Below are 56,482 nucleotides of genomic sequence, written 5' to 3'. Positions count from 1 at the left end.
CGAAGCACTGCTTGATCTTCTTGAAAAAACGCTCGATGAAGAACCTTTCGCCCTCTGCGCCAGCTAGATACAGTCTCTGGAGTAAAGGGAGATTGCACAATGGCTCGTTCGCGCTAAAGTGGTAAAAGTCAAAACGATGAGCATTGAGCAGTATGGCATCGCACGTCGGCGAGGTATCTAATTTTAGCAGGGCGAAATTATTCGCTTTGTTCGCAACGGTTACTTTACTCTGTATATTAATCTATTTTCTCGAGATCACTCGTCAGAAAGAGTTCATTACATCACAACGCGCTGAAACTTGGGCCTTCGCAGAAAAAATAGACCAAAATCTTGTTGTCGCGTTGCGTGGCTACGAGATCAGAGCTCGCGGCTTGACAACAGCGTTCGAACTGAACCGGAATATCGACCAAGAACAGTTTCTCCGATTGGGTCAGCGATTTCGAATGAATGATCCGGCGATACTCAATCTGGCCGTCCTTCAGGACGGTGTGATCGAACTAGTGTTTCCTTTTGAAGAAAACAGTCACCTAGTTGGTCGCGACATTCGCAATGTTGAAGAACAAAACGTCGTTATAGAGCGTATTCACAGGACGGGACAAACTGAAATTCAAGGTCCTGTGCAACTATTGCAAGGCGGTGTCGGCCTGATTATCAGGATGCCCGTTTTTGTGGGCAATGCGAAAGAGGACTCGGATTCAGGCAGAAAAATTGTTTCAGTGATCATTGATGGAGAAGCTCTCCTGCGTGATGCTCTGCACCTCGCCGAAGGATTCCAAGGGTCAGAACATGAACAGATAGTTGCGCTGGTATCTGTCTTGGACGACGCTAATGTAGTGGGAGACACTGAGGTATTCGAAAATGCCCCGGTGACGACAACGCTTTCAATTCCAGGCTTGCAAATGACATTGGGCGTGGTTCCGAGAGCGGGATGGAATGCGGGCTACGTTACGCCTTGGGCGACCTATTTTGTATTGTTCCTCATTGCGTTTATCGCAGTTTTCCTGATCCTTCTCGCGATCCAGCAAATTGCAGAACGCGTAAACGCGCAAAAACATCTCAAGACAGCTATTGATAACCTTACGGACGGCTTTGTAATTTTCGATTCCGAAAACAGGCTTGTGCTGTGCAATCAACGCTATGTGGAGATACATGACAAATGTGCGGAAGCCATTAAACCCGGTGCCAGCTTTAAAGACATATTGCGGTTAGGTGTTGAACGCGGCCAATTCCCTGATGCAATTGGTCGGGAAGAAGAATGGATCGCAGAACAACTGAAGTTGCCAGGCGAGGGCAATGATTTCGAGGTCAAATTCGATAAGGGCCGAACGTTGCGAATTTACGAAAACTTGACACCGTCGGGCGGACGTGTCGGACTTCGCATCGATATCACTGAACAAGTACAGGCCAGGGAGCGCGCGGAAACAGCTGAGCGGCGGCTTCGTGACGCAATCAATGCTATGCCAGCTGGCTTCTGGCTTTTCGGTCCGGATGGTCGTCTGGCGATGTACAACGATATGTACTGCAACCTCTATGAAAAAAGTGCTCCAGCGGTGCGGACCGGTGCAACATCCAAAGAAATTCTTGAATACGGGCTCGCGCGGGGTGAATATCCGGAAGCAATCGGGCGTGAAGTAGAATGGTTGCAGGAAGTCTCTGACCGGATACGTGAGGGTGAATACGAGTGGGAATACCTGCTGCAAAATGGCAAATGGATTCGGTCCTACAATCGACTGACCAGTGACGGTGGTCGGGTTGGCATTCGGGTGGACATTACAGAATTGAAGCGGCAGCAAGCCGATCTTCAAGCCTCAAACGTAGAGATGCGGCACGTACTGGAACAACGCGATGCCGCGAAGAAGCGTTTCGACGATATGGCAGAAATCACCAATGACTGGTTCTGGGAACAGGACAAAGATTTGCGGTTCACCTATTTCTCGGAAGGATTTGACCGAATTCTGGGCCGGAGCTCCAAATTTGCTCTCGGGCTGACACGAGAGCAATTGAACGAGGGTAGTCCCGAAGTGCGCGACAGCGCCGACTGGAAATGGCTGGCAGCAAAGCAAATGGCCCGAGCCTCATTCAAGAACTTTGTTTATCGTTTGCACAGTAGTGAACACAATCCCACATGGGTACGTATTAGTGGCACTCCGATATACGATGAGCAGGGCGAATTTGCAGGCTATCGAGGCGTGGGTACTGACGTATCTGTTCTATACAACGCACTCCGCGAAGCAGAGGCGGCAAGTTTTACGAAAACACAGTTCCTTAATGTTATCAGTCATGAATTGCGTACACCACTAACTGTCGTATTGGGCTATAATGCGTTTCTGGCGAATCCCGAACTATTGCCCTCCGTGAAAGCGCTGAATGCGAGCGTCGGAGCAGGAAATCAGTCGGCAAAAACTGCGCTGCGTTACCTTACTCCAATTCAAGACGAAATAGAGAGATATGCTGGTAAAATAAAGGTTTCGGGCGAACAGTTGCTCAAGTTAATCAACGATACATTAGACCTTTCCAGAATGGATGTCGGCAAATTTAATATTGACGCGCGGGAAATCGCTGTCGATAGCGTGATTGTATCCGTGGTTGACCAGTTTGCGGCTGCGGCAGATCAAAAATCTCTAAAATTAACTGCTGAAACGAATGGCGAAATTGTTTTTGCTGATAGCGCGCGGCTGCACCAGATTCTGACAAATCTGATCGGCAATGCGCTGAAATTCACCGAAAAAGGCGGCATTTTGATCCGCACGGAGGCTTTTGATGGATACATTACCGTTCATATCGAGGACAGCGGCTGCGGCATCCCGGAAGACAAGCAGAGTATGATTTTCAAGCCGTTTGGCCAAGTAGACACTTCGTATACACGTTCAAACGACGGCACCGGGCTTGGCCTTACAATCTCGCATCGATTGGTTGAGCTTCAGGGGGGGCGGTTGACGCTGAAGAGCGAGGTCGGTGTTGGAAGTTCCTTCTCCTTTACTCTTCCTACTACCGCCACCGGTTGAAAAATAGACAACACTGGGAAATCAACCAAGGCGGCCTGAACGAAGACATCGTGTTTGCCCTACCAGGCATAGGCCCTGTGAAACGACAAAACGTGACTTGGACTTACTATCTTTAAGGCCTTGGTTGAGGGAACGGGCGGTACTGGCGAATTCCTGTCTGAGATCGGCAAACACACGGCGTTCTACGTAGATCTACCAACAGAAATAAGGGTTCCACCGGATACCAGAAGTCAGATTTTCAGGCAGCCTGATGTTCCAGTACGGGAAAATTTCTGATAAATGTTACAGATGAGTGTACGGAATATTAGGCAGGCTCATGAGTAACGGGGTCAAACTGGAGAAAGCACGGGCTATGTCAAACTTGAGCAAGATTCTTCATGCAGACGATTGCGCCGATATTCGCGAACTTACAAAGATGTCGCTGGAAATACTGGGAGGGTTTAAGCTTCTTCAATGCACAAATGGCCAAGAAACTTTAGACCAGGCGGAAAAGTTTAATCCCGATTTGATCCTTATGGACGTGATGATGCCGGTAAAAGACGGACCTACAACTGTAAGAAAACTGCGCCAGATTTCTGTTTTTTCCGACACCCCCGTGGTCTTTATGACAGCCAAGGCCTCAAGTGTTGATGTCGAGCGGCTGAAAGATGAATTTAAGGCAGACGTCATTACCAAACCCTTTGATCCAACCGCACTGCCTGGTCAACTCCGCAGCATATGGGAAAAGCTAGCAATCTGAGTGCTCTTCCCGATCTGTAGTGAACCGCACATGATTTACCAAAGGCCCAGGAGCAATGAGACTGAGCCATGGAAAAGAACAAACCTGGAAACAGATATTCACCTGAAATGCGCAAACGTGCTGTGCGGATGGGAACGCATGGCCTCACTCATTGAAACCTGCAAGCTGAAACCGTCGATCCCTACGCCTACTCGCCCGAAACACTGACCGCCATCGCGGACGGCCATCCCGCGTCATGCATCGACGACCTCATGCCTTGGGCATTCCAAAAGCCATCAAGCTGAACTGCCAACGGAGTTCAGGAACCGCTTACGTTAAATTGCTATCAATTTGCAAAAGGCGAGCTGCCCATTTTGTCGACAGACGCGCCTCTAACCGGCGTTTTTCAGGTGATGCCCCACTGGTCAGGCCACATCATGATGGCGAGTTCACTCCGCTACCCGGTCGGAGTCGGCCGCGTAATGCTCGACAAGCGAGAACTCGACGTGGAAGGTCGTACCGACGCCGGTTTGGCTTTCATAATAGATGTCGCCCAGCATCCGCTTGGCCAATTGCTTGGATATATAAAGGCCAAGTCCAGACCCTTGTGTGGAGCTTTGTGAGCTACTCCCCATTTGTTGGAACTGGCCGAAGACCTTCTCTTCCATACCCTCGGGGATGCCGTGGCCGGTGTCTTTGATCGACAATTTTACCTGTTGGCCCGTAACTTGAACTGCCCCTTCCACAACGCTGTTTTCGGAGGCGAATTTGATGGCATTCGAAATCAGGTTGTCGATGATCTGGCGGATAGCGAAGGCATCGCCGGAAACAAATGCGGAGTGGTCGATATCCGCTTTGGCAAGGCGCACGCCGCGCTCGGCCGCGAAGATCTTGTTCTCATCGAAGCTCTCTTCGAGGAGGCCGCCAAGATCGACGGCCTCGTTTTCCAAAGACAGTGCACCGATGTCCATCTTTTGCGCCAGCAGTATCTGGTCGATCAGGCGCGACAGGCGGACACCGTTACGGTGGGCGATGTCGAGCAAGGATTGCATGGGGGCACTGAGTTCGCCAAATTGGCCACTGAGCGCGAGGGCCAAGCCCCCTTTCAGTGAGGTCAGGGGGGTGCGCATTTCGTGGCTGATAACGGACACAAATTCATCTTTCGCGCGGTTGGCGTCGTCTGCCTTTTTGAGGGCTTCTTCCAAAGAGGCGGTGATTGCGATCCGATCTGTGATGTCTACGAAGGTAATGCTCCATCCAAGAACAGTGCCGGACGGGTTGAGGGGGTTTTCAACCTTTTGAATTCGCGGCTCATAGTAGCGCTGTCCTATGTGCATGTGAGCGCCGTCTTCGGCGGTGCCAAACTGCTCGATATTCGCGAACAGGTCGGTCAGGACATGGCTGTTGCCATTATGCAGATCTCTGGATCTCGCGGCGGTGTTTGTTTGCACTATGTTCCGCTGTCGGTCGATCAGAATAACCGGTTCGCTCATCGTGTTGAACAGGACCGACTGGCCAATGGACGCCATATCCATGGTTTTGTTTGTCATCAGCAGCCAGGAAAACGCAACAATGCCGAGCGTGAACATGAAGGCCGTGGGGTCGAGTCCGAAGACGGTAAAGCCAAGGCCCACGTAGGCGGCATTCACTGCAAGGGGTGTCAGGGTAATTACGGTGAGTATGGCCAGGAGTGGCCATGCGGTTCGCTTGGCGCGGGCGAATGTCTTTACAAGGCAAACGAGCGTTGCGACGACGAAAGTGTATAGGCTTACGATGATCACGTAAAATCCTGGCCCGTGTACGTAATCTATGTGGTCGCCACCTTCCGGAATGATGGAGGTTTCGTCGTACACGAGGTAATGTCCTTGGTTCGTCGCAGCGAAGGCGAAGATGATGACGGGCAGTATGATCAGCGCGCCGCGGGCTATGCGCTTGTCGACCCAAGCCGCGTTATCCACGTAGGAGAAAATGAAATAACACCAGGCAACCGGTACCAATCCATGGCCCAGCCAAGCCATGGTCGCCCATTGAAGCTTACAGGAGAAGGTGCTTGACGCCGCCTCGAGGCCGACGGTCAACAATGTCCACATCATGCCAATGAACGTGAGCGTGTAAAAGGATTTTCCGTTGAATTCCTGAGTTTTCAGCGTCCAGAACAAGGTTAATCCGGCTAGTGTAACGATGCCTATTGTGCCTAAGAATACAGAGTCCGTCAGTGCTCCTTCAAAGCATGTCATCAACACTCGTCCCAAAATTAAATGACATTCGCCGACACTAAGCGGTGTAGTCAAGAGATTCTTGGCTACTTAAATATATTACCCCCTTTTTTGGCGATTGCATATTAAACAAACCCTTAATGTGAGGGCGGGCTGGGGCGCCAATTTGAGCTACTCCCTGATCCGTATTCATGATCTCCGGCGGGCCGAACTTGTGGATAGCTTCGTTGAGCGCCACGACGCAGAAGCCGGCCTCCAGCGTGTTCGAGATGCGACAGGCTAGGACCTTGCGGGTGTGCCAATCCATGATGGCGACCAGATACAGGAACCCGCGCCGCATCGGCAGGTAGGTGATGTCCCAGCACCAGACTTGGTTCGAACGATCCACGCGCAGACCTCTTAGCAAGTAGGGGTAGGTCTTGTGCCCGCGTCCCGGCCTGCAGGTGTTGAGCTTCTAGTAGATCGGCATCAGCCCCATGAGGCGCATCAGCCGACGTATCCGCTTCACGTTCACCAGATGGCGCTCGTTGCGCAGGTGCCAGGTCATCTGGCGGACACCGAAGAACGGGGGCTCCAAGAACTGCTCGTCGATCTGACGCATCAGGTTGAGGTTCGGCTCGGTCTCGCCTTTCGGTGTGTAATAGAAGGACGAGCGCGAAATCGACAACAACTTGCACTGCTGCCCGATGGACAGCTGGGGGTGATCAGGCTCGATCATGCCGCGCCTCACTTCCCGCCCCAAGGCTTGAGCTTTCGTTCCAAAAAAGAGTTGGCCACGGCCAGCTCCCCGATCTTAGCATGCAGTTCGTTCACCTGCTCCTCGTCGATTTCGGGTTTGTTCCGGCCGCCGCGCTCGAACACGCCGGACGCGCCCTCCAGCAGGGCACGTTTCCATTGATGAATCATCGTCGGAGGTACCCCGAACCGGCTCGCCAGCTCGGCTGCGGTCTCCTCCCCCTTCAGGGCTTCCAGCGCGACCTTTGCCTTGAACTCTGGCGCGTGTTGTTTGCGTTTCGACATCTCTGATCTCCTTCTCGTCGAAGATCAGCAGGCTGCAAATCGTAGCTTATGTCAGTGTCCGAATTTCGGGGGGCATCTCACTTCGCAGTGCTACCTAATTTCTGGCACGAGTCGCAACCTACCAGACATTCCCCAAGTGGATTTCTAGTTCATGTCAAAGTCACCTGATTTTTCTGGAAGATCAAATGTTTTGCTCTCCAAGCCCGACGATATCGGTGGCTGTCCTGAAACGAGGGATCGTTCGAGACTGTGGAGCCCCTGGAGACATGCAGCTGATGGTCTTGCCACGGTTCAGTAACCACGCGCCGGAGCAAACCCACCGACTTCGAGCCAGCCCCGCTTCCGCGCGAAGAATCATGCAATATTAAGCTCTGTTGCAAATTTTTAGCGCGGCCTCATTTTAGGTGCCGTTGCTGAGAGAGGGGTAATGGTATGAGTGATTTCAAGGCGCGTCATTTCCGTGGTGAAATCGTGCTTTGGGCGGTGCGCTGGTATTGCCGCTATGGGGTCAGCTATCGTGACCTCGAAGAGATGATGGTGGAGCGCGGCCACCGGGTCGATCACTCGACGATTTACCGCTGGGTTCAACACTATGCCCCCGAGATCGAAAGGCGGATGCGGTGGCAGTGGCGGCACTCGAGATCCGATAGCTGGCGGATGGATGAAACCTATATCAAGGTGCGCCGGAAATGGGCCTATCTGTGCCTGGTTGTGGACAAATTTGGCGATACAATTGATTTCTACCTCTCGCCAACCCGAAATACCAAGGCGGCAAAACGCTTTCTGGGCAAGGCCCTGAAAGGCTTGAAAAGTTGGGAACAGCCGCGCGTGATCAACACTGACAAGGCCCCGACCTATGCCGCCGCGCTGGCTGAACTCAAGCAAGAAGGCAAATACCCGAAGGACGTGCTGCACCGCCAGGTCAAATATCCGAACAACGTTGTGGAGGCAGACCACGGCAAACTGAAGCAACGGATCAAACCGGTGCGTGGGTTCAAGACCATGAAATCGGCCTACGCCACGATCAAGGGGTTCGAAGCTATGCGGGCGCTACGCAAGGGACAATCACGCAGCTTCAACCTGACAGGCGACATAAACGGCGAAACCCGCATGATCGAGCGCGCTTTCCACCTGGGGCCCGGCGCACTCTCTGAGCCGATGTCCATGCTCTAAGACCGCCTCGTCGCCTGAAACGAACGATAAAGCCCACCTATCCGAGCCTCAAAATATTTACAACAGAGCCCGATTTTCTAGGGGTCCCGTGAGCGACGCGTGTGTTCTTTTAATACCGACGGCTTGGTGCTCCGTGTGGGCTACAAAGAAGCGATCACTTAAGAGTTCCGAACAGCCTGTCTTGCTTTCTGAAAATCCGAGGGAGATCCATATCCTTGGTCGTGCCGAGAACGCCGATATATCTTCGGCTCAATCCAATTGCATCTTCCGCTGTAAGCATGCGCTTTTGGGAGAGAGCGGAAACATTCAATTGCAGTTCAGCACAATCGATCAGCTTATTTCTAGCTATAAATGCTGCAAAACTGTCCCGGATGCGCGCCTGCAGCAAATTCGGAACAATTTGATTCCGAATTACTACCAAACAGATGAATTTTCCGTATCCGACATAAGAGAGTGTCGTGCCCCGCAATGGAAGTGTTTTACCCAGAATTCGGCTCACAGAATGAATAATCGATAGAAATTCGTTCTGATCGAGCCGTGTGGCAAGTTTTTGTAGGCCGTTTATTTCGATTGAGAGCAACGTCATGGGATAAATGCCTTCACCCAATCGCAGCAACCTGTTCTCCAATTGAAAATAGTCTCTCATAGAGGGAATTTGGGAGAAGGTTACTCGCATTGCTAGGCTAAATTCGCTGCTGTCAGGCGAAGTTTTAAGCAATGTTCGCAATGCGCTTCTGCTTTCGGCTTCACTTCTCAACATTTCGACAAGTAACATCGCAACCTGAATTCGGATGCGCAGTTCCATGATTTCGATCGGCTTAGCCAGATAATCAGTAGCGCCGACATCAAAGGCATCCTGCATGTGTGTTCTGGCATCGGCTGAGGTGATCATGATGATCGGGGCCACGCGGTAGTCGGGCAATTCACGGATTTTAGAACATAACTGAATGCCATCCATCTCTGGCATTTTTATATCCAGTAAGAAGCAATCGAAAGGATCAGGATCAGACGCAATAATACGAAGAGCTTCCGCACCTGACCCCGCAGAGGCGATATCGATAAAACCGATTTCTTTCAGGTTTTCGATCAGGAACTCAGTAAATAACTTCTCGTCATCCACTACCATGATTTTCATCAACGTATCCTCAAGTCAGTTTTGTTCATGCCGCCTAACCCAGCGACCCTAGGAACCGGACGGGAGCACTTTATGACAACTTTGAGTGTATATTGTGGCAATTCTTTTAGCTCTGGTGCAAATATTTTTGAGGCTCGGATAGGTGAGTTTTATCATTTCATTTCAGGTGACTAGGCGATCTTAGAGCATGGACATCGCCTCAGAGAGTGCGGTTCTACAGCAAACTTAGTCTGAGGGCGGAGTACGGCCAATCAGCGGACACATTTATGCTGCGAGCGCGGCGAACTGTTCGAAGCCGTTACCTCCGTGCACCTCAATCTGCCCTTTACGGATCATATGTGCCGTTTCGATCCCGGCCAGCGTCGCGGCCGCAGAATGGAACGCTTTGAATCCGAGCGTGGGTCGGGTGATTCACTTGATAAATCTGTGATCCTGCTCAACCACATTGTTCAGGTATTTGCTTTGCATGATGCGGATGAGGTGCCCGTTACCAGAGAGTTTTCGGATCACATTTACGGCCAGCAGCCCTGCCAGATTGGCATCGCTCTTATCGATAGCAATGCGATCAGGCGCGCCATTTGCTATGATCGCACGCTTGAAGAAACGGCGTGCGGCAGCCTTGTGTCGCTTTGTTGACAACATGAAACCAAGGGTTAGGCTCTCCCGATCAGGATCTGTTGCATTAACTCGGCGGAGGCCGCAGGCTTTGCTTGTTTGTGATGGTGGAGGGGCCGATGGCGCAGCGCAAGAATCCGTTCAAACGACATCGATTTCCGCGGGAGATCATCCTGATGGCAGTTCGCTGGTATTGCCGCTACTCGCTGTCGTGCAGGGATGTACGCGACATGCTGGCAGAGCGCGGCGTGATGGTCGACGCTTCGACCATCCATCGCCGGGTCCGCAAATTCGGCCCCGAGATCCGCAAGCGGGCTTATGGCGCTCACCGTTCTTGGGGCGGGCTGCAGTGGCATGTCGATGAAACCTATGTCCGCGTTGGAGGGCGGTGGTGTTACCTTTGGCGGATCGTCGATCAGTGCGGCCAATTGATCGATTTTCGCCTGACGGTCAGGCGTAATGCCAACGCAGCGAGGGCTTTTTTAAACAAGCGCGGGAGACGGTCGGTCTGTATCACCCACTGACAATTGTCACGGACAAAGCACACAGCTAGCTCGCCTTTAGGGTTGCGTTGTGCCTCAAGGCCGCGCCGCATTTTCGCGGCTGTGGCTAGGGCAAGAGTTTCCATTTCGTCCATCACTGCACCCCACTCTTCTCAGGTTTTCACATTTTTCTTGTCCTTTCTGACTGCTCGTTGGTTTCTTGGAACTTCGAAATTCGGTCCACGCGTTCACGAAATTGATCGTCACTCTCGTTCTCCCGCGTGAATACGCACTCACTCTTTTGATTGGGTCGAACGATAACCGCACGCATGGAAACCGCGTCCACCTCACCGCTTGCGTCCTCCAAGACTGTTCGGCGGTACAGGATCGTAACCCCACTACCGAGACCGGCCTTTCTCTCTATTCTTTTCATTCGGCTTTTCAGATTCATGGCTTTTCTCCTCGCAGAGGGGATTGTTCCCCATTCCATTCGCCGCCGATTGTGACAGTCTGCGTGCGTTCTCTCTCTGCGTTGGATCGCCCCTGTGGAAACAGAAGCCTTTCGACACGTCCTTCGAATTGCTCCATTGTTTCGGTGGTCGCCTTGATGATTTGCTGTCCAGCCTGAGGGCCAATCAAAAGACTTGCGCTGGCAAACTCATCCTTGCCGCCGCTCCTGCCCACTTCCCTGATGTAGATAACCGAGAGACAGTCAGGCTCAGCGCCGACGCCTCTCCTGCGCTCAATCTGGTTTACTCTGCTTCTCAGGTTCATATCTCTGCCTCCAATGCGGCAATTCGGCTCTCGAGTTCAGTGGTTTCCAGGGTCTTCCGGTAGGCCTCCACGAGCGCCATGACGCTCGCGCCCTCCAACGGCGTAAGCTCCCCCTCCGAAACCGCCTGCAGTACAGCCTGTGCGGCTTCTGTGGCGTCTTGGGCGGATTCCATAGGCGGAAGGTCAAACTTCACTGGGGCGTCTTTTCTCGCAGGGGCTATGCGTTCCAGACAAAGGCGCAGAGCGGTGGTGTCCCCCGCGAGCGCCATCTCCACCGCCTTGCGTGTCAGCGCCTCTCCGTCTTTGTCGAGCAACTCTTGGATCGCCTGTGTGGCGCGGTGGCGTGACCCTTTCGGCTTTCCGGGATTGCCGGGGGCGAAGGTACCATCAGAATTCCGACCTCCCGAACTCGCGCCGCTGTTTCGGTCAGCCGGTGCGCTGGTGATAACGCACCAAGATTTGTGGCTGCTATGAAATGCCATCATGCGACCACCCCCAGCACGTCAGGCTTAACGGACGGCTCGGAGCGCGCTCGATGCCCGTAGTAGATGGTAGATAAGGATGTCACTGATTTGGTGACGCCAGACCATTCAAAAAGCCGGGTTTCGTCACCATTTTGGTGACGGCCTGTCACTGATTTGGTTACGTGGTTCATTTATGCGTCTCCATTTTGGTGACGGGCCGTCACCAATTTGATGACAGGGTTTTGCTTTTTGCGACTTCCTTTGGGATTATGGACAATTGCCTTGTGCAGCGGATAATCCGCCCCCTCTTGCCAGTCCCGAAAGAGCCGTCGTCCTGCGGTCTTGTCACTATATGGCAGCGCTATTTCGGTGATCTCAAAGGCGGGGCTGGTAGCTTGCCCCTCGATCCCTAGACGTGCGTGTTCGGTCACGACGATGAAGCCCTTGGCTTGTAGGTCGTGAAAGGCTCTTGCAGCCGTGTTGATACCTACGCCCAGCCTATCGGCCGCTTGCCTGACGCTCAGGCGTATCTTGCCATTGTTGTTGGATTGCGGGCCTCGCCATTCCAGTTTGAGCCATGGATAGAGCGCCTGCGCCACCGGTGACAACGCGCGCCATGCAGGCGTTTCCATGGTATTGCGCACCAGCTTCGTAAAATGCTCGGCGCGAATTTCGTTCCTTTTGTCGCGCCCCATCACACTGCCCTCCCTATAAATTGCAGGAGGGTCACGCGCAGTTCTTCGCGCGCATTCTTACGAATGGCAGCGACATGCTTCATTTGCTGCCCTCCGGGTAGGCCAGTGCTGCAATGAGCGCCGCGCGAGCGAATGGGATACCATGAAGACGGCGCAGGCGATTGATCTGAAGGTCACGAGAGGTCATGCTTTCACCTCGCTGGACCCACTGTCGCGGGTAACACTGCTGATCTCGCCCAAGTAATGCACCTGATCTGTGAGCTTGTAGACGCCAAACCTTGTTTTCTCGATACCGTCACTCTCTTGGAAGTACACGGTTTCAACTCCAAGCCCGTCCTCGCTCCGAAGGAGCATCACGATATCCGACAGGCGCACCGGGCTAGCGCAGTAAATAGGGTTGCGGATTAGGGCATCTACAACCTGACGCTTGCGGTTGCTCAGAATGACGTTTTTACGGTCGCCATTAGCCGTGTAGACCTCAAAGCGGGCACTGCCTCGACGTGGAGGAAGATCACGACGTGAAAAGATCCAACGCGTGCTTTCGGGCGGTTTAGACTCTATCTTCTTATTCATGCTCGTATCCTTCAAGGTTGAAGAAACGGGCGGAATGCGCTATTCATCTATGTGCTGCATAAACAAACATCGCCCCTGCCCGATCCTGTTGGGTGGGGGTTTCGTTTAGGCAGCTTCCTGTTGTTGGCTGGTCAGGGCTTCGTCTACGTGGCTTTCAATCCAGTAGAGGCGTCCACCAATTCTGATCGGTTCTGGAATGCGTCTGCTTTCGATATCGCGATACAGCGATGATCGAGAGCGTCCACCAAGCTTTTGAGAAAGCTGGTTCAAGTTCAGGTAGGTCATTGCTTCACCTTTCTGTGTCATGGTGAAGCAAAGATGATTGAGGTTTCAGAGATTATCTAAGGCACGACTTCTGGAAGTTATGCACCCAATCAAACTAGCATTCAGTCTGTAGGCTCTGAATGATCCACTTGCCGAACTCCTTGTAGGCACGTCTAGCTGTATCTGTTGATACGTTGTGCTCTTCAGCCGTTAAAGCATATGCTCTTTCTAGGCTATTTGGCGTTTCATCAACTCCGACCAAGAATATGCGTTCGCGCGCAACGGATGCAGCAATTTTGCGCATACGGTCTCTTTGGATTTGCACTTTCTTCATCGGGGGCTTTCCCTGTCCCGTGATCCTCTCGAAGCCAAAACACGCATCTAAAGATTTGCTGTTTCCTGCTGAGCGATATTCATCGAACGGACGGATAATGGCTTCAAACAATTCGGCTGGAATAGTAACCGTTTGGTCTCGCCAACTATCGAATGGATAAGCGCCCTTCACATCCTCATGCTTGATATATCCGGCGCAAAGGAGAGGCATCAATGTCCCCAATGTTTCAAAAGCCATGAATGCCGCATTGATTACTCCTTTCTCATAGGCATCCACGCTTGATAAGATGCGATAACGAAGCCTCTTCTGAAACCGTTGCGTGGCATCGCTCGGTTCATCAGGCAGGTTCTCTATATTGATTTCGGGGGGGTTTGGGTTTGCCATTTTAGCCTCCAACAGCTTGGCTAGTCGAGCGACCAAGTCTCTGCCCGAAGTAGATGTGGATCCTTCGAAGAATCCGATTAAGCGAGTCGAACCACCTTTCTGGCGGTTTTTCCGGTGACGTAATCCGCCCAGCGCACCATCAGGACTCTACGTTGCTCAAGATGGTCAGTGCGGCGATAGGCGCGGGAAACCTTCGTGCCAGTCACGTGAGCCAGAGAGGCCTCTGCAATATGTTCCGGCACCTGCGTTGCCTCCGCACACCATGTGCGAAAACTGGAACGGAACCCGTGCGGGCGGGCATCCAGCTTCCGACGCTTCATGAGCGCGCTCATGGTTGCGTCAGAAATAACGCCCTTTCGAACATTGGAGAACAGATAGCCATCGCGCTCGAATGGCTTTGCCTGCTCGATCACCGCAAGCGCTTCTTTAGAAAGCGGGACACGGAACTCCGCCTCATGCCCCTTTTGTGCCTTCATGTTCCTAGCGGGAACGGTCCAAATATCACCCTCGATTTCATCGAGGCGGCAAAATCGGACTGGCGTCGAACGCAAGGCCGTGAGGATCAAGAGACGCAACGCCAAATGCGTGATCGTCCCTTCAGAAAGGCTTTCGTAAAAGTCTGGCACATCCTGCCAAGACATGGCGGGAATATTGCGAACTTCGTGGCGTGACTTGCCCAAGAGCGCCTTGGCTTTTTCGGTGGCTTGGACATCAACGTCCAAGCCCATTGCGGCGGCATGTTTCAGCGTGATGTTCAGACGGTTCAGCGCCTTTCGCGCTGTATCCGCCTTCGAATGCCAAATCGGGGCGAGGGCGTCCTTGATATCTCTCTGGTCAATGTCTTCGACGGGGACTTTGCCAATCTTCGGCAGCACATGCAGTTCGAGGGGCGTAAACCAGCGGCCTGCCTTGCCATCACCTTTGAGTTCAGCCTTGCGCGCCTCAAAAGCTTCAGCGGCGACGGTGGCAAGGGTGTGATCCTCGCGAGCGGATTCACGACGCAGGCGGTCGCGTTCCTTGATCGGGTCTTTCCCTTGCCTAACCACCGCGCGCCAGCGTTCAGCAGCTTCACGAGCTTCTTTCAGCGAGACGTCGCCCACCCGTCCCAAGCCCATCTCTCTACGCCTGCCATGAACTGTGACCCGTAGCACCCATTGCGCCCCGCCATCGGTCCGCTTGTGTAGCCAAAGCCCAGCGCCATCGGAATGCTTACCGGGCTTGGCGTTCTTGACCTTGGTAGCAGTGAGCTTGTGTTGCGCGGGCAAATCCCATCCCCCTATCAATCCACCTCAAGATATAGTATACCATGAGGCAGATTGAAACGGAATGAAACCAGCAACGCCTTATTTTAAATGGAAAAGCTACATGGTCGATACAAGTTGACGCCACATGATACAGAAATTCAATGCCCTTCAGCGGCACCAGAAGTATCGCCATAAGAAATTGATTTCGATGGCGTTTGCCCTCTCCCATTGTGTCTGTGTATGCATACCCGTTTACACAGTGGGGTTATGGTTGATCAACATCAAGGCTCTCTTGCCCGAGTCGTGCCACACAAAAGGACATGGGCATGGGCGCAGGACGCATTCTTTTGATGCGGAGGTGACAGTCGCCTGAAATCAGAGGCATCAATCATGGCAAAAAAGAGATTCAAGGCAGATTTGATCCCGGCAGGCCTTTCCGCTGACGCATTGCGCGTGGAATGCGATCCGGCGAGCCTTGGATTTGATACCACGGCTGACCTCAGGCCTTCTCTGGCGATGATCGGACAGGAGCGTGCGATCAACGCGATCAACCTCGCGGCCAGCATTACCCATAAAGATTTCAATATCTATGTTCTGGGTCACATGGGGATGGGACGCCATGAAACGGTGTCCAACCTTATTTCCAAACAGGCCGCTGATCGCCCTGCCCCGTCAGATTGGGTTTACGTCAACAATTTCGACGCGCCGCACAAGCCAAACGCCATGCAGCTTCCGGCGGGATCTGCGTTTGTCCTGAAATCTGCAATGCAGGATCTGGTGGACGATCTGGCCAATGAGATTCCCGCGCTGTTTGAGTCAGAAGAATATCAGACGCAGCGCCGGGCGATTGAGGAAGAGTTCGGTCAGCGACACGAAGAGCCGATAGCAGAGTTTGCCGAGCGTGCCGCCAAAGAGGGCGTCGCCCTGTTGCGGACGCCGATGGGCTTTATGCTGGCGGCAATTGTCGACGGCAAACCAGTCAAGCCCGAGGTCTATCAGGCGCTTGCCCCCGAGCAGCGCAAGGAAATCGACACCAAGGTCGAACGGCTGCAAGAGCATCTCGCGAAAGTGTTGCAGCATGGGCCACAACTCGAAAAAGAATACCGGCAGCGGATCGAGGCGCTGCACGCAGGATTGGCTGAGCGCGTCGTGTCGCTTCGGGTCAAGGAGGTCACAGACCAGTTTGTGAAAATAGCCGAGGTCGGCACCTATCTGGAGCATGTTCGTCAGGACATGATCTCGAACGCCGAGTTGTTTCTAGACTCCAAGGAAGAGACGGAAAACGGCCCCTTTCCCGAAGTGATCCGAAAGTTCCACCTTGAGCCGCAATTTGACCGTTACGCCGTGAACATCATGGTGTCGCATGACGTGTCAAAGGATATCGCCGCGCCGGTTGTCAGCGAAGATCTGCCAACCCTGCATCACCTGACTGGCCGGATCGAGCATATTTCGGAAATGGGCACACTAGTGACCAATTTCACCCTGATCAAGCCCGGCGCGCTGCATCGCGCGAATGGTGGTTTTCTTGTGCTTGACGCTGCGCGCCTGTTGTCCGAGCCCTATGCTTGGGAAGCGCTCAAACGCAGCCTGCAAAGCCAATCCATTTCCATCACCTCGCTTGGTGACCGGCTTGGCCTTGTCTCGACCGTTTCGCTAGAGCCGAGCCCGATACCGCTCAATCTGCGCGTGGTGCTGATCGGGGATCGACGCCTGCACATGTTGCTGTGCCTGCTCGACCCGGAATTCAACGAGCTGTTCAAGCTACAGGCCGATTTTGAAGATGACCTGCCCAGAACGGCCAAGAACACCCGCCTGATGGCACGGGTGGTGGCGGGCTATGCCCAGCAAGAAAAGCTGCGGCCAATGTCGGCGGCAGCGGTTGCCGCGCTTCTGGATCAGGCGGTGCGGTTGGCGGATGACAGCAAGAAATTCACGCTTCAGCTTGGCGCGTTGAAGGACGTGATGCGCGAGGCGGATCACTATGCGGGACAATCTGGCAAGGCATTGATCAGCGACGCAGACATAGCGCAGGCCATTGCGCAGGCCGACAGACGGGCATCGCGCATTCAGGAGCGCCTGCAAGAGGCAGTCACACGCAAGACCATTCTGATCGACACTGACGGCGCGGTGGTCGGGCAGGTCAACGGGCTCTCTGTGATCGGTACCGGGCAGCATTATTTTGGCCGCCCGTCGCGTATCACCGCCAGCGTCAGGATGGGCGCTGGCAAGGTCATTGATATCGAGCGCGAAGTGGATCTCGGCGGGCCGCTGCATTCAAAGGGGGTGTTGATCCTTGGCGGGTTTCTGGCCTCTCGCTATGCGCGCGACGTGCCGATGTCCTTGCAGGCCAGTCTGGTGTTTGAACAAAGTTACGGCGGTGTTGACGGCGACAGCGCTTCTTCTGCCGAGCTTTACGCGCTGCTCTCGGCGTTGTCGGGTGTGCCAATCCGTCAAGGGCTGGCGGTCACTGGATCGGTCAACCAGAATGGCGAGGTTCAGGCCATTGGCGGCGTCAATGAAAAGATCGAAGGCTTCTTTGACACCTGCAAGGCGCGGCGTCTGACCGGCAAGCAGGGTGTTCTGATCCCAGCCGCGAATGTCGATCACCTGATGCTGCGCCGCGACATTGTTGAAGCAGCCAAGGCTGGAAAATTCAGGATCATTGCGATCAAGACCATCGACGAGGGAATCGAGGTCCTGACCGGCTGTGTCGCCGGAAAGCGCAAACGCAGCGGCGCGTTCCCTGAGGGCAGTATCAATGCGCTGGTGGAGGCACAGCTAAGAGCATTCGCCGAGAACCGCCGACGCTTTGCCAAGGATGTCACCGCCCCGCCAAAACCGGGGGATATGACGTGACCGCCCCACTGCGCGCCGAAACCCGGATCCTGATCGGTGCCGGATCTTTTGCAGACGCAACCGCTGCCCTCAAGATTCTTGGTCGGTTGACCGTCGCAGAGAATATCGCCTTTGGCGGTTTGCTGATAGAAGATCGGGACACATTGAATATTTGTCAGATTCCAAATCAGCGGGTGGTGTCGGCGGGCGGCGCGCTGATCTGCGCCCCAAGCGCGGCACAGCTTCGCACCGTCATTGCGGCCGATGCAAAGGCCTTTCAACGCTCTTTGGCTAAGATCGCAGGCCCTGTCGGTGCCGCATGGAGCTTTGAGCACTCTATCGGCGAGCTTGTGCAACAGTCCCTGACCGCCTCTGCCGGTTGGGATATTGTCGTTGTCGGGCATCGAACCGTTCATCCAGTGCGCGGCAAGATCATTTCGCTCTGCGCCGCGAATTCGGTCGAGACCGCGCTGGAGGCGTTTTCGGATCGGCTGGCGAAGAGCCTCGCGTGCGAACACCTAGTTTTTTCGGTTGGCGACAGGGCCGACAGGACCGTCAAATCACGTGACTTCGTCAACCTCGAGACAGCCTTGGCCGCCTTGGGGCGCATCAACGCGCAGGCGGTCCTGCTTGATCTTTCCCATGGCCCGATCCGCACCCCGGATCAGTTGCGCCAAGTGCTTGAAGTCGCGCGCTGTCCTGTTTTCGTGTTCGGGGCGTCGGTTCGGGGCTGATTATCCAAACCTTGACATCACGCAACCGCAGGGCTGGCGACAGGTCAGCGTTAATGCAGTCTCCGGTTGGGGCTATGGGGGTCGCGGCCCGGGGTCACGTCCTGATACTCGGTCTCGACCACGTCATCGCTGGCGGGGGGCGGGCGACCGCCCATCTCGAAGCGCTGGACATGCACACGCTTCCGGATCTGCGCGAACACAGCCCGACGGATCGGCGGCATCAAAAGGGCAAAGCCAAGACCATCGGTAAAGAACCCCGGCGTCAGCAGCAGCGCACCGGCAAAGAGGATCATCGCCCCATGGGCAAGCGGTTCCGACGGATCGTCCAGCTCTGAGAAGGAGCGGCGCAGATTGGACATCGCGGCCGCACCTTGCATCCGCAAGAGCCAAGTGCCGATGACCGCCGTCAGCACGACGATGGCTAAGGTCGGCCAGAGGCCGATCATGCCACCCACCTGAATGAACAATGCGATCTCGATCAGTGGCACAGCGAGAAATGCCAGAAAAAGCCACATGCGCAGCCCCCCTTCGTTTTATGACCCTTATGGTGGACTTGACCCGGCCCAACACCTACATAGGAACGAGCGTCTACGCTTACCATGCCCCGCACAACAAGAGGTGCCCATGAATTCGCCGATTTTGCAGTTACTGGTGCTTGCCGGTATCGCCATCTTTTTGATTTTGCGGCTGAAGCGTGTTTTGGGCACGCGCGACGGGTTCGAAGGCCCGACGCGCAACACACCCGCGCCCGAGACCAGCCGCCGCCGCGAGTTCGAGGTGATTCAAGGCGGGCCAGACCATGACATCGTCGATCATGTGCCCGAGGATTCAGAGGCCGCCGGGGCATTGGCCGACATGAAGCGGATCGAACCGGATTTCAGCGTGACAGGGTTCCTGCAGGGCGCGCGCGGCGCTTATGAGATGATCCTGATGGCATTCGAACGCGGTAAGCTGGATGAGATCACGCCGTTTCTGGACCGTGAGGTCTATGAAACCTTTGCGCAGGTGGTCGATGCCCGTGAACAGCAAGGCTTGAGCATCGAGGCGGAATTTATCGGGGTGCGTGAGCTGTCGCTGTTCGATGCAAAGTTCGATGCAAACACCCGGCGGGCCGAAATATCCGTGCGCTATGTCGGCGAATTGATATCTGTCGTGCGCGACAGCAATGGCGAGATTGTCGAAGGTGTGCCGGGACAGTCCAAGCGCCAAAAGGATATCTGGACCTATGAGCGGATCATGGGATCGGATGATCCCAACTGGCGGCTTGTCGCAACGGGCGAATGACCAAGGGGCTGTGGCGGTTCGTTCTGGGGCTGTGGCTCTGGTGCGGGGCACCAGCCACGGCGCAGGACGTAACACACGAGATTCTCAGCTTTGATAACCTGACAGGCTGGGCTGGGGATGATCATTCCACGGCCCTGTCTGTTTTCCTCAACACCTGCCCGGATATGACAGATCCCGATTGGCAAGCGCTATGTGCGTTGGCCCAGCAACGACCGGATGCACGGGGGTTTTTCGAGCTGTTCTTTCGTCCGGTGATGATTTCAGAGGGCAAGCCCGCGCTCTTTACCGGCTATTTTGAGCCGGAATTACACGGCGCGCTGCGCCCGAATGAGCGTTATCGCTATCCAGTGTATCGAGAACCACCCGAGGCGCGACTGTCCAATCCGTGGATCACCCGGCGCGAAATCGAGACCACAGATGTAATGGTCGGCCGGGAACTTGAAATTGCATGGGTCGATGACCCGGTCGAGCTGTTCTTCCTTCAGATTCAGGGGTCGGGGCGCATTCGGCTGGAGAATGGTCAGGTGATCCGGGTGGGGTATGCCGGGGCCAATGGTCATCCTTACCGCTCTATCGGGGTAGAGCTGGTGCAGCGCGGGGTCTATTCGGTGCATCAGGTTTCGGCTGAGGTGATCAAGAACTGGGTGCGGCGCAATCCCGGAGCGGGGCGTGAATTGCTCTATCACAACCCCTCTTATGTTTTCTTTCGCAGGCTCGACGATGTGCCACCCGACCGCGGACCGCTCGGGGCGATGAACCGATCAGTGACGACGGGGCGCACAGTGGCGGTAGATCCAGCCTTTGTGCCGCTGGGCGCGCCGGTCTGGATCGAAAAGGATGGCGATACCCCGATCCGCCGCCTGATGGTGGCGCAGGATACCGGGTCGGCAATCAAGGGCGCGCAACGCGCCGACATCTTCTTTGGTACCGGGGATGCGGCAGGGCAAGCGGCGGGACGGTTGCGCGATCCGGGACGGATGGTGGTGCTTATGCCTATTCAGCGCGCCTATGCGATGTTGCCGGAGCAGGCGCCGTGAGCCGGCGGCGGGTGCGACCCGAGGAATTAGAGCTCTGGCAACAGGTGGCGCGCACCGCGCAACGCATCCGCCCCGAAGAGCCCCCGCGCGAGCGTGCAGCCGGACCCGAGCCGATGATCCGCAATCCGCGCAGCGCCCCTGCCCTGCCCCGGCTGGAGGATTTTCAAGTGGGGCAAACGGCGGGGCGCGCGGCCCCGCCGCATGATGTGCTGCCGGGAATATCCGAGCGGGTGGCCGCCGCACCCATTCATATGGATAAAAAGGCGTTTCAGCGCCTCAAGCGCGGCAAGCTGGTGCCAGAGGGTAAAATCGACCTGCATGGCATGACGCTTGATCAGGCGCATCCCGCACTCATGGGGTTCATTCTTCGGTCGTATGCCGCGGGGCTGCGGTTGGTGCTTGTGGTCACGGGCAAGGGCAAGGATCGCGACACCGGCGGTCCGATCCCGGTGCGGCACGGGGTCTTGCGCCATAATGTGCCGCAATGGCTGCGGATGGCGCCCTTGGGGCCGTTGGTGTTGCAGATCACCGAAGCGCATCTGAAACATGGCGGTGGCGGGGCCTATTACGTCTATCTACGGCGACAGAGATAGTGCCGGGCGCGCCCGCGTCACACCGATGGCCATCATGACGCTGGTGAAGACGAAATAGCCCGCGATGATCCCGAACTGCGTCTCGATCCCCAAACCGAGGTCGATGCCGAGCCCGGTCAGACCCGGCCCGATCGCAGAGCCCAGAACCATAATGGCGGCGGCCATTGCCTTGATACTGCCGAGATGGGCGGTGCCGTAAAATTCGGCCCAAAAGGCATTGGGCAGGGTGCTGTTGGCCCCGGTGGTCAGCGCAAGGAACACGAAGCCCGCGAGCAAAAGTCCGGGCCCGTCGGCCATGGCGAAACAGAGAAAGGCCGCAACCATCGGCAGCTGCATGAAGGGCAAGAGCCGCGCGGTGCCAAGACGATCGAGCGCCCAGCCCGAGAGGATCATCGCGCCGATGCCGACACCCGTATAGACCGGGAACATCGCCACCAGCGCCACATGGCTCACGTTCTTGACCTCTGCGATATAAACCTGATGAAAGAAGAACGCCGTGTTAAAGGCCGAGGGTCCAAGCAGGGCTGGCACCATGAACCAGAAAAGATAGTGCCGCAGCGTCTGACGGCGGGTCCAGTGGCGCTCGTCCATGCCCAGCGACTGGCTGGTTTGCGCCCAGCTCTGCGGTGTACGCTCGCGCCGCAGCAAGAACAGCAGAAGCGGAATGCCCAAGACTGCGACGAGAGCGGCGGCAATCCAGAGGAGCCGCCAGTCGTGCCGCTGCAGGAGCGAAACGAAGATCAGCGGCAAGAACGCCTCGCCCAGCGCAAACCCCAAGGTGGCGATGGACAGGGCCTTGCCGCGCGCCGCCAAGAACCAGCGTGCCATGGCGACCACGGCCAAATGGCTCATCATGCCCTGTCCGGTAAAGCGCAGCGCGAAGATGACCAGCGGTAAAAGCCACCAGACCGGGTTGGCCGCCATGAAAAGGCAGGCCGCGGCCATGAGCACGAGCACGAGGGGGGCCAGACGGCGCACGCGAAAATGGTCTGTAAGACCGCCCGCCCAGACCATGACCAGCGCCGAGGCGGTGGTGCCCAGCATATAAACACCGCCCCATTGGCCGTGACTGAGGCCAAAAGTCTCGCGGATCTCGCCTGCGAAGATCGAGATGAAATAGGTCTGTCCGAAACTGCTGAGAAAGGTCAGCAGAACCCCGGAAGTGAGCCATGGCGCGTTATCACGGAGGAAGGCGAGAATCGGCATGTCCCTTGTTCGCGTGAAATGCAGCAAGAGAAAAGGCCCAACCGTTGGGTCGGATGCAAAGGTTGGAATTGAGTATTCTGAGAACGGTGAAGCGAATGCGCGCCCCTATGCTTTCATCGTTCCATAAATACTCAATCCCACGGCAGAGCCGCGCGCAGGTTCAGAGCACATAGCGCGACAGATCCGCTGACTTCATCAATTCGCCCAAGTTCTTGTCCACAAAGGCCGCGTCGACTGTCACTTTTTCGCCGGAGCGGTCGGGGGCGGTGAAGGAAAGCTCTTCGAACACCCGCTCCATGACCGTGTAGAGGCGGCGGGCGCCGATGTTCTCAACCGATTGGTTGACCTCTGCCGCGATATGCGCGAGGGCCGCGATGCCGTCCTCGGTGAAATTCACCGTCACCTCTTCGGTGCCCATGAGGGCGGTGTATTGCAGGGTGAGGGCGTTGTCGGTCTCGGTCAGGATGCGGACAAAGTCGGCCTCGGTCAGTGCGCGCAGTTCAACCCGGATCGGCAGGCGGCCCTGCAATTCCGGCAGCAGATCCGACGGCTTGGCAATGTGAAAGGCGCCGGAGGCGATAAAGAGGATGTGGTCAGTCTTGACCGCGCCATATTTGGTGCTGACGGTCGTGCCCTCAATCAGCGGCAGCAGATCACGCTGCACGCCTTCGCGGCTGACGTCGGCTCCGCGGGCGTCGGACCGGGCGCAGACCTTGTCGATCTCATCCAGAAAGACGATGCCATTCTGTTCGACCGCCTCAAGCGCTGTGCGATGGACCGCCTCGTCATCCAAGAGTTTGTCCGCCTCTTCACCGATCAGCAGCGCGTAGCTATCAGCGACGGTCACACGTTTGGTGGTGGTGCGCTGACCGAACGCCTTGCCAAAGATATCGCCCAGATTCATCATGCCCATCTGGCTGCCGGGCTGGCCGGGAATATCCATCATGCCCATTGGGTTGGAGGTATCGGCCACCTCTATGTCGATCATGGTGTCGTCAAGTAGCCCATCGCGCAGTTTCTTGCGGAACATCTCGCGCGTGCCCTCGCGGGCATCCTCGCCAGCGAGGGCGGTGATCACGCGATCCTCTGCGGCCTGCTCGGCGCGGGTCTTGACGTCTTCGCGCATCCAGTCACGGGTCTGGGCGATGGCACTGTCAACCAGATCACGGATGATCTGCTCGACGTCGCGGCCGACATATCCCACTTCGGTGAACTTGGTCGCCTCAACCTTGATGAAGGGCGCACGGGCGAGTTTGGCGAGGCGGCGCGAGATTTCAGTCTTGCCGACACCGGTGGGGCCGATCATCAGGATGTTCTTGGGATAAACCTCATCGCGCAAATCGTCGGAGAGCTGCTTGCGCCGCCAGCGATTGCGCAGGGCTACAGCGACCGCCCGCTTGGCGTCGCGCTGGCCGATGATATAGCGGTCAAGTTCCGAGACAATTTCGCGCGGGGTCAGGTCGGTCATGGCAGGCCTTTCTGCGGATCGGTTTACAGGTAGGTATACGCCGTGGCGAAAAACGCAACCGGGTACACGAAACTCTGACGGCGGATCACGAGGTGGTCAGGTCGGTTTTTATTCCCGCAGAGGCGCATAGTTAAGGCGAACTGTAACCGATGGAAGGGAAATCTACATGCAAAATCGCCGCAATTTCATGGCTGCTTCGGCGGCATTCGGGGCCGTGATGATGGCCGGGCCGGCCCTTGCCGGGCAAAGCCGCAACGGCACGTTCAAGGGCCGCAGCAATCATGTAACCAGCGGCGGAGTGACGGTGGTGAAAGAGGGCGGCAAAACCTATGTCGTTTTGCAGCCCGATTTCGCGTTCGACGGCGCCCCGGATCCCAAGGTGGCCTTGGGCCGGGACGGGTATGACAAATCGACCGTGCTGGGTGCGCTACGCTCAAACTCTGGGGCACAGCGCTATGAGATCCCGGCCAGCATGACCATTGAGGGTGTCAACGAGGTCTGGATCTGGTGTGAACAGTTCAACGTACCGCTGGGTGTGGCGACGTTGCGCTGAGGTGCGGTAACGAGTGAGCCTTGTAAAGGTGGCTGATGGTTCGTGCCGTCAGCCGCCGATCCGTTCGACCGTCAGGTTGCCATTGGTGTAGACGCAAATATCGGCGGCGATGGCCATGGCGCGACGGGCGATATCTTCGGCGGTGAGGTCAGGGCTATCGGCCAGACCGCGCGCGGCGGCGAGCGCGAAATTTCCGCCAGAGCCGATGGCGGCGATGTCATGTTCGGGTTCGAGCACATCACCCGCGCCGGTAATGACATAGAGCTGGTCACCATCGGTAACGATCAGCATCGCCTCCAGCTTTTGAAGGTATTTGTCGGTGCGCCAATCCTTGGCCAGCTCCACGCAGGCGCGTTGCAATTGACCCGGTGTCGCCTCAAGCTTGCTCTCCAACCGTTCGAGCAGGGTAAAGGCATCAGCCGTCGATCCGGCAAATCCGGCCACCACATCATAGCCGCCGGGCGAGAGGCGGCGCACTTTGCGGGCCGTGCCCTTGATCACCGTTTGTCCAAGGCTGACCTGACCGTCACCGGCGACGACAACCTCGCCGCCCCTGCGCACGCCGATAATCGTTGTGCCGTGCCATCCGGGAAAATCGCTCATGTCTCAGGGCCTCCGTTTTCGTTCTGCCCTATATGGAAGAGGGCGGCACAGGGTGCAAGGGCGCGTTACCCCAAGAGGTCATGCGCGACACGGTGAAAGATCTGCGCACCAATGGGGATGAGGTCATCCGGAAAATCGTAATCGGGATTGTGAAGCGCCGCATGGGTGGTGCCCGCGCCGAGAAAGAGCATTGCCGATTTGGCGCGATGACCAAAGCGGCCAAAATCCTCGGACGCGCGCATGGGCAAGCCGCGCGCGTCATGTGAAATGCGCAGCGCCTCTAGCGCGTTGCGCAGAATCAGGGTCGCATCCGGGTCGTTCTCGCAATGCATGAAGATGTCGTGATAGGTGATTTCGGCGGTGAGACCCTGCGCCGTTGCGGACGCGGCCACCTGCGTTTCGGCCTGATCACAGAGCGCGTGCATCTGCGCGTCTATCAGGGTGCGCAGCGTGACGTAGAGCGTCGCCTCGCCCGGCGCGATACCAAAGGCGGGCGCGCCCATGCGGGCATGGGTGACGGTGGCAAGGGCGAAATCCGGGTCATGCGGTGTGCCATGGCTGAGCGCGGTGAGCGCAGGCATGAGAGTGGACAGAGCCGCCATGGGCGAGGTGCCGTTCTCCGGCTCGGACGCATGGGCGGATTTTCCGGTCAGAGTGATCGCCATGCCGCGCGACGCGCAGTTGACCGGACCGGGGATGAGGCCCACATGCCCGAGCGGCAGGCCCGGCATATTGTGCAGAGAAAAGGCATAATCCGGTGAAATAGTCTCGAAACTAGGATCGCTCAGCACCGCTGCCGCCCCTGCTCCGGTTTCCTCGGCGGGCTGAAAGAGCAGCACGACACGGCCCCGCTCAGGCCGCTTGCGCGACAAGAGTCGGGCGAGGGCCAGAAGCACCGTCATATGCCCGTCATGGCCACACAGATGCCCCGTGCCGGGAATGGTTGAGCGATGGGGAAGATTTCCCTCTTCTGTAATCGGCAGAGCGTCCAATTCGCAGCGAAAGAGGATGGTGGGGCCGGGCTCCGCCCCCGCGTAAACCGCCGCCACGCCATGGCCGCCTAGCCCGGTCAGGAGAGTGTCAGGCGTAAGATCCTTGAGGGCCTCGGTGATGCGTCGGGCAGTCTCGTGCTCTTCGCCCGATACCTCGGGGTACTGGTGCAACAGGCGGCGCAGGGCGGTCAGCTCTGTAATATCGGCATTGGTCAGGGTCATGGGGCGATCATGCGGGTTTTGTGGGCAAAGAAAAGGGGCCGCGACAGGCGCGGCCCCTTTTCACGAGGTATTTCTGTGGTCTCAGATGCTGTCTTCGATCCAGCTCTGGAGGGCAGCTTTGGGGGCAGCACCAGCGCGGTTCGAGACAACCTGCCCATCCTTGAAGATGAAGAGCGCAGGGATGCCGCGCACGCCCATGGCGACGGCGGAATTGGGATTGCTGTCCACATCGACCTTGACGATCTTGACCTTGCCGGACAGCTCGCTCGACAGTTCTTCCAGAACAGGGCCGATTTGTTTGCAGGGGCCGCACCATTCGGCCCAAAAATCCACAACAACAGGAATGCTGGAATTCTTGACTTCGGCGTCAAAGGTGGCGTCGGTTACGGCAACGGTGGCCATTTCATTTCTCCTAACGGTCAGGGTTTCGCCCGCGAACCTATGGAGCCGCGCAGGGCACGTCAAGCGATGGTGGTGGATTCAAGCGCCCTGGTCACAAGATCGTGGGCAAGAGGCATGAGCGTAGCGGTGCGGGTCCAGAGGATCGCGGTCTGAACATCGTGGTTCGGATAGAGCTGCGCCAACGCGTGGGCATAGGCCCCCATCTGTCGCAGGAGCGCATCAGGACACACCTCGGGCCGATCAGGCACAAGCGCGTTGGTTTTGAAATCCACCGCAAGGACGCGGGTGTCGTCGATGATCAGCCGGTCAATTACCCCGTGAATACGGCGTCCTTGCAAGGGGGCCAGATGGGCAGTGATTGCCACTTCGGTCAGCGCATCAGCGGCAAAGAGCGCGTGCAAGCTGGGCCGGGTCAGGACCTTTTCGGCCTCGGCCAGTAAAAGTGAAAGCTCGTCACCACTTGCCGAATCGCTGCCGTTGGACAGGAGCCGTGCAGCGGTTTTGGGCCAATCGGATACAGGAACCGTGGGCAGGAATTCAAGGAGACGGTGAATCTGACGACCGCGACGCTTGGCGGCTTCCTCGTCCAGACCCTGTTCGCCGGGAAGCGCCTTGGCCCCGCCCAAATCGGAGGGAATGAGCGGTTTGACACGGGCGGATTGAGGGGCCGCGTGGAGAAAGAGCGGATCAAGTGTGAGAACCGATGTGGGATCAATCGGTCTTGAATCAGTCTCTGTTTCGGCCCAAATGCCATGATCCAAGCGCAATCCCGCCCCTTGATCAAAGCTGTGCGACAGAGCGCCTGCCGCTTCCATCCCGCGTTTAACCTTATCGTACCAAGTGTCACCCTGCTTGCCCAAATCGCCATGTGCCGCCACGATCAGCCACTTTTCAGCGCGCGTCATGGCAACATAAAGCAGCCTGTCGCGTTCCGCGAGAAGCGCGCGGCGCTCGGTCTCAAGCGCGTTGGCCAAGGTGGGCGGCATGTCATCGGCACGCCCGGTCCAGAGGGCATGCCCCCCTTGCATCACGATCTGCGGCGCTGGCGGTGCACGCCATTGGCCACATTCCGGCAGGATCACGACAGGAGCCTCAAGCCCCTTGGCCCCGTGGACCGTCATCACGCGGATACGGTTCCCGGCGCTATCAAGCTGGCGCTTGATTTCGAGATCGTCGGTTTCCATCCAGACGAGAAAACCGGTGAGGCTATCGACGGCGCGGGTCTCATACGACATCGCCTGCGCCAAGAGGGCGTCAATGCCATCTTCTGCCTCGGTTCCCAGACGCGCCAACAGGAGACGCCGGCCGTCGTGGCGGGTCAGAATACGCTCCAACAGGTCATAGGGGCGCAGGAAATCGGCCTTGTCGAGCAGATCCCTGAGAACCGTCATGACCTCGGGATAGTCCGCTTCGCGGCTGCGCAGTTCCTCCCACAGGTAGCGGTGGCTGCGCCCCTGCGCCAGATCGTAAAGCTGTGCCTCGGACCAGCCAAAGAGCGGCGAGCGCAGGGCGATGGCGAGGGCAAGACTGTCCTCGGGCGTGGCGAGAAAGGACAGCAGCGCCTCTAGGTCGCGCACGGCCAGTTCCGCACCAACCTTGAGCCGGTCGGCCCCGGCGACGGGCAGGCCCTGTGCCTTGCATTCCCGGATGATCTCGTGAAAGAGCGCCGAGCGGCGGCGCACGAGGATGAGGAAATCGCCCGGCTGCACGGCACGAAAGCCGTTCGGGGATTTCGCGTCGGGAATGGCCTGACGGGTTTCGACCATTTGACGAATTGCCCCGGCCACTTGCCGCGCCAGAATAATTGCAGGATCATTGGGGGCGCGGATGTCGATGGGCATATGCCACGCAGGCGGATCTTCTTCTTCGGGCTTTGCCACCAAGGGCCAGAGATCGACCCGGCCAGGCAGTGTCTCAAGGAATGCTTTGTGACCCTCTTCTGGCGTAAAACCGCTCGCCTCGCTCTGATCAAAGCAGCAATCGACGGTGGTCAGAATGGCCCGAGATGAGCGAAAAGAATAGGCAAGAACGTGTGATTGCAGCGGCGAGTTGGTTGTCCCCAGACGTGCGGAGAATTCACGCTGCATACGGTCGAATTCGCGCGGGTCGGCCCCCTGAAAGGAATAGATCGACTGTTTCTTGTCGCCCACCACAAAAATGGTGCGCGCCACATCGGCGCGCGCGCCCTCACCGCTGGTGAATTCCTGCGCCAGCCGTTCGATCACCTGCCATTGCACCGGGCTGGTATCCTGTGCCTCGTCCACCAGAATATGGTCGATCCCGCCGTCGAGCCGATAGAGCACCCAAGCCGCCACCGCCGGGTCGGTCAGAAGATCGCGGGCGCGCAGGATCAGATCGTCGAAATCAAGCAGACCGCGCAATTGCTTGGCGCGCTCATAAGCGGGCAGGAAAGCGCGGGCGAGGTCATGCAGAGCGCGGGTTCTCTGCATGGCGATGAGGGCAAGGCGCGCGGGGCGGGCATCCTCGACGCGCAGCATCCATTGCTCGACCTGCGGCATGATATGACTGAGCACGGCCTGCGTCGCCTTGGTTGGAAAAGAGCCTAACTTGGCGGAAAAAGGGGATTTGGCCCCCTTACCGTTGAGAAAGACAGCTTCGAGAACGGGCAGTGCTGAGACATCGAGCGCGGTGATCTGTGCCAGCTTAGCGGCTGCCTTGATGTCATTGGCGGACCCGGCCCTGAGTGCAGGCAGAAGATGATCCATGAGCGCCTGTTCGTTGCCCATGAACACCCGACTGCGGATCATCTCAAGGCACAGCCCCTCGGGTTGATCAAATAGCGCGGCGAGATCAGCATCGCTGAGCGCCTCTGCGAACCCGGTGCGGTTGCGGACAATCTCAGCAGTCAGTTTTTCCAGAGTTTCGCCGGAATAGTGTCTGACAAAGGCATAGAATGCGGCGGCGTCCGGCCCGACGGCCAGCTCTTCGACGATCTCGGCGCGCAGGAGGGTGGCGGTGCGCTCCTCCATCTCGGTGAATTGCGGTGTGACGCCCGCCTCAAGCGGAAAGCGGCGCAGGAGAGAGGCGCAGAAGGAGTGAATCGTCTGGATTTTTAGCCCGCCCGGCGTCTCGATCGCGCGGGCAAAGAGGCGACGGGCCTCGCGCAGGGTCTGATCGGTGATGGCCCCCTCATACCCCAAGACGTCAAGCTCCTTGATCAACGCGGCATCGGCCAGCATCGCCCAAGCGCCCAAACGGCGGAAAAGGCGGTTTTGCATCTCTGATGCGGCAGCCTTGGTGTAGGTCAGGCAGAGAATGTGCTGTGGATCAACCCCATCCAGCAAGAGCCGCGCCACGCGGTCGGTCAGCACCCGCGTTTTGCCCGACCCGGCATTGGCCGAGAGCCATGTCGACAGGTCTGGGCGGGCTGCCTCGACCTGCGCTTGGGTGGCGGCGTCGCGCAGCGTCATTGCCCCACCTTTGTCACAACAGGGGAGTCGGTCATTTCCCATTCGCCATAGCGCGCCAGTTGGTCGTAATCGCCATCATCCTCGGCCATGCGCGGGGCGCGACGGGCGGTATAGCCCATATCAGCCTCTGAATAGGCGGAGATCAGCGCGTGAAATTCGGACCAAATCTTATCCGGCGGCTCAGAATCGAGGGGGGCCAGCAGCTCTTTGGGATCACTACCCAAGCCGATAAAGACCGCACGGGCGACACGGGTTGCCCCCATCTCGGCAAAGCCTGCACGCTCCGCAATCGCAGCCTCAAGCAAGAGTTGCTTGTCGAAACTGGTCTGTTCCTTGGCGGATGGGGGCGCGCCGGTCTTGTAATCGTAGATATGCAGTCGCCCCAGATCGTCGAGATCAAGCCGGTCTGCCTTGGCCGAAAGAGTGAAGCCCAGATCGGACAGGGTGGCACGACCACTGGCCTCGAAGGCCACGGGATGGGCCAGCGCCCGGCGCTGCGCCTCAGACTCTATGAACCAGTCCGCCACGCGTTCCAACCGCGCCAGCCAGAGCACGCGCGCCTCGGCCCAAGGGACGTTTTCGGCCAAAACAGTCTCTGCATGACGCATGAGGGTGGCATGAGTGCAGTGTGCCGGATGCTCCAGCGTTTCGCGAATGAAGCCTTCGAGGATTTCATGCAGAACGGTGCCGCGTAAGAGCGCGTCAGGCGCACGCATCAAGGGATCAAGCGGGCGCAGTTTGAGGATGTGGCGGGCATAGATCGCATAAGGGTCCCGAATGAGCCGTTTGATTTCGGTCACGGTCAGATGGTCTGGCCGCACGCCAACCGGCGGACAGGGCGCAGGCCGCGTGGCGCGGGGCACCTCGCCCGGCTCCTCCAATGCCGTGGCACGGTCTAGCCAGAGGCGGCCACGGGCACGCATGGCCTCAATCGCCGCAGGCCCACCCTGATCCGGCAGGCCGCTGAGCAGATTCAGGATGCGGTTGAGCCAGCGTGACACCACGGTTTCGGCATCCGCAGAACGGATGGCGCGGGTAAGCCAGACCTCGGGCGCGGCAATTGCCTGTTGGAAATCGTGCGCCGAGAGGCCAATGCGCCGCTCTGGCAGCAAAAGCCCGACCTGATGGCGCAGGGCGCGGTTGAGCCAAGGATCAGGCTTGGGGGATTCAGGCCAGCTTCCCTCGTTCAGTCCGGCAAGAATCAGCAGATCGGCGCCCTGTACGCGCGCTTCGAGCGTGCCCCAGATCAGGATATGGGGGTGCGGATCGACCGGATTGCGTACCTCTCGGGTGGTAAGGATCTTGTAAAACAGGCTCGAATAATCACTGGCGCTGAGCGCGCCCGCAACGCCCGCCTCGGCCTGAAGTTCAGTTACGGCCTTTTGTGCCTCTTGGCCCGCATCCTTGAGCCAGAGCGTGCCGGACCCTTCGCCATGATGGCCCTGCGCGATGCGTTCGGCCAGCGTCAGATGCGCCGCAACACTGATCTCGAGTGGAATTTCGCCGGAATAGTCTCTGTTCACAAAGCAATCGCAGAGCCAGTTCACCCAGTCGGGCGCCAGTGGGTCCTTTTGTCCGGCGCCCCAAGTGCGGAGGCTGTCCGCGGTGGGATAGGGCGGGCCGTGGCGACGCAGGTGCAATTCCAATTCTCGAGTGAGGCGCAGATGCGTGCCGCGGTCGACACCCTGATGCGCTAGCGGATGCTTGAGCAGGGTCAAGAGCGCCTCAGCACTCAAGCGGTTGCGAAAGAGATCCGCGACATGGCGCAGAAAGCGACCCGGCGGTGAGAGGTGCAGCGGCAGGCCCGCGCTGTCATCTGGCAGGATGTCCCAACGGTCGAGCGCCGCCGTTACTTGGCGGGTCAAAGTGCGATCCGGGGTAATGAGCGCCGCCGTGCGCCCCTCTTCTGCCGCTTGGCGCAGGCGCATGGCGATGGCCAGCGCCTCTTGGCGCTGGGATGGGGCCTCAAGCAGTGTGATATCCGCCGTGGCCCCGGCAATATCGCGTAATTGCGGCCCGTCTCGCAGCCATTGATCGGTGACGGGTGCCGGGCGCAGGGCCAGCGATACCAGCGCATTGCGCGCGTACTGAACGGGGGGCATGTCAGACCACGGGCGGATTTGCGCAGGCGCGAGCCCTGCCCCGGTCGCTACGCGGCAAAAGCGGTATTGCGGGTGATCCTCGGACAGCATGGCATCGCCCAGCGCATCCCAGACCGCACCGGGCATGTCGAAGTCAAAGCCCGGCAAGACCACCGCGCCTTGGGGCAGGCGCGCGACCGCCTGCATGAGATGCTGCGTGGCCCCGCGCGAGCCGGTTGAACCGGCCAGAATGACTGGATGGGCGGGGGGTGTTTCCCGCCAGAGCGCCGCCAGCCGTTCGATCACCAACCTTTGGCGGGTTTCAACATCCGGGTCCGCACCGCCTGCCTCGAAATAATGCCGGACAATGCCGAGAAACGATTTTATGCGCGCCCAATGGCCGGATTGATCGGTGACATCCAGCGCCTCAATCGCCTGAGGCGACACGCCTTCGCCGTGCATTTCATCCATCAGGCCGGCGAGACTATCGGACAAATCATAGATTGCGCTGCGCGGGGCAAGATCGGGCGCGCTGTCGAGAAGTTTGGTGATGAGTTGCACCAGTTCCAGCCTGCGGCGCAGCGGCGGCACCGGATCAGGGATATGGGCCAGATCCCAAATCTCTCCGAGGTCGGTCAAGAGGCTGATGCGCGGCAAGAGACAGGGCGGACCCTGATCGAACAGCTCACGGATGCGCCGTGCCATACGGCGGGTGTTGACGATAAGTTGCACGCGCGCCAAGCTCTGCGGCGGCAGACCGACATGGCGCGCACGCAGCCCCTCGACCAGAGCGCGGGGAAAGTCCGCTCCGGGTGGAATGCCATAAAGGCGGGGGGTGTCCGATGGCTCAAACATCAGGAGCCGCCAGCATGGATTCGGCCAGCGCGATCCCCTCGGGGCGGCCGACATCGCACCATTGGCCGGGATAGTTCACGGCGCAGAGCCGCCCCTTGGCCAGCATTATATCCCAGATACGATTGAGCGAAAAGCTGCGCTCGGGGATGGTGTGCAGCAGGTCGGGTTTCACGATCTGCACGCCCGAATAGACCGAACCGGGGCCGCGCGTGGCGCGCATCTCCGGGCCAATGAGGAAATCGCCCGCACCAGTGTGGCCGATGGCCTGCACACGCGGAATGCAGAGCAACAGCGCGTCCATCTCTTCGGGACGCCAGAGTGCCGCCAATTGATCAAGCGGGTTGGGGCCGCGCCAGACCGCATCGGTATTCATGGTAAAGACCGGGCCGGGACCAAGCAGCGGCAGCGCAGCGCGCAGGCCGCCACCGGTTTCCAGAATCTCGGCGGACTCATAGGACAGACGGACATTGCGGGTGCCAAGGTATCGCTCCAACTGATCCGGCAGGTAATGCAGGTTGGCCACCACAGGGCCTGCGCCATGCCGCTCAATCAGCGCAAGCGCATGATCGATAAGCGGACGGCCCGCCACCTCGATCAGCGGTTTGGGCCGGGTGGCGGTCAGCGCGCCCATGCGCGTGCCGAACCCGGCAGCAAAGAGCATAACGGCCAAGCTCATCGGGCGCATTGCGCGCGCAGGCGCGCAAGGATCGCCGAGGTCGGCGCGGGTAGCACGGCACGCAGAATCGGCGCGACCGGAGCCATTGCAGGATGATCCAGATCGCGCTGCAAATGATCCCAGACGCGGGGGATCAGATCAACATACCCTGCTTTGCCGTCGCGCAGGCAGAGCCGGGCAAAGACCCCCAGAATGCGCAGATTGCGTTGCGCACCGAGGCAGTGATAGGCGGCCGCGAAGGCAGTTTGATCGGTGCCGGTCGCGGTGCAATAACGGGCGATCATTGTGGCCGCGATGGATTGGGGCACATCACGGCGGGCGTCTTGCAGCACCGAAACCAGATCATAGGCCGGGTGGCCGGTCATGGCGTCCTGAAAATCCAAGAGGCCGACGCGGGCCGTGCCCACGCGCCCCGGCAGCCAGAGCAGGTTTTCGGCGTGATAGTCCCGCAGCACGATCACATCCGTGGTCCCGGCGTATTGCTGCAAGAGGCAGTGCAGCGCCGCGCGTGCCTCGGCGCGGTCCGGGCTGTTCTCGCCTGTGGCACCGATGAGATACCAGTCAAAGGCAAGCGCGGCCATGTCGGTCATGGTATCAGGCCCATAAGGTTTGAGACCCGAGGGCGGCGTGGCGCGGTGTAGATCCGCCAAGACATCAGTGGCAGCGGCGTAGAGCGTTTGCTCCATCAGCGGCACCTTTGGGATCACGCGGGCAAAAAGCGCATCCCCCAGATCCTCAAGGATCAAGAAGCCACGCCCCTCGTCCTGAGCCAGAATGCGCGGCGCGCTGAGGCCGAGTTGGGTCAGATAGCGGGCAATATGCAGGAAGGGGCGGACATCCTCGCCGCGTTCGGGCGGGGCATCCATCAGCACCGCGCTCTGGCCGGTTCTGGCATGAGTGAGCCGCAGGTAGCGCCGGTTCGAGGCATCCCCCGCCAAGGGCGCAACCGCCGCCCCGGCCCAATCGGTCGTTGCGATGAACGTTTGCATCATCGCGGCACGGTCAGTCATTCAAAAGCCCCTTTAATCGCTGCCCCCACCTGTCATTCTGCCAGTCGATCCGCAAGAGACGGTGATCCTCTGCGCCGGGCTCTGTCCGAGGTTCGAAATCCAGCAAGAGGGCGTCAGCCGGGGTCAGATCACCAAGCCTGTCGGGCCATTCCACCACGCAAATCGCTTGGGAGAATGCTTCTGTCAGGCCAAGTTCGATCAGGTCCATCGTATCGTTGAGACGATAAAGATCAGCATGCCAGATGTCGGCGGTCCGCCCCTCATAGGTCTGAACCAGCGTATAAGTGGGCGACGGCACATCCTCGGGGGTAATCAGCAGCGACTGGATCAGGCATCGGGCGAAATGGGTCTTGCCCGCCCCCACGCCACCCGACAAGAGAAGCGTATCACCGGCCCGCAGCAACGGGGCCAGCCCCTGCGCGAGGGCACAGGTCGCATCTGGGCTATCGAGGTGAACAAGGGTGCTGCAAACGGACATGCCCCGACACTACACGCGCCACGTCGGCCCGCAACCCGGATCAGCGCGTGGGCAGCTCCATAGTGCTCTGTTGCGCGGTGTTCCGGCTCTTGAGGCAGAGCATGGATTGCCCCCGGCCGAGTGGCACCACCCGCACATCCGCTCCCTTCTGCCCCGACTGACCTGCGCGGTCATACAGGGTTGCAACCAGACGCCTCTGGCCGATCCTGTGCTCAATCTCGGTCCAGAGGTCTGGATCGGGATAGCGCGCGCCGCAGGCGGCGAGCACGTCATGCAGGCTCATCTCGGCAAAGCTGGTGTCCGGGTCGATGCCCAGCATCCCGCCAAAGGCGATGTTGCAGAACAAGAGCCTGCCATCCTGCGCCAGCACGGCGATACCTTCGTCCAGCCGGTCGATGACCGACTGGCGCAGATCCATCTGAAGCCGATGGCGGCGGGTGGCCGATACCTCAAGCGAGATGTCTTCAAACAAAAAGGCCACCGCACCATCGGGATGTGGTCTGCCGGTAACGCGGTAGGTCTGGCCTGAGGGCAGCGTCCAAACCTCATGATAGAGCCCACCGGCCGCGCTCTTGACCATATCGGTGATCTGGCTGCGCCAACTGGCGTAATTCTTGGGTTCGGGCATCACCATCCGGTCGCGCAAAGCATCAAAAAAGCCGAAAAGGCTGGGGCGCGCACTTAGGAACTCCGGGGATAGGCCAGTCAGGTCGGTCAGCGCCGGATTAAAGACGGCCAGTGTCTTGGCCCGATCGAACACCACCATCCCGGTGGTCAGATCGGCAAAGGTCTTGCTCAGGGTCTGGACAAAATCACGTTGCAGCGTTTCCGCCCGGATCAGGCCTGTGATGTCATTGGCGTGATGGATGGTACCGTTTCGGGTGCGGGTCACATGCAAATCGTAACACTGGTCCGACTCCCCACCCTCTTCCGTCAGGGTCAGCCGCAGGCAGAGGCTCTGTCCCGGCTCGGGCATGAGATCCGGGAGAGCGGTCAAGCGCGCGGCATGCCTCGGGGGGACCGCGCGGGCCCTGTCGTTGTGCCAGATCATAGCGCCATCCGCATCCATGATCCAAACCGGCATTGGTGCATTCTGCGCGGCGAGGGAATGGACCTGAAGATCATGGCAACGATAAACCTCGGCATGAAGTGCGGCAGCGTCGGCGGGTGTGTCATCCCGAAGCACCGCACGCAGGGTATTTTCCTGCCGGGTGAGAAGGAGCGTCGCGGTGTCATCTGCATGCAATCGAAGGCTTTCACCGGTGGTCATCAGCTCTGGGTCAAGCGGCAGATCGCCAAAGCGAAACCCCATCCAGCGGCGAAACCGCGACCAATCACTCTCGTTCTCTGTGCTGTCTGGCAAGTGCAGGCTGGCGGCATCGTGATCCACAAGCATGCCGTTGCGAAAAAGAAAGGCCGTAGCTCGCGCCCCGTCCCGTGGGGTATCGTCACGCGCAGGCGATACAGGCCGACCGATCAGCCAAAGAACAATCGCCGAGAGCGCCAAGGCCAGCGCTGCCAGAATGGCAATATCCAAAACGGTCATGTCGGACATCCGCACACCTCGCAGCCCCTATCTCTGGGGCAGAGTGGGGCAGAGTGGTTAAGAGGCGATTAACGCCGGAGCAGTTCAGCCGCGAATGGGCTGATTCAATCCCAAGGCTGGGTTGAGCAGGCCCGACGGTGCCTCAATCGCGTCGCGGGACCATGTTACCTCGACCAAGGCACCGGTGCGCGCGGCAAAGCTGGCCTGTGTACGAAACGATTCAGACCCGTTGGCAAAGGTCAGATCAGCGCCAGAACGCTCGAGCAAGGTCTTGGCAATAAAAAGGCCCAGCCCCATGCCCTCATACTCGGGGCGCTGTGGGTCGCTGGCGGGCGCGCGGCGACGGATGAAGGGATCGCCAATGCGTCCCAGCATGTCTGGCGGATACCCGCGCCCGTCATCCATGATGCGCAAGGTGATGACATCATCGGTCCAGCCGCTCTCGACCCAGACATTCTCATGCGCGAAATCTACGGCGTTCTGGATCAGGTTGCGCAGGCCGTGAATGACCTCGGGGCGGCGCAGAACGATGGGCTGGGTGGTTAAATCCGCCCCGCCATGGTCGAAATGAATCCGCTTGCCGCGCTCGACATGCGGCTCCGCCGCCTCCTCAATCAGCGCGGTCAGCGGCGCACTGCGCAGATGGAGATCATCCTTGCCCATGCGCCCCATAGAGCGCAGGATATCGCGGCAACGATCGGTTTGCTGAACAATCAGCAGTGCATCCTCACGCAGGTCCGGTTGATCCGCCAGTTCCTCGGCCAGCTCTGCGCTGGCCAGTTTGATCGTCGCCAGCGGCGTGCCAAGCTCATGCGCGGCGGCGGCCACCACGCCGCCCAGATCGGTCAGTTTCTGTTCGCGTGCCAAGGCCATTTGCGTGGCTTGCAGGGCGTCGGACATGGCGTGCATTTCCTGCACGATCCAGCGCGAGTAAACTCCAAGGAAGAGGACCGCGATCACGATGGCCACCCAGTTACCAAAGCGAAAGACGTCCGGAATCGCCAAGACAAACCCATCCTGAAGCCGCAGCGGCAGGTAGAATTGCATCAAGAGCGTGACGATCATAATCGCCATCGCCCCAAGAAAGGCGGTCGAGCGCCCCGACAGCGCCGAAGCCGACACCGTGACCGGCCCGACGATCAGAATTGAAAACGGATTGTGCAGCCCTCCGGTCAGATAGAGCAAGAGACCGAGTTGCAGCATGTCAAAGAGCACGACCAGAAAGGTATCCTGTTCCGACAGGCGTTTGTTCTCGGCAAAGACGAAGGCGGCGACCAGATTGCTGGTGATGGAGACGCCAATCACAAGAAAGCAGAGGCCGATTTCCAGATCGAGGCGATAGACCCGCTCGGCGATGATCAGCGCGCTTGCCTGACCAATGATGGCCCACCAACGCAACAGGACCAGCGTACGCAACCGGATCCAGTTGCCGCGTTCGCGGGATTTGAAGATATCAGGTGAGGGATCAGCCATATGTGCGTCTGCGTCCCATTGCATGCGAGGGAGGGGATGTTACATAGGGGCAAAGTTGCACTGTGCCGGTTCGAACGCAAGGATATCCCATGACCCGCTTGATGGCCATTGTTGCCGCTGTCGTTGTCCTCGTCGGCTTGGGGATCACCTACTATGTGACCATGGGACGGGGCAGCGATGATCAGTTCGCGCAATGCCGCGCCTCGAATGTGGCCGGCGGGGCATCTCAGATTGGCGGGGACTTTACCCTTGTCAGCGAGACCGGCGAGACCGTGACGGACAAGCAAGTGATTGATCAGCCGTCGCTGATCTATTTCGGCTACACTTTTTGTCCTGATGTCTGCCCGCTGGACAATGCGCGGAATGCTGAGGCCGTTGATCTGTTGGAGAGCCGGGGCAATATGGTCAAGCCGGTTTTCATCTCGATCGACCCAAAGCGGGATACCCCCGAAGTGATGGCCGAATTTACCGACTATCTGCATCCGCGCATGCTGGGCCTGACGGGGAGCGAAGACCAGGTGCGCGCCGCCTCCAAGGCCTATCGCACGTTCTATCAGGCGCATAAACCGGTCGAGGGCGAAGAGGATCTCTATCTGGTGGATCATTCCACGATGACCTATCTGTCGCTGCCTGAACATGGCTTTGTCGAGTTCTTTCGCCGCGATGTGACGCCAGAGCAAATGGCTGATCGCGTTCAATGTTTTATTGACGCAAGCTAGAATATTGCGTTTGTTTGACGCAGGTCTTGCAGCGGGCTAGAACCTACCACAGCGTTTCGCAACAGGAGGAGCAGCATGGCCGACGACATGCAGGATATCGGTGAAGACAGGTCGCTTCTGCTTGTTGATGATGACGAGGCGTTTCTGAAACGCCTAGCCAAGGCCATGGAAAAGCGCGGTTTCGAGGTCGAGATGGCAGGATCGGTTGCCGCCGGGCGTGCGATTGCCACCGCCCGACCGCCCGCCTATGCGGTCTGTGATTTGCGGCTAGAGGATGGCAACGGGCTTGACGTCGTCGAGGTGATCCGCGAACAGCGACCCGATAGCCGGATCGTTGTGCTGACAGGCTATGGGGCAATTGCCACCGCAGTGGCGGCGGTCAAGATCGGGGCGACAGATTATCTGTCCAAGCCTGCGGATGCCACTGACATCACCAATGCCCTCTTGGCCAATGGCGCAGAATTGCCGCCGCCACCCGAGAACCCGATGAGCGCCGACCGGGTACGATGGGAACATATCCAGCGAGTCTATGAGCTGTGTGATCGCAACGTGAGCGAGACCGCCCGCCGTCTCAACATGCATCGCCGAACCTTGCAGCGTATTCTGGCCAAGAGATCGCCAAAGTAGGCCCGCAAGTATAAAATTCTCCCTCTGTTTGTGTTGTGATCATTTTTACGAGAACAGACATTACTTTTAGCTAAGATTGTTTCGAAAAGACCCGTATTAAACGTTATGGAATATTGTTGCGTAATGTAGAACAGACAGCAGGGTAAAATCGTTGGGGGCATGGCAGTCATATCGGATGCGGTTGTGGCGCAAACGTGCGAAACTGCGCGCGTTCCGCAAGCATTTCTCGCTGACCCCGGCCGTTAACCGTACCGACCGGATCAAGCCGGGCGATGTCCTGCTCTTCTCGACGATGCGCGACGAGCATGTTCGTCTGCCCTATTTTCTGCGTTATTACCGCGAGTTGGGCATTTCCCACTTTTTGATCGTCGACAATGACAGCACCGATGGTGGCGCCGAATTCCTAGCTTCGCAAGAGGATGTGTCGCTATGGACCACCAAGTCAAGCTACAAGCAGGCGCGGTTTGGCGTGGACTGGCTTAACTGGCTACAGGCTAAGTATGGGCATGGCCATTGGACGCTGGTGGTCGACCCGGACGAGTTCTTTATTTATCCGTTCTGCGATACCCGACCCATTCGCGCCCTGACCGATTGGCTGGATACCTCTCAGGTCAAATCCTTTGGTGCGATGCTGCTTGATATGTATCCCAAGGGGCGGATTGATGCCGTACCCTATCAGCCGGGCCAAAACCCGATGGAAATCGCTGCTTGGTTCGACCCCGGTAATTATATCATCGAAAAGAACAAGTTTTACGGCAATCTCTGGATTCAGGGCGGGCCGCGGGCGCGTGTCTTTTTCCCCGACGCCCCCAAGAAAGCTCCGGCGCTGAACAAGACGCCGCTGGTCAAATGGGATCGGCGCTACGCCTATGAAAGCTCGACCCACATGGTGTTGCCACGCGGTCTGAACCTGACCTATGACGAATGGGGCGGGGAAAAGGCCAGCGGCATTCTGCTTCATGCCAAGTTTCTGGATACGTTTACCATTAAGGCCGCAGAGGAGTTGACCCGCCGCCAGCATTACGCGGGCAGTGTCGAATACAAGGCCTATGCGGAGTTGGTGAAGGACAATCCTGAACTTTGGTGCAAATGGTCGGAAAAATATATAAACTGGCGGCAATTAGAGATTCTTGGCCTAATGTCCAAAGGAAATTGGGCATGAGTACGAGAGCAGGAACAGGGACAAGATGAGCGTCGGCATTATCATGCTGGTTCACACGGCCTTTGGTCGCGCCGAACAGGTGGCCCGCCATTGGTCTGCCTCGGGCTGTCCTCTGGTCATCCATGTTGACAAGGCAGTTCCGCGCAAAACCTACAACGCCTTCGTTCAGGCACTCTCGGACATTGCCGATGTGCGCTTTGCCCCACGGCACCGCTGTGAATGGGGCACTTGGGGTCTTGTCGCGGCAACGCAAGGTGCAGCGGAGATCATGCTGCGCGATTTCAAGGCTGTGCGGCACGTCTTTCTTGCCTCTGGGTCATGCCTGCCGTTGCGACCTGTTCAGGAGTTGCTCGATTATCTCGGCAAGCGGCCCCATACCGATTTCATCGAGAGCGCCACTACCGCAGACGTGCCATGGACCATCGGCGGGCTGGATCAAGAGCGGTTTACCCTCAGGTTTCCATTCTCTTGGCGCAAGCACCGCTATTTTTTCGACAAATACGTCGCGTTGCAGCGGCTTGTACGGTTCAAACGGCGTATTCCTGACGGGCTTGTGCCCCATATGGGCAGCCAGTGGTGGTGCCTTACCCGCCAGACCCTCTCGGCCATTCTAGAAGACCCGGATCGCCGCATCAATGATAGCTATTTTTCCAAGGTATGGATCCCCGACGAGAGCTATTTCCAAACCCTCGCGCGGCAATATTCCCGCCAGATCGAAAGCCGGTCGCTGACGCTGTCGAAATTCGATTATCAGGGAAAGCCGCATATTTTCTACGACGATCACCTGCAACTCTTGCGGCGCTCCGACTGTTTCGTGGCACGCAAGATCTGGCCCTTTGCCGATCGCCTCTATGAGGCGTTTCTAACCGATCAGGCCGGGGCCATGAAGCGGACAGAGCCAAATCCGGGCAAAATCGACCGGATTTTCGCCAAGGCGGTCGAGCGGCGCACGCGCGGCCGACCTGGCCTTTATATGCAGAGCCGGTTTCCGGTGGAGGGCCGTGAAAATGGCCTGACCTGTGCGCCCTATTCGGTGTTCGAAGGGTTCAGCGACCTCTTTGAGAATTTCCAGCCATGGTTGGCGCGGATGACAGGCATGCGGGTGCATGGGCATCTCTTTGCCCCCGAGCGCGCCGAATTCTCGGAGGGGCAAACGGTGATGAACGGCGCTCTGAGCGACAGCGCCGCGTTGCGCGATTACAACCCGCGCGCCTTTCTCGCCAGCATGATCTGGAACACGCGCGGTGAGCGACAGTGTTTTCAGATGGGGCCGCGCGACGTTCTTGAGGATATCGAATGGGATATCGCCCGCGACCCAAATGCACAGGTTTCGGTGATCTCGGGCGCGTGGGCGGTGCCGCTCTTTAAATCCAACGCCAATTTTTCGGACATCCGGCGCGAGGCGGCACAGTTGCAAAGGATCGAGAGCAAGCATCTAGAGGTGCTGCGCTCGCAATGGATCAAGGCGCGGGTGCGGATCTGGACCATGGCCGAATTCATTGAGGCCCCGATGGAGCCCTTGCAGACCATCATCGACGAGATCGGCCAGCAAAATTTGCGCGGTTTGTCCGAGGTGCCGCGCATGGCAGATTTGACCGGGTTTGGCCAATTTCTGCAAAACCTCAAGAACCAAGGCATGCACCCCTATGTGATGGGCGATTTCCCGGTCGAACAGAGTCTGAACGAGCAACAGCCCAATCCCCGCAAACCCTATCTTGTGCGATAAGGCCGAATGACAGCCAGTTTTGATTACTTCGTGGTGTTCGCAGAAATGCGCACAGGGTCCAACTTTCTGGAAACCAACCTGAATGCCTTTGACGGGATCGAATGCCATGGCGAGGCGTTCAATCCGCATTTCATCGGCTATCCCAACAAGACCGACCTGCTCGGGCTGACGCAGACCGAACGTGACGAGGTGCCAGAACGCCTGATCGGGGCGATCAAGGGGCAGTCGCAGGGGATTGGTGGATTTCGCTATTTCCACGATCACGATCCGCGCATTTTGAATCTGATGCTGGATGATCCGCGCTGTGCCAAGATCATCCTGACGCGCAACCCGGTCGAAAGCTATGTCTCGTGGAAGATCGCGCAGGCCACGGGGCAATGGAAGCTGACCAACGTCAAGCGTCGCCGCGACAGCAAGGTGTCCTTTGATCCGGCCGAGTTTGAGCCGCATGTCGGACGGTTGCAGGCGTTTCAGGTCTTGCTGCTCAACAGATTGCAAACAGCGGGTCAGACTGCGTTTTATGTGGCCTATGAGGATCTACAAAACCTCGCAGTGATGAACGGGCTGGCACGGTATCTGGGCTGCGACGCGCGGCTTGCGGCGCTGGACACGTCCCTGAAAAAGCAAAACCCAGAACCTCTGGAGAGCAAGGTCGAGAACTTTCCAGAGATGGAGCGGGCGCTGGCGGGGCTTGATCCGTTCAATCTGACCCGCACGCCAAATTTCGAGCCACGGCGCGGGGCGGCGGTGCCCGGTTTTGTGAGCGGGGCGCGGGCACCGTTGCTCTATTTGCCGGTGCGCTCTGGCCCTGAGGCAGAGGTGTGCCACTGGCTTGCCGCGCTCGACACGGTGCCGGTGGACACGCTGCCCACCAAGCTCAATCAAAAGGCGCTGCGGCAGTGGATGCGGCGCAAACCGGGACACCGGCGCTTTACCGTGCTACGCCATCCCGTTGCACGGGCGCATGCCGCATTTTGCGACAAGATCCTGATCAAGGGGCCGGGATGCTATCGCGATATCCGCCGCACCCTGCGCAATTTCTACAAGCTGCCGATTCCCCAAGGGGAACTGGATGAGAGCTATGATCGCGACGCGCACCGACAGGCATTTGCCGCGTTTCTGCGGTTTCTCAAGGCCAATCTGGCCGGACAAACCGGAATTCGGGTCGATGCGCATTGGGCAACGCAAGCCTCGGTGCTAGAGGGGTTCGCGGAATTCGCGCTGCCTGACATGGTCGTGCGCGAGACGGAAATGCCGGGCTATCTGGCAGCGCTCGCGCGGCAAGTGGGCTATTCCAAGCCCCCCACGCCACCCGCTGCCGTCGAATCCGGACCATTCCCACTGGCAGAAATTTACGACACCGAGATTGAGGCCCTGACACGCGAGGCCTATTTGCGCGATTACATGACCTTTGGCTTTGGCGATTGGGCTTGACCGGGACGCTCACGCAAGGGTGACACATCTGACCTGTGCAGCTGTGTTTGAATGTGGGAGTGTTGTGCTAGCCCTACCCGACCGGAGCCCCCGATGCGCCTTGTCTTTGCTTGTGCCCTCTGCCTTGGCTTTGCCGCGCCTCTCTGGGCCGCGCCCCAATGCGGCGACCCCGTTACCGCTTGCGAGACAGCGCATGGCAGCTATCACATCGTCCTGCCCGAGGGGCCGGGGCCGCATCCGGTGATGGTCTTTCTACATGGCCACGGCGGGCGCGGTGGGCCAATGGTTGAGAGCAACACAGCCCGTGATGCCACCGCGCGCGGCTATGCCTATATCGCACCCAATGGGTTGATCCGTCCGGGGCGCACTCGGCCAAGCTGGAATTTTCACCCGGATTTTCCGGGGCAGAGGGATGAGGCGCTGTTTCTGCAAGAGGTCATGCAGGACGCCGCCACACGGTTCAGTATTGATCCCACGCGCAGCCTGCTGGCAGGGTTTTCCATCGGCGGGTCGCTGACCAGCTATATCGCCTGTGCCACGCCCGGTGCCTTCAGCGCTTATGCGCCGGTCTCAGGCAGCTTTTGGCGGCCACATCCCGAGATCTGCGCCGGACCGGTGCGGCTGTTGCATACGCATGGCTGGCGCGATGAGGTGGTGCCGCTTGAGGGGCGGGTGATCCGGCACGTCGCAGGGCGTGATTTTGCGCAGGGCGACGTGTTTCACGCTATGGGCCTGTGGCGGGCGGCAAACGGTTGTGACAATTACCGCGCCGACCAGTTCAAGACGATGAGTGGTTTCCTGCGCCGCATCTGGACCCGCTGCACCCCCGGATCAGCATTGGAATTCGCGCTGTTCGACGGGGGACATGGCGTGCCGAAGGGCTGGAGCACGATGGCCCTCGACTGGTTCGAGATGCTGCAAGGACCCACCCAATAGCCGCTACTCGGCGGCGATAGGCGGGTTCTCGGGCAGACGGAACATCATCCGGTGATGACGGGCCAGTTGCAGGATCGTCGGCGTGTCCATCATTTCGGGCGTTGCCATGACAGCGGTCAGGCCGCGTCTCTGATCCAGCCGGACACCCGACAGCATCGACAGCGGCACCGCACAGACCAGACTGATCGCAATTGGCAAAAGCCAGAGCGAGACAACACCGGTCAGCATTCCGAGCGCCAAGAGCGCGCCACTGACAGTCTCCAAAGCATGAAACTTGAGCACCGTGCGGGGGCTGTAATCCCCGCCTTTGCGCGCCTGTGGTGACCATGTCGGCTTTATACCGATCACGGTCCGCAACACGGCAACCACCTGTTGCACCATCATGATCGGAGAAAACAGGATCGACAAAATCACTTCGACCAGCAACGACACGAAAAACCGCGGCCCGCCGCCAAAACGGCTCATGCGCTGATCCGTCAGCCCCAGTGCCAGCGCGCCCAGCATCTTGGGCGCAAGCAGCATCCCATACATGAAGAGCAAAATGAGAACCGAACTGACTCCGCTCATTTCAGGCCAGACCGGATAGAGCGGGTTTTCCATCGAGAAATAGGTGATCACGCTGTCCTGCCCATTTCCCAAGATCGCCCAGATCACCAAGAGACCGAACCAAGCGGGCGACAAGAGATAACTCATCGCACCATGAAACAGATGAAACCGCGAGACAGGATGCAGCCCGCGCGTGGCCAGCAGGCTAAGGTGTTGCAGGTTGCCGTGGCACCAGCGCCGATCACGCAACGCATAGTCGATCAGCGTTGCTGGTGGTTCCTCATAGCTGCCGGGAATCGAGGGGATAAAGCGCACCGCCCAACCCGCGCGGCGCAAGAGCCCGGCCTCAACAAAATCATGGCTGAGGATCAGCCCACCCTTGCCGCGTAGCGACGGCATGCGCGGCAGCCCGGCACAATCGGCAAAGGCGCGGGTGCGCAGGATGGCATTGTGTCCCCAATAGTTTCCCTCAGACCCAGTCCAGCCTGCCAGTCCCTCAGAGAGCAGCGTGCCATAGACCGAAGCCGAGAATTGCTGCATTCGGCCAAAGAGCGTGTCAGACCCGATCACCAGCGGCGCCGACTGAATGAGGCCTGCCGTGGGATCAAGCGACATCTCGTCTGAGAGGGCAATCACCGCCTCGGAACTCATCAGGCTGTCGGCGTCAAGCACCAGCATTGCCTCATAGGCACCGCCCCAGTTTTCCAGCCATTGCGCGATATTGCCGACTTTGCGTTCAGTGTTCTGCACGCGGCGGCGATACCAAATCGGCGCATCTGGCGGCATCGCGGCGCGCAGCGTGGCATAGGCGCGCTGTTCGGCCATGGCGATGTCGGGGTCCTGCGTATCAGACAGGATGAACAACTCGAACCGATGTGCGCTACGCGCCACGCGCAGGGCGCTCATCATGGCACTGGCATTGCCAAAAACCTCGGCGGTATCTTCGTTATAGATCGGCACAAGGAGTGCGACGCGCAGCGGTTTTGGGGTGATCTGCCTGCGCGTGCGTTTGAAATGGCTCGCAAGCCCAAGCGTGGCCATCCCCATGGCCAGCGCAATCCAGAAGAAGGTAGCGACCACAAACGCCAGCAGCACCCATTCCAACCACCAGATGCCATTGCTAGACAACCAATCGCCAAAGGCCCAAGCCAGAGTACCGGTCGTCAGGATGGCGGGCAGAAAGACCACCAAACGCCGCCGATGGTAAACGCGGGACGCTTGCCACACCGGCGCGTTGGGATCGCGAAAGCGCTGACGCAGGCTCTGGACCGGATGGGCCAGAGGTGCCTGCGCGGGCATCAACCCCGAGCCGGGAAAGGGTGTCAGGCTGTCCATCGGTAGAGCCATACTTCGGACACAGCCTGTCCTTGATGATAGAGCTGTGCGCGCATTTCAGCCGCCGTCACATCAGCAGGGTCGAACGAGAACACAAGCCGGGGACCATTCGTTTCCGGATTGCGCTGGATTTGAGGCACTGAAGTTTCGAAATTATTGACCTTCACATAAATCACGAGATCCTCGTAATCCTCGGGCAAAGCAGGATGCGGGGCAAAGTCGATGACCACCAGTTTGTGGTCATTCTGGGCAAAGCCCTTGCCCAGACGGGTATTGAGCACCTGAGTCACCGGCTTGGTTGGCTCAATCTGGTCGGTCCAGGTCATGCGGTAGGAAAACGCGTGCTCAGAGCCTTTGGCCAGCGGCGTGCGGGGTTTCCAATAGGCCACGATATTATCGTAGATTTCTTTGTCCGTAGGAATTTCGACCAGCGTCACCGCCCCCTGCCCCCAATCCTCACCAGGGGTAATCCAGAGACTCGGACGGTCCTGATAATGGGCCTCAAGATCGTGGAAATCCGAGAACTTGCGCTCTCGCTGCGCCAAGCCAAACCCCTTTGGGTTCTCGTCGACAAAGCTGGATATCTGGATAAAGGTCGGGTTGGCCAAGGGCCTCCAGATCAGTTCGCCGTTGCCATTGTGAATGGTCAGCCCATCGCTGTCATGCACGGCCGGGCGGAAATCATCGAACCGGCCACGATTGGTTTCATCGAAATAGAACATCGAGGTCAGCGGCGCGATGCCGACATTGACCAATTCGGTGCGCGGCCAGAGCGTGCAACGAACATCGACCTCAGTGGTGGCGCCACTGGGGCGCAGCGTAAAGTGATAGAGACCGGTGACCGAGGGGCTCTCCATCAGGGCATGCACCCTATGCTCGGTCTCGCCCGCCGCCGGCTTTTCGATCCAGAAGCGGGTAAAGTCGGGGAATTCCTCGCCATCGGGTGAGGCGGTGTTGAGCGCCAGACCACGCGCCGAGAGGCCATACGCCAAATTCTGTGCAATCACCCGGAAATAGCTGGCGCCCTGAAAGACGGCGTATTCCTGAAAAAAGCCCGGCTTTTCGATCTCTGCCCGCAGGCGGATACCGGAATAGCCCAAGCCGTCGTCAACCGGCAGGTCCGGCACGATTTCATGCAGGTCATAGAGCGCAAAATCGAACGGCAGTTTGCGGGCCATGCCGTTCTCGACCATGTTGACCTCGACCGCATGCGGGAAATAGAGGCCCGGCGGGAACATGTCGAATTCGAGCGTCGTGTCGGTCCCGACCCAAATCGCCTTGTCGGTATTGTAGCGAATGCCGCGATACTGATCATAGGTCAGATCGCGCCAAGCCTTGGGCACGAAGGGGCGTTCGGCATAGGGGCTGGCCGCGATCTGGCGGGCCATTTCGTGCAAGGCCGCCTCGGAAAAAGCAGCATCCTCCTGAGCACGGGCCATGCCGGGCCAGAACGCGAGAGCTGCGAGAGATTTGAGAACATCACGGCGGATCATTTCGCGACCCGCCACGGATGAGATTTGAACCAGGCTACGGTGTAGGCCACCACGATCAACGCTCCGAATCCTACGAAATTCGCCAGCGTGATGTTCCAGGTATTGCGTCCGATCTGGTCCATGACAAAGCCCGAGAAGCGGGCAAACACCATGGAGAAGACGAAGACCGCCAGCGATTGCTGCCCGACCTTCAGAATCATTTTGAGCAGAACTCCCCACACATATGAGATGATGCCGTTGCCAACGACGCGGAGGCGATTACCACCTTCTCCGGCCGCTGCCCAGCACAGATATGCAAGCGCGAGAAAATGTACATAGCGCAGGATGCCAAAATCGGATTTGTTGAAAAGGCTATTGTTGGCGATGCGCCAATCGCGCGCCCAGTCAAAGCCGAATTCGCGCACGCCGATGTTGGAAAGCGGGATATTGGCGATCACCAGCGCTGCGGCGACGCCCAAGAGCAGCTTGTTTACCGGCGGCTTGGGCAACCACCCGCGCATAAAGGCAAAGCCAGTGAAAAAGATCAGTTGCCAGCCGAACGGGTTAAAGAACCATTCCCGGCCCGACCATGGCTCTGCCGGAAAGGCCAGATGCAAATGGCCAAGGCCCACTGATTCGAGAATGACCTCCTGCGCCATCAGCCATGTGAGGCCCATCGCCGCCGCTACGGCCCAGAGACCGACGCGGCTCAGCGCCATAATGACCGGCATCATAACGAGGATCACCATATACATCGGCAGGATGTCGAAATAGTTGGGCACATAGGTCAGCGTGAACAGGCCCAATAGCTGCGGTCCGGGGTCGGCAAAGAACTTTTGCAGATTGAGACCGTTGATATAGCTCTTGTCAAAACCGCCAATCATATCAATGGCCGCAAGCATAGTGGCAATGACAAAGAACATACAGATATGCGCCCAATAGACCTGCCAGACGCGGTATCCCACGCGGCTCGCGCCCAGCGTCCAGCCCGCCCGGTCAAAGGTACGACCAAAGGCAATCGCAGACGCCATACCCGAGCAGAACACAAAGATTTCGGTGGCGTCGGAAAATCCCCAGCGCGCGGGAATCCAACTGGTGAAGAAATTGCGTGGGGTATGGGCAGCGAGAATGATGAACATCGCCAGACCGCGAAAGAAATCCAGCCGGATGTCACGGGTAGTTGCGACAGGTTTGGCGGCCGCATTAGCGGCGCGATGATGCGTCATGGACGGATCGGCAACACTCGTCATACCGGTGTCGGCTCCTCTTTGTGAGTTGGTTCGCGCCTATTCCGCCGGCAGGCGGCCTGCTTCATCCCAATCAAGCCGCGACCCTGCGATAAGTTCCATTCGGGTGGCTGCATAGGAATCAATCCGACCTGCGCGTTGCGTGGTGCGTTCATGCAGGATGTTCTCTGCCTCATCGAGAAAGCCGCCGCGAATGGCGGCATCAATTGTGAGGCGCTCAAATACATCGCGTTGGGCATGGCTGCCCCCGGCCATTTGCATGGAACGTCTCGCTCGTCCAAGGTTAAGAAACGCGGTCTTGTAATCGCCTTCACCAAAGGCCTCAAGACCCGTTGCAGCCGATAGGCCGGGGTTCGCCATGCGTGCCATCAACTCGCCCGTATTGGCCTTTTTCGCATCACGATGCATCCGCGCCAGCATCTGTTTGACGGCAGCATCACGATTGCCACCAATCAGCGCCAGCAGGTAATGCAGATCGGCAAAAAGCAGGCAGGCATCCTCTGTGCGACGCTCCGAGATATCCGCCAGCTCATCCCAGCGGTGGCCGACATCAACGCCTTCCAGTTCCAAGCGCATCAAGAGCGAGGTGCCGTTGGAAATGTCGCGAAAATCATCCGTTTGATCCCGCCGCACTTCGGTATCGTAGAGGTCGAACACCGCCTCGATCTCACCTTGGTCGAGATGCATCAGCGCCTTGTGCCACCAGACGTGATAGCGAAAGTTGTTGCAATGCGCCCAAGCATGTTCTCGCCCTTCCAGCCAGTTGAGCCCGGCGCGCGCATTGGCGGTCATGTCAAATACATGCGCCACAGCATGCAACCCCCAAGCATCATCAGGCGAGAGGCTGAGACCCAGTCGTCCGGCGGTTTCGGCGCGCGCATAATCACCGGTTTCTTCCAAGGAAAAGGCGTGACAGCCAAAGAGATAGCCGCGCGCCGGATTTTTGGCGTCATAGGCGGGCAACAGCGCCTCGACCGAGGCGCGCATGCCCTTGCCGTCGCCCATGATAAAGCGCGTAGCGTGGCTGATCTTCATCGCCAGCGCATCCTCGGGCCAGCGGGTTAGGATTGCCTCCATTTCGCGTACGGTCTCGGACGGGCGTCCGTCGAGCCAAGCGCCCAACGCGCGGACATAGCCCACCTCGCGCGCTGTCGGGGAGCTGCGCAGAACGGCCGCCTGTGCGGTGCGATAGCCCTCTTGTGCGGCCTCATTCAATTCTCGCCGCCCCAGCATCAGGAAAAACAACCCTTTGGCTGCGTGCGCCATGGCGAAATCGGGCTCTTGGGTTAGCACGGCCCCCAGATACTCGGGTGTTTTCGCAGCATGGGCGAGAAAGGCCAATACCATCTTGTCCCAAGACTCGGTGGCAGCGGGTGAGGATATGGTCAGCTCATACCCAAATTGATCAAAACGCATGACCTGAAATCCTTTTGACAGCTTCGTATCACAGCTAGCCCGCTAAGTATGACACCGGCAACACATCTGCCGCTCAACTCACCAAGTCGTTATCCCCACGTTAACGAATGTGACAGGTGTGTTGCAGATGCTACCGCCTAATATGCTATAAAATAGGCGCAATTTTGCTCAGGACTCTGCGGGATTTCGCCTATCCGCCTAATATTCACTCGGCAATTGCGGTTTGCGCAACAGTTTCAAACACACTGTCCAGTTCTGCCGCCAGCGCGCGCAGATCATCGCCGCCCTCATCAAAATAGGGATCAAAGACGGCCGTGGGCGTCTTGTAGCTGAGGCTGGCGGTTCCATCGGCATTCTCTGTCACATAGAGCCGGATAGGGGCCTCGATGCCTGCGGCGATGCTCGCGCTTAGCATGCGACGGGCGTAATCGTTACGATAAAGCCCGAAAACCCGATTGCCCGCTATTGTGTGCCCCTGCGCACGCGCGCCGTCCGATGCGCTGGCCTGTGTCACAATGGCGATTGGAGCAGCCTCGACCGCCGCGCGCACCGCCTCAACCAGCGCGCCAAAGCTCTTGCCAGTGTCGTGAATCACCCAGCCTTCGCGCGGCTCCAGCGCAGAAGCGGCGGCGGACCAGAACAGGAAAACGCTCAGAAATGTCAGGAATCGTTGCATGAAACAATCCTCCGGTTGTGACCGGAGGGGTAAGGCATCGCCCGAGTCGCAGCAAATCACGTGGCCGCGAGGCGAGGTTACAGCTCGCGCCTGAGCGTCGCCAGTACCGCCTCAGTGTCCGCCCCGGTCGTTGGTGGCGTCGTGCGATAACTGACTGGTGTGCGCGAGAACTTCAGCGGATTGCCAATGAGCCGAACCTCACCCTTGGCGGTGTGCGGCGCGGGCATCGTAATGGTCATGCCCCGTGCCTGTGCCTGATCGGTCTCTAAAGCCTGACCTATGGTATTCACCGGACCAACGGGCACTTTGCGCGCCTCAAGCCCATTGATGACATGCGCGGTAGTCCGGTTGGCCAGCGCCTCGGCAATCATCGGCACGAGGATGTCGCGATGCGCAAGCCGCGCGGTATTAACGGCAAAACGCGCATCTGTGGCCCAATCGGGTTGCCCCAGATAATCGCAGAAGCGGGCATATTGGCTGTCATTGCCCACGGCCACGATCACATGACCATCGGCGGTCTCGAACACCTGATAAGGCACAATATTGGGATGGGCATTGCCAGCGCGGGTGGGCGACACCCCAGAGGTCAGATAATTCAAACCCTGATTGACCAGCCACGCCATCGTCGCATCGACCAGAGCGATTTCGACATGCTGACCCTCGCCGGTAGCATCGCGGTGGCGCAGCGCCGCCAAAATGCCGGTCGCAGCATAGAGGCCGCAGACCACATCGGCCACACCCACGCCCACTTTCATCGGCTCACCTCCGGCCTCGCCGGTGATCGACATGATACCGCCATAGCCTTGGGCCATGAGATCATAGCCCGGTTTATCGCGATTGGGGCCAGTCTGGCCAAAACCGGAAATCGAGCAATACACAAGACCCGGATAGGCGGCGCAGATTGTTTCGTGATCCAGCCCGTATTTACACAGACCGCCCGGCTTGAAATTCTCGATCACCACATCGGCACGGGCAGCCAAGGCACGCAGCAGGCTTTGCACCTCTGGGTCGGTCAAATCCACCGCCACAGATTTCTTGTTGCGGTTGGAGGACATGAAATAGGCCGAGAGATCCGTTGGATTGCCATCGGCATCCAACGCGAAGGGCGGACCCCATTGGCGGGTATCGTCGCCCTCAAGGCTTTCTATCTTGATCACCTCTGCGCCAAGATCGCCCAACAGCTGCGTGCAAGTGGGACCAGCCAGAATACGGCTGAGGTCAAGGACGACGAGACCCTCCAATGGACCGGGCATGGGCACCTCCTCAGATACGGTTGTCGTAAGAGCCGCGATCAATCTCGGCGGCGATGACGGTAAAGGTGTCGGCCTTCTGCGCGACCTCAAGGGCTGTGCGTAATTCTGTACGGTTTGTAACGCGCACGCCATGCCCGCCAAAGGCGCGGCCAATGGCGGCAAAGTCGTGTTGACCGAAATCCACTGCAAGATTGACCATCTGCCGCTCGCGCTGTTTTTTCTCAATCAGCGACAGGCAGGCATCAACAAAGACCACGAAAATCACTGGCAGTTTAAGCTCTGCCACGGTGGACAACTCTCCGGCAACCATGAGAAATCCGGCATCGCCCGAGAAACTGACGACGGTGGCCTCAGGCGTGGCCAGCTTCGCGCCCATGGCCAGCGGCACCGCGCAGCCCATGGTGCAAAGCGCCGTAGATTGCAGCAAGGCGCGCGGGATGTAGCTGGTCCACATCTGGGACAAAAGGATACGATGCGCACCACTGTCCACCGTGGCAATGGTGTCTTTGGGCAGAATGCTGCGCGCCTCGGCGATTACCCCCGCTGCGCCCCAGTCGTCGTTGATGGGAAAGGCATGCTCAAGCTCTTTGCGCGTCTTTGCCACCTGACCTGCGGGCCAAGTAGTGCGTGGCGTGATGCCCTCAGCAATGGCAGCAAGCGAGGGCGCGCAGGCACCCACGATATTCATCGTAGCCTGATGCATGTATTGGTCATTGGGCACAGCCGCGATGTCGATCACCTTGACCTCTGCCGGGTCCCAGATCTCGCGCCAGCCGGGGCGCATTTCGATAGGGTCGTATCCTACGCAGAGGATCAGGTCAGACTGCTGCACCAACGGCACGAGGATACCATCGGCCAGCGGCGACAAGCCCGCTCCACCGAGGCAGAGCGGATGAGTTTCAGGGATGATCCCTTTGGCCTTATAGGTGGTGATGACGGGGATGTTCAGGCGCTCGGCGACTTCAAGGATTGTGGCGCTGGCCACCTCATTCACCGCATCAAGGCCGACGATCATCAGCGGCCGTTCGGCATGGCCGAGCCAATCGCGCGCACGCGCCAGAACGGCGGGCGCAGGTGTCATTGCCTCAGCCGCAGGGCGACGGCGCAGGCGTGGCGGAGTCACGCGCATGTCTGCCACCGAGATCGGCACGTCGATATGCACAGGGCCGGGCCGCCCCTCAAGCGCGATACCAATCGCCTTGTCAGCAATGATATCAGCCCCGGCAGCAGTCAAACGGAACGTGGCCTTGGTAATTGGCGCCAACACCGCTTCGTGATCAAGGATCTGGTGGGTATAGGTCAGCGCCTCATCGGCATCGACACAGCCGGAAATCACGATCAGTGGCACGCGGTCCTGATGGGCGTTGGCGATAGCATTGACGCCGTTCAGCACCCCCGGCCCGAGCGTCGCAATCAGAATGCCCGGCGCGCCGGTGCGGTGCCAGACGCCCTCTGCCATAAAAGCTGCCGCGTTCTCGTGCCGAGCCAATGTAACTTCTATTCCGGCCCGTGCCAGAGCATCCATCACGGTGAGAACCTCACCGCCCGGCATGCCAAAGGCATGACGGCACCCCGCCTCATATAGCCGACGTGCAAGATAGTCGGAGGCACGGTTCAGAGTGGTTTGGCTATCGGTCACGGGGTATGCTCCTCTGTTATCTTGCGGCACTTTGTGGCCGAGGGCCGGAGCAACCGCAAGCCGCTTCGCGGAGCGAATGCAGCGTCAGGGCTGGTTTTCCCCTCGTCGCAACCCTAAATCCGGGTTGAGAGAATAGGCAAAAGCGCCTAATCACGAGGCAATTCGCCTAGTTTCACAGCCCCAATTCGCAGCGGGCAAAAGGATTTCCAATGGCTAACCATCTCTATCAGAACGATCTGCCCGATGGGCTTGATCTTGGGCCCGTCGTGGCGATTGACTGTGAAACCATGGGTCTTCAGCCACATCGCGACCGGCTCTGTGTGGTGCAGCTTTCAGGTGGGGATGGGCATGCGCATATAGTGCAAGTGGCCAAGGGACAAAGCAGCGCACCCAATCTGGCGCGGCTGCTGACCGATCCGCAAGTGCTCAAGCTCTTTCACTTTGGCCGATTTGACATTGCCGCGATGCACAATGCCTTTGGCGCGCTGGCGGCACCGGTTTATTGCACCAAGATCGCCAGCAAGCTCATTCGCACCTATACCGACCGGCACGGGCTGAAATACTTGCTACAAGAGTTGTTGAACGTCGATATCTCAAAGCAGCAGCAAAGCTCGGATTGGGGCTCTGAAACCCTGAGTGTGGCGCAACTCGATTATGCCGCTTCCGATGTGCTCTATCTGCACCGCTTGCGAAAAGAACTAAACGCGCGACTGCTCCGTGAGGGTCGGATGGATCTGGCTCAGGCCTGTTTCGATTTCCTGCCGCAGCGTGCCCTGCTTGATCTGGCCGGCTGGCCCGAGATCGATATTTTTGCCCATTGAGGAATGGCACGCGCGCAAAACACCTATTCGCGGATCATAGCATGGATGAAGATCATCCTGCCGTTGACGGCGCTTGGGCTGCTTTCGACGCTGTTTTTGTTTTCGCGCACGGTGGATCCCACCCAATCCGTACCCAGCGCCCAGATTGATCTTGAACAACGCGCACAGGATCTGGGAGCCACCAATCCGCGCTTTGCGGGGGTCACGAAAGAGGGCGATGAAATCCACTTTGCCGCAGTCATGGCGCGCCCTGACCGTGAAACACCTGAGCATCTGATTGCGGATGATATCACAGCACAACTGCGGTTAAGCTCAGGCACAGTGATCGACATCACGTCGGCCAATGCCGAAATGCAACAGGGAAACATGACCGCAAGCCTGATGGGGCGCGTGCATATCGCCACCTCGAACGGCTTTGTGATCGACACGGAACGGCTGAATACCCGGCTGGACGAGATCTATGCCGAAACTCCGGGACAGGTGGCGGCCACGGGTCCATTGGGAGAGGTAACAGCAGGGCGAATGCTATTGCGTAACAACTCCGAGAGCGCTACGCCGGAATTGCTTTTCACCGACGGTGTCAAGCTGATATACCGCCCGGGGGAAACGGGGGAATGAGACCAGTGTCAAAAATTTCCGGAATGATTGTGGCGTTCGCGCTGATCTTGTCGCCTGTTGTCGCATTGGGACAAGGGTCGCAAGTCGCCTTTGGCAACACCCAAAAGGACCGCGACCTGCCCGTCGAAGTGACGGCTGACAATCTCAGCGTCAATCAGGCGGACAATACAGCCACCTTTACCGGCAATGTCGTGATCGGACAGGGAGGGATGCGGTTGGGCGCGCCTCGCGTGCTGGGGGGGGATCTAGCGGAGCAGAGCGGAATCGAGAGCCTGGCGGC

General features: G+C 58.4%; 53 protein-coding genes and 2 pseudogenes (1 of these 55 cut by a window edge). 21 read left to right on the top strand and 34 right to left on the bottom strand.

What is annotated here, in order from left to right:
- The 4 genes and pseudogenes from ACN0SW_RS17070 to ACN0SW_RS17055 form a co-directional block, all read left to right on the top strand.
- Positions 1 to 67, top strand: the final stretch of a protein-coding gene (locus ACN0SW_RS17070; RefSeq protein WP_417729136.1) for a hypothetical protein. The gene continues 329 nt to the left of window position 1, outside the view; only the last 67 of its 396 coding nucleotides appear in the window; its start codon lies off the left edge, out of view; its stop codon occupies positions 65 to 67.
- Between the two features lie 85 nt (positions 68 to 152).
- Entirely contained in the window at positions 153 to 3,005 is a 2,853-nt protein-coding gene (locus ACN0SW_RS17065; protein WP_417729135.1) for a PAS-domain containing protein, read from the top strand.
- Between the two features lie 361 nt (positions 3,006 to 3,366).
- Positions 3,367 to 3,744, top strand: coding sequence for a response regulator (locus ACN0SW_RS17060; protein WP_417729134.1), 378 nt, complete (start codon positions 3,367 to 3,369; stop codon positions 3,742 to 3,744).
- Between the two features lie 129 nt (positions 3,745 to 3,873).
- Positions 3,874 to 4,028, top strand: a pseudogene (locus ACN0SW_RS17055) (transposase domain-containing protein); the annotation flags it as partial.
- Between the two features lie 144 nt (positions 4,029 to 4,172).
- Here the strand turns inward: ACN0SW_RS17055 and ACN0SW_RS17050 are convergent.
- The 4 genes from ACN0SW_RS17050 to ACN0SW_RS17035 form a co-directional block, all read right to left on the bottom strand.
- Complete coding sequence (locus tag ACN0SW_RS17050) at positions 4,173 to 5,960, bottom strand: histidine kinase N-terminal 7TM domain-containing protein (protein ID WP_417729133.1); 1,788 nt, start codon at positions 5,958 to 5,960, stop codon at positions 4,173 to 4,175.
- Positions 5,961 to 5,997: 37 nt separating this feature from the next.
- Positions 5,998 to 6,327, bottom strand: coding sequence for a transposase (locus ACN0SW_RS17045; RefSeq protein ID WP_417729132.1), 330 nt, complete (start codon positions 6,325 to 6,327; stop codon positions 5,998 to 6,000).
- A 66-nt stretch (positions 6,328 to 6,393) separates the two neighbouring features.
- Positions 6,394 to 6,657 carry an IS3 family transposase gene (locus tag ACN0SW_RS17040; protein ID WP_417729131.1) on the bottom strand — a complete coding sequence of 88 codons (264 nt, stop codon included), beginning with the start codon at positions 6,655 to 6,657 and terminating at the stop codon, positions 6,394 to 6,396.
- 8 nt (positions 6,658 to 6,665) lie between these two features.
- Complete coding sequence (locus tag ACN0SW_RS17035) at positions 6,666 to 6,959, bottom strand: transposase (protein ID WP_417729130.1); 294 nt, start codon at positions 6,957 to 6,959, stop codon at positions 6,666 to 6,668.
- Positions 6,960 to 7,391: 432 nt separating this feature from the next.
- Here ACN0SW_RS17035 and ACN0SW_RS17030 point away from each other — a divergent pair, with 432 nt between their 5' ends.
- Positions 7,392 to 8,132 (top strand): IS6 family transposase, encoded by a 741-nt coding sequence (locus tag ACN0SW_RS17030; protein WP_417729129.1) that lies wholly within the window; start codon positions 7,392 to 7,394, stop codon positions 8,130 to 8,132.
- 154 nt (positions 8,133 to 8,286) lie between these two features.
- Here the strand turns inward: ACN0SW_RS17030 and ACN0SW_RS17025 are convergent, their stop codons facing one another.
- Together ACN0SW_RS17025 and ACN0SW_RS17020 are read right to left on the bottom strand one after the other, a co-directional pair.
- A complete protein-coding gene (locus ACN0SW_RS17025) occupies positions 8,287 to 9,267 on the bottom strand; it encodes a response regulator (RefSeq protein ID WP_417729128.1) in 981 nt (326 codons plus the stop codon).
- Positions 9,268 to 9,531: 264 nt separating this feature from the next.
- Positions 9,532 to 9,936 (bottom strand): annotated as a pseudogene (locus ACN0SW_RS17020) (DDE-type integrase/transposase/recombinase); the annotation flags it as partial.
- Between the two features lie 65 nt (positions 9,937 to 10,001).
- On the opposite strand from ACN0SW_RS17020, the gene ACN0SW_RS17015 reads away from it, so the two are divergent.
- A complete protein-coding gene (locus tag ACN0SW_RS17015) occupies positions 10,002 to 10,406 on the top strand; it encodes an IS6 family transposase (protein WP_417729127.1) in 405 nt (134 codons plus the stop codon).
- A 139-nt stretch (positions 10,407 to 10,545) separates the two neighbouring features.
- On the opposite strand, the gene ACN0SW_RS17010 is transcribed toward ACN0SW_RS17015, so the two are convergent.
- From ACN0SW_RS17010 to ACN0SW_RS16975, 8 genes are all read right to left on the bottom strand, one after another.
- A complete protein-coding gene (locus tag ACN0SW_RS17010; RefSeq protein ID WP_417729126.1) occupies positions 10,546 to 10,815 on the bottom strand; it encodes a hypothetical protein in 270 nt (89 codons plus the stop codon).
- Complete coding sequence (locus ACN0SW_RS17005) at positions 10,812 to 11,138, bottom strand: hypothetical protein (protein WP_417729125.1); 327 nt, start codon at positions 11,136 to 11,138, stop codon at positions 10,812 to 10,814. Before ACN0SW_RS17005 ends, ACN0SW_RS17010 begins: the two co-directional genes overlap by 4 nt.
- Positions 11,135 to 11,620 carry a DUF5681 domain-containing protein gene (locus ACN0SW_RS17000; RefSeq protein WP_417729140.1) on the bottom strand — a complete coding sequence of 162 codons (486 nt, stop codon included), beginning with the start codon at positions 11,618 to 11,620 and terminating at the stop codon, positions 11,135 to 11,137. The genes ACN0SW_RS17005 and ACN0SW_RS17000 overlap by 4 nt, the downstream gene beginning before the upstream one ends.
- A 173-nt stretch (positions 11,621 to 11,793) precedes the next feature.
- Positions 11,794 to 12,297 carry a hypothetical protein gene (locus ACN0SW_RS16995; RefSeq protein WP_417729124.1) on the bottom strand — a complete coding sequence of 168 codons (504 nt, stop codon included), beginning with the start codon at positions 12,295 to 12,297 and terminating at the stop codon, positions 11,794 to 11,796.
- A gap of 183 nt (positions 12,298 to 12,480) precedes the next feature.
- Complete coding sequence (locus ACN0SW_RS16990) at positions 12,481 to 12,870, bottom strand: hypothetical protein (protein WP_417729123.1); 390 nt, start codon at positions 12,868 to 12,870, stop codon at positions 12,481 to 12,483.
- A gap of 105 nt (positions 12,871 to 12,975) precedes the next feature.
- Positions 12,976 to 13,155 (bottom strand): helix-turn-helix transcriptional regulator, encoded by a 180-nt coding sequence (locus ACN0SW_RS16985; protein ID WP_417729122.1) that lies wholly within the window; start codon positions 13,153 to 13,155, stop codon positions 12,976 to 12,978.
- Positions 13,156 to 13,249: 94 nt separating this feature from the next.
- Positions 13,250 to 13,852: a hypothetical protein gene (locus ACN0SW_RS16980; RefSeq protein ID WP_417729121.1), complete on the bottom strand. Its 603-nt coding sequence runs from the start codon at positions 13,850 to 13,852 to the stop codon at positions 13,250 to 13,252.
- 77 nt (positions 13,853 to 13,929) lie between these two features.
- Positions 13,930 to 15,117: a tyrosine-type recombinase/integrase gene (locus tag ACN0SW_RS16975; protein WP_417729120.1), complete on the bottom strand. Its 1,188-nt coding sequence runs from the start codon at positions 15,115 to 15,117 to the stop codon at positions 13,930 to 13,932.
- A 369-nt stretch (positions 15,118 to 15,486) separates the two neighbouring features.
- Between ACN0SW_RS16975 and ACN0SW_RS16970 the strand changes: the two genes are divergently transcribed.
- Together ACN0SW_RS16970 and ACN0SW_RS16965 are read left to right on the top strand one after the other, a co-directional pair.
- A complete protein-coding gene (locus ACN0SW_RS16970) occupies positions 15,487 to 17,952 on the top strand; it encodes a Lon protease family protein (protein WP_417729119.1) in 2,466 nt (821 codons plus the stop codon).
- Positions 17,949 to 18,665: a hypothetical protein gene (locus ACN0SW_RS16965; protein ID WP_417729118.1), complete on the top strand. Its 717-nt coding sequence runs from the start codon at positions 17,949 to 17,951 to the stop codon at positions 18,663 to 18,665. The genes ACN0SW_RS16970 and ACN0SW_RS16965 overlap by 4 nt, the downstream gene beginning before the upstream one ends.
- A gap of 50 nt (positions 18,666 to 18,715) precedes the next feature.
- Here ACN0SW_RS16965 and ACN0SW_RS16960 read toward each other — a convergent pair whose 3' ends face one another.
- Positions 18,716 to 19,180, bottom strand: a complete 465-nt coding sequence (locus ACN0SW_RS16960) for an FxsA family protein (RefSeq protein WP_417729117.1) — start codon at positions 19,178 to 19,180, stop codon at positions 18,716 to 18,718.
- 109 nt (positions 19,181 to 19,289) lie between these two features.
- Between ACN0SW_RS16960 and ACN0SW_RS16955 the strand changes: the two genes are divergently transcribed.
- Genes ACN0SW_RS16955 through ACN0SW_RS16945 form a run of 3 tightly spaced genes read left to right on the top strand, consistent with a single transcriptional unit; the run spans position 19,290 to position 21,579 of the window.
- Complete coding sequence (locus tag ACN0SW_RS16955) at positions 19,290 to 19,949, top strand: Tim44/TimA family putative adaptor protein (RefSeq protein ID WP_417729116.1); 660 nt, start codon at positions 19,290 to 19,292, stop codon at positions 19,947 to 19,949.
- Positions 19,946 to 20,986, top strand: a complete 1,041-nt coding sequence (locus ACN0SW_RS16950; protein WP_417729115.1) for a murein transglycosylase A — start codon at positions 19,946 to 19,948, stop codon at positions 20,984 to 20,986. The genes ACN0SW_RS16955 and ACN0SW_RS16950 overlap by 4 nt, the downstream gene beginning before the upstream one ends.
- Positions 20,983 to 21,579: a Smr/MutS family protein gene (locus ACN0SW_RS16945; RefSeq protein WP_417729114.1), complete on the top strand. Its 597-nt coding sequence runs from the start codon at positions 20,983 to 20,985 to the stop codon at positions 21,577 to 21,579. The genes ACN0SW_RS16950 and ACN0SW_RS16945 overlap by 4 nt, the downstream gene beginning before the upstream one ends.
- Here ACN0SW_RS16945 and ACN0SW_RS16940 read toward each other — a convergent pair.
- Together ACN0SW_RS16940 and hslU are read right to left on the bottom strand one after the other, a co-directional pair.
- On the bottom strand, positions 21,562 to 22,785 hold the full coding sequence (locus ACN0SW_RS16940) for an MFS transporter (protein ID WP_417729113.1): 1,224 nt from the start codon (positions 22,783 to 22,785) through the stop codon (positions 21,562 to 21,564). The genes ACN0SW_RS16945 and ACN0SW_RS16940 overlap by 18 nt on opposite strands.
- A gap of 160 nt (positions 22,786 to 22,945) precedes the next feature.
- On the bottom strand, positions 22,946 to 24,253 hold the full coding sequence (hslU, locus tag ACN0SW_RS16935; RefSeq protein ID WP_417729112.1) for an ATP-dependent protease ATPase subunit HslU: 1,308 nt from the start codon (positions 24,251 to 24,253) through the stop codon (positions 22,946 to 22,948).
- A 166-nt stretch (positions 24,254 to 24,419) separates the two neighbouring features.
- Here hslU and ACN0SW_RS16930 point away from each other — a divergent pair, with 166 nt between their 5' ends.
- Positions 24,420 to 24,806, top strand: a complete 387-nt coding sequence (locus ACN0SW_RS16930; protein ID WP_417729111.1) for a DM13 domain-containing protein — start codon at positions 24,420 to 24,422, stop codon at positions 24,804 to 24,806.
- Between the two features lie 48 nt (positions 24,807 to 24,854).
- Here the strand turns inward: ACN0SW_RS16930 and hslV are convergent, their stop codons facing one another.
- The 10 genes from hslV to regB all read right to left on the bottom strand — a co-directional run bounded on the left by hslV (position 24,855) and on the right by regB (position 38,575).
- Positions 24,855 to 25,409: an ATP-dependent protease subunit HslV gene (gene hslV / locus ACN0SW_RS16925; RefSeq protein WP_417729110.1), complete on the bottom strand. Its 555-nt coding sequence runs from the start codon at positions 25,407 to 25,409 to the stop codon at positions 24,855 to 24,857.
- A gap of 65 nt (positions 25,410 to 25,474) precedes the next feature.
- A complete protein-coding gene (locus ACN0SW_RS16920) occupies positions 25,475 to 26,623 on the bottom strand; it encodes an amidohydrolase (protein WP_417729109.1) in 1,149 nt (382 codons plus the stop codon).
- Between the two features lie 81 nt (positions 26,624 to 26,704).
- The gene (gene trxA / locus ACN0SW_RS16915; protein WP_417729108.1) at positions 26,705 to 27,025 is read right to left on the bottom strand and encodes a thioredoxin; all 321 of its coding nucleotides are present in this window, start codon (positions 27,023 to 27,025) and stop codon (positions 26,705 to 26,707) included.
- Positions 27,026 to 27,084: 59 nt separating this feature from the next.
- Positions 27,085 to 30,456, bottom strand: coding sequence for a double-strand break repair helicase AddA (addA, locus tag ACN0SW_RS16910; protein WP_417729107.1), 3,372 nt, complete (start codon positions 30,454 to 30,456; stop codon positions 27,085 to 27,087).
- Positions 30,453 to 33,392, bottom strand: coding sequence for a double-strand break repair protein AddB (gene addB, locus ACN0SW_RS16905; RefSeq protein WP_417729106.1), 2,940 nt, complete (start codon positions 33,390 to 33,392; stop codon positions 30,453 to 30,455). Before addB ends, addA begins: the two co-directional genes overlap by 4 nt.
- Positions 33,385 to 34,068: a nucleotidyltransferase family protein gene (locus ACN0SW_RS16900; RefSeq protein WP_417729105.1), complete on the bottom strand. Its 684-nt coding sequence runs from the start codon at positions 34,066 to 34,068 to the stop codon at positions 33,385 to 33,387. The genes addB and ACN0SW_RS16900 overlap by 8 nt, the downstream gene beginning before the upstream one ends.
- Positions 34,065 to 35,078 (bottom strand): aminoglycoside phosphotransferase family protein, encoded by a 1,014-nt coding sequence (locus ACN0SW_RS16895; RefSeq protein WP_417729104.1) that lies wholly within the window; start codon positions 35,076 to 35,078, stop codon positions 34,065 to 34,067. Before ACN0SW_RS16895 ends, ACN0SW_RS16900 begins: the two co-directional genes overlap by 4 nt.
- Positions 35,071 to 35,556 (bottom strand): tRNA (adenosine(37)-N6)-threonylcarbamoyltransferase complex ATPase subunit type 1 TsaE, encoded by a 486-nt coding sequence (gene tsaE / locus ACN0SW_RS16890; RefSeq protein WP_417729103.1) that lies wholly within the window; start codon positions 35,554 to 35,556, stop codon positions 35,071 to 35,073. The genes ACN0SW_RS16895 and tsaE overlap by 8 nt, the downstream gene beginning before the upstream one ends.
- Before the next feature lie 40 nt (positions 35,557 to 35,596).
- Positions 35,597 to 37,102, bottom strand: coding sequence for a PAS-domain containing protein (locus tag ACN0SW_RS16885; RefSeq protein ID WP_417729102.1), 1,506 nt, complete (start codon positions 37,100 to 37,102; stop codon positions 35,597 to 35,599).
- Positions 37,103 to 37,186: 84 nt separating this feature from the next.
- Positions 37,187 to 38,575 (bottom strand): sensor histidine kinase RegB, encoded by a 1,389-nt coding sequence (gene regB, locus ACN0SW_RS16880; protein ID WP_417729101.1) that lies wholly within the window; start codon positions 38,573 to 38,575, stop codon positions 37,187 to 37,189.
- Positions 38,576 to 38,664: 89 nt separating this feature from the next.
- On the opposite strand from regB, the gene ACN0SW_RS16875 reads away from it, so the two are divergent.
- The 6 genes from ACN0SW_RS16875 (at position 38,665) to ACN0SW_RS16850 (ending at position 45,179) form a co-directional block, all read left to right on the top strand.
- Positions 38,665 to 39,294 (top strand): SCO family protein, encoded by a 630-nt coding sequence (locus ACN0SW_RS16875; protein ID WP_417729100.1) that lies wholly within the window; start codon positions 38,665 to 38,667, stop codon positions 39,292 to 39,294.
- 75 nt (positions 39,295 to 39,369) lie between these two features.
- Positions 39,370 to 39,921 carry an ActR/PrrA/RegA family redox response regulator transcription factor gene (locus tag ACN0SW_RS16870; RefSeq protein WP_417729099.1) on the top strand — a complete coding sequence of 184 codons (552 nt, stop codon included), beginning with the start codon at positions 39,370 to 39,372 and terminating at the stop codon, positions 39,919 to 39,921.
- Positions 39,922 to 40,096: 175 nt separating this feature from the next.
- Positions 40,097 to 41,083: a glycosyltransferase family 2 protein gene (locus tag ACN0SW_RS16865; RefSeq protein ID WP_417729098.1), complete on the top strand. Its 987-nt coding sequence runs from the start codon at positions 40,097 to 40,099 to the stop codon at positions 41,081 to 41,083.
- Positions 41,084 to 41,108: 25 nt separating this feature from the next.
- Positions 41,109 to 42,809, top strand: a complete 1,701-nt coding sequence (locus ACN0SW_RS16860; protein ID WP_417729097.1) for a beta-1,6-N-acetylglucosaminyltransferase — start codon at positions 41,109 to 41,111, stop codon at positions 42,807 to 42,809.
- A 6-nt stretch (positions 42,810 to 42,815) separates the two neighbouring features.
- Entirely contained in the window at positions 42,816 to 44,243 is a 1,428-nt protein-coding gene (locus tag ACN0SW_RS16855) for a nodulation protein NodH (RefSeq protein ID WP_417729096.1), read from the top strand.
- A 93-nt stretch (positions 44,244 to 44,336) separates the two neighbouring features.
- Positions 44,337 to 45,179 (top strand): alpha/beta hydrolase family esterase, encoded by an 843-nt coding sequence (locus ACN0SW_RS16850; protein WP_417729095.1) that lies wholly within the window; start codon positions 44,337 to 44,339, stop codon positions 45,177 to 45,179.
- Between the two features lie 3 nt (positions 45,180 to 45,182).
- Here the strand turns inward: ACN0SW_RS16850 and mdoH are convergent, their stop codons facing one another.
- The 7 genes from mdoH to ACN0SW_RS16815 form a co-directional block, all read right to left on the bottom strand.
- Positions 45,183 to 47,072: a glucans biosynthesis glucosyltransferase MdoH gene (gene mdoH, locus ACN0SW_RS16845; protein ID WP_417729094.1), complete on the bottom strand. Its 1,890-nt coding sequence runs from the start codon at positions 47,070 to 47,072 to the stop codon at positions 45,183 to 45,185.
- Entirely contained in the window at positions 47,048 to 48,553 is a 1,506-nt protein-coding gene (locus ACN0SW_RS16840; protein WP_417729093.1) for a glucan biosynthesis protein, read from the bottom strand. Before ACN0SW_RS16840 ends, mdoH begins: the two co-directional genes overlap by 25 nt.
- Positions 48,550 to 49,782 (bottom strand): OpgC family protein, encoded by a 1,233-nt coding sequence (locus tag ACN0SW_RS16835; protein WP_417729092.1) that lies wholly within the window; start codon positions 49,780 to 49,782, stop codon positions 48,550 to 48,552. Before ACN0SW_RS16835 ends, ACN0SW_RS16840 begins: the two co-directional genes overlap by 4 nt.
- Positions 49,783 to 49,818: 36 nt before the next feature.
- Entirely contained in the window at positions 49,819 to 51,195 is a 1,377-nt protein-coding gene (locus tag ACN0SW_RS16830; protein WP_417729091.1) for a tetratricopeptide repeat protein, read from the bottom strand.
- A gap of 205 nt (positions 51,196 to 51,400) precedes the next feature.
- A complete protein-coding gene (locus ACN0SW_RS16825) occupies positions 51,401 to 51,871 on the bottom strand; it encodes a DUF302 domain-containing protein (protein ID WP_417729090.1) in 471 nt (156 codons plus the stop codon).
- A gap of 77 nt (positions 51,872 to 51,948) precedes the next feature.
- The gene (locus tag ACN0SW_RS16820; protein WP_417729089.1) at positions 51,949 to 53,124 is read right to left on the bottom strand and encodes a CaiB/BaiF CoA transferase family protein; all 1,176 of its coding nucleotides are present in this window, start codon (positions 53,122 to 53,124) and stop codon (positions 51,949 to 51,951) included.
- Positions 53,125 to 53,134: 10 nt separating this feature from the next.
- Positions 53,135 to 54,763, bottom strand: coding sequence for a thiamine pyrophosphate-binding protein (locus ACN0SW_RS16815; protein ID WP_417729088.1), 1,629 nt, complete (start codon positions 54,761 to 54,763; stop codon positions 53,135 to 53,137).
- A gap of 209 nt (positions 54,764 to 54,972) precedes the next feature.
- Between ACN0SW_RS16815 and ACN0SW_RS16810 the strand changes: the two genes are divergently transcribed.
- From ACN0SW_RS16810 to ACN0SW_RS16800, 3 genes are all read left to right on the top strand, one after another.
- Positions 54,973 to 55,584 carry a ribonuclease D gene (locus tag ACN0SW_RS16810; protein WP_417729087.1) on the top strand — a complete coding sequence of 204 codons (612 nt, stop codon included), beginning with the start codon at positions 54,973 to 54,975 and terminating at the stop codon, positions 55,582 to 55,584.
- Between the two features lie 3 nt (positions 55,585 to 55,587).
- Positions 55,588 to 56,202 (top strand): LPS export ABC transporter periplasmic protein LptC, encoded by a 615-nt coding sequence (gene lptC / locus ACN0SW_RS16805; protein WP_417729086.1) that lies wholly within the window; start codon positions 55,588 to 55,590, stop codon positions 56,200 to 56,202.
- A partial coding sequence (locus ACN0SW_RS16800; protein WP_417729085.1) for an LptA/OstA family protein occupies positions 56,199 to 56,482 on the top strand: 284 nt, incomplete at its 3' end. The genes lptC and ACN0SW_RS16800, both read left to right, overlap by 4 nt.

Origin of the sequence: Roseovarius sp., assembly GCF_048262375.1 — a bacterium.
Classification (GTDB): Bacteria; Pseudomonadota; Alphaproteobacteria; order Rhodobacterales; family Rhodobacteraceae; genus Roseovarius.
The sequence above is the reverse complement of the archived record's forward strand: the minus strand, read 5'-3'. Positions and strand labels throughout refer to the sequence as shown.

Excerpts from the sequence above, each read along its gene's own strand:
- ACN0SW_RS17065 (WP_417729135.1), top strand. The coding sequence starts at position 153 with ATGGCATCGCACGTCGGCGAGGTATCTAATTTTAGCAGGGCGAAATTA.
- ACN0SW_RS17050 (WP_417729133.1), bottom strand. The coding sequence starts at position 5,960 with ATGACATGCTTTGAAGGAGCACTGACGGACTCTGTATTCTTAGGCACA.
- ACN0SW_RS17040 (WP_417729131.1), bottom strand. The coding sequence starts at position 6,657 with ATGATCGAGCCTGATCACCCCCAGCTGTCCATCGGGCAGCAGTGCAAG.
- ACN0SW_RS17035 (WP_417729130.1), bottom strand. The coding sequence starts at position 6,959 with ATGTCGAAACGCAAACAACACGCGCCAGAGTTCAAGGCAAAGGTCGCG.
- ACN0SW_RS17030 (WP_417729129.1), top strand. The coding sequence starts at position 7,392 with ATGAGTGATTTCAAGGCGCGTCATTTCCGTGGTGAAATCGTGCTTTGG.
- ACN0SW_RS17025 (WP_417729128.1), bottom strand. The coding sequence starts at position 9,267 with ATGAAAATCATGGTAGTGGATGACGAGAAGTTATTTACTGAGTTCCTG.
- ACN0SW_RS17015 (WP_417729127.1), top strand. The coding sequence starts at position 10,002 with ATGGCGCAGCGCAAGAATCCGTTCAAACGACATCGATTTCCGCGGGAG.
- ACN0SW_RS17010 (WP_417729126.1), bottom strand. The coding sequence starts at position 10,815 with ATGAATCTGAAAAGCCGAATGAAAAGAATAGAGAGAAAGGCCGGTCTC.
- ACN0SW_RS17005 (WP_417729125.1), bottom strand. The coding sequence starts at position 11,138 with ATGAACCTGAGAAGCAGAGTAAACCAGATTGAGCGCAGGAGAGGCGTC.
- ACN0SW_RS17000 (WP_417729140.1), bottom strand. The coding sequence starts at position 11,620 with ATGGCATTTCATAGCAGCCACAAATCTTGGTGCGTTATCACCAGCGCA.
- ACN0SW_RS16995 (WP_417729124.1), bottom strand. The coding sequence starts at position 12,297 with ATGGGGCGCGACAAAAGGAACGAAATTCGCGCCGAGCATTTTACGAAG.
- ACN0SW_RS16990 (WP_417729123.1), bottom strand. The coding sequence starts at position 12,870 with ATGAATAAGAAGATAGAGTCTAAACCGCCCGAAAGCACGCGTTGGATC.
- ACN0SW_RS16985 (WP_417729122.1), bottom strand. The coding sequence starts at position 13,155 with ATGACCTACCTGAACTTGAACCAGCTTTCTCAAAAGCTTGGTGGACGC.
- ACN0SW_RS16980 (WP_417729121.1), bottom strand. The coding sequence starts at position 13,852 with ATGGCAAACCCAAACCCCCCCGAAATCAATATAGAGAACCTGCCTGAT.
- ACN0SW_RS16970 (WP_417729119.1), top strand. The coding sequence starts at position 15,487 with ATGGCAAAAAAGAGATTCAAGGCAGATTTGATCCCGGCAGGCCTTTCC.
- ACN0SW_RS16960 (WP_417729117.1), bottom strand. The coding sequence starts at position 19,180 with ATGTGGCTTTTTCTGGCATTTCTCGCTGTGCCACTGATCGAGATCGCA.
- ACN0SW_RS16955 (WP_417729116.1), top strand. The coding sequence starts at position 19,290 with ATGAATTCGCCGATTTTGCAGTTACTGGTGCTTGCCGGTATCGCCATC.
- ACN0SW_RS16950 (WP_417729115.1), top strand. The coding sequence starts at position 19,946 with ATGACCAAGGGGCTGTGGCGGTTCGTTCTGGGGCTGTGGCTCTGGTGC.
- ACN0SW_RS16940 (WP_417729113.1), bottom strand. The coding sequence starts at position 22,785 with ATGCCGATTCTCGCCTTCCTCCGTGATAACGCGCCATGGCTCACTTCC.
- hslU (WP_417729112.1), bottom strand. The coding sequence starts at position 24,253 with ATGACCGACCTGACCCCGCGCGAAATTGTCTCGGAACTTGACCGCTAT.
- ACN0SW_RS16930 (WP_417729111.1), top strand. The coding sequence starts at position 24,420 with ATGCAAAATCGCCGCAATTTCATGGCTGCTTCGGCGGCATTCGGGGCC.
- hslV (WP_417729110.1), bottom strand. The coding sequence starts at position 25,409 with ATGAGCGATTTTCCCGGATGGCACGGCACAACGATTATCGGCGTGCGC.
- ACN0SW_RS16920 (WP_417729109.1), bottom strand. The coding sequence starts at position 26,623 with ATGACCCTGACCAATGCCGATATTACAGAGCTGACCGCCCTGCGCCGC.
- trxA (WP_417729108.1), bottom strand. The coding sequence starts at position 27,025 with ATGGCCACCGTTGCCGTAACCGACGCCACCTTTGACGCCGAAGTCAAG.
- addA (WP_417729107.1), bottom strand. The coding sequence starts at position 30,456 with ATGACGCTGCGCGACGCCGCCACCCAAGCGCAGGTCGAGGCAGCCCGC.
- addB (WP_417729106.1), bottom strand. The coding sequence starts at position 33,392 with ATGTTTGAGCCATCGGACACCCCCCGCCTTTATGGCATTCCACCCGGA.
- ACN0SW_RS16900 (WP_417729105.1), bottom strand. The coding sequence starts at position 34,068 with ATGAGCTTGGCCGTTATGCTCTTTGCTGCCGGGTTCGGCACGCGCATG.
- ACN0SW_RS16895 (WP_417729104.1), bottom strand. The coding sequence starts at position 35,078 with ATGACTGACCGTGCCGCGATGATGCAAACGTTCATCGCAACGACCGAT.
- tsaE (WP_417729103.1), bottom strand. The coding sequence starts at position 35,556 with ATGTCCGTTTGCAGCACCCTTGTTCACCTCGATAGCCCAGATGCGACC.
- ACN0SW_RS16885 (WP_417729102.1), bottom strand. The coding sequence starts at position 37,102 with ATGACCGTTTTGGATATTGCCATTCTGGCAGCGCTGGCCTTGGCGCTC.
- regB (WP_417729101.1), bottom strand. The coding sequence starts at position 38,575 with ATGGCTGATCCCTCACCTGATATCTTCAAATCCCGCGAACGCGGCAAC.
- ACN0SW_RS16875 (WP_417729100.1), top strand. The coding sequence starts at position 38,665 with ATGACCCGCTTGATGGCCATTGTTGCCGCTGTCGTTGTCCTCGTCGGC.
- ACN0SW_RS16870 (WP_417729099.1), top strand. The coding sequence starts at position 39,370 with ATGGCCGACGACATGCAGGATATCGGTGAAGACAGGTCGCTTCTGCTT.
- ACN0SW_RS16865 (WP_417729098.1), top strand. The coding sequence starts at position 40,097 with ATGCGGTTGTGGCGCAAACGTGCGAAACTGCGCGCGTTCCGCAAGCAT.
- ACN0SW_RS16860 (WP_417729097.1), top strand. The coding sequence starts at position 41,109 with ATGAGCGTCGGCATTATCATGCTGGTTCACACGGCCTTTGGTCGCGCC.
- ACN0SW_RS16855 (WP_417729096.1), top strand. The coding sequence starts at position 42,816 with ATGACAGCCAGTTTTGATTACTTCGTGGTGTTCGCAGAAATGCGCACA.
- ACN0SW_RS16850 (WP_417729095.1), top strand. The coding sequence starts at position 44,337 with ATGCGCCTTGTCTTTGCTTGTGCCCTCTGCCTTGGCTTTGCCGCGCCT.
- mdoH (WP_417729094.1), bottom strand. The coding sequence starts at position 47,072 with ATGGCTCTACCGATGGACAGCCTGACACCCTTTCCCGGCTCGGGGTTG.
- ACN0SW_RS16840 (WP_417729093.1), bottom strand. The coding sequence starts at position 48,553 with ATGATCCGCCGTGATGTTCTCAAATCTCTCGCAGCTCTCGCGTTCTGG.
- ACN0SW_RS16835 (WP_417729092.1), bottom strand. The coding sequence starts at position 49,782 with ATGACGAGTGTTGCCGATCCGTCCATGACGCATCATCGCGCCGCTAAT.
- ACN0SW_RS16830 (WP_417729091.1), bottom strand. The coding sequence starts at position 51,195 with ATGCGTTTTGATCAATTTGGGTATGAGCTGACCATATCCTCACCCGCT.
- ACN0SW_RS16825 (WP_417729090.1), bottom strand. The coding sequence starts at position 51,871 with ATGCAACGATTCCTGACATTTCTGAGCGTTTTCCTGTTCTGGTCCGCC.
- ACN0SW_RS16820 (WP_417729089.1), bottom strand. The coding sequence starts at position 53,124 with ATGCCCGGTCCATTGGAGGGTCTCGTCGTCCTTGACCTCAGCCGTATT.
- ACN0SW_RS16810 (WP_417729087.1), top strand. The coding sequence starts at position 54,973 with ATGGCTAACCATCTCTATCAGAACGATCTGCCCGATGGGCTTGATCTT.
- lptC (WP_417729086.1), top strand. The coding sequence starts at position 55,588 with ATGGCACGCGCGCAAAACACCTATTCGCGGATCATAGCATGGATGAAG.